This window comes from Paenibacillus sp. AGC31, from assembly GCF_057334655.1.
Genome location: NZ_JBHFJH010000028.1, coordinates 115,343 through 173,013, shown reverse-complemented (window position 1 = coordinate 173,013; position 57,671 = coordinate 115,343). Strand labels below are relative to the sequence as shown.

The window sequence follows — 57,671 nt, the reverse complement described above, 5'->3', positions numbered from 1 at the left end:
CGGTAGGCATTCAAGGCCTCTTCACGGGTCAATGTAATGATACGTATGGCCATACCGTCCGATGTTGTGATCCTCAGATGATGGTCTTTGCCGGCAATCGGATGTATCACAACTTCATTCCCCTGCTCTGATACTGTACCTTCGGGCATATCCACATTTGTAACAGATGCTGTATCAATAACATACTCAGGCGCCATACCTTCATGGGCATAAAAGACAGCTGTGAGTTCCTGATTTACCATAAATCGGGTCAGTGGCTGAACGGTAGCACTAATGATCTTCATTCCATTCAGATTCATATGGAAAGGCAGAATGGCCGCCATGCCGGATTTCAGCCGCATCGTTCCTTCTCTGGGATAAGAAGCAGTCCCTTTGCTGGTATGCAGCTCCAATTGGATATCACGATCAGGCATCGCCACATGATCCTGATAATTATTCATGAACAGGAATCCCGAGCCATCTTGTTGCCGAACAGACCAACGCAGATCCAACGTGTTCTCCGGGGTTATAGATTGTTGACCATCCGGTATAACACAGCCCATTGGTGCAAGCAACTCACCATATGCTTCCAGGAACATGGACAAGCTACGAATGCGGTCATACGATTCACCAATACGTCCGAATTCCCCGAGTGGGGCCTGATAGTCATACGTCATTTTCGGCAATGCCTGTTCGTTCATATATGAATTTTTGCCTATCGGATTGGTCCCCCCGTGATACATATAATACCCAACCAGATTGCTGCCGTTCGCAAGCTTCACAATGGTCATCGCCTCGACACTGTCCGCATCAACAACCGGACGAGCGTGATAACTGACTTGCATGCCCCCAGCAAGCTCGCAATACGCAGCAGGGTACTCCAGACTGTCATAATCCACTTCTTCCACAGGATTCATATGCAGATCCCGGAACAAATACTCCCGGCTTGGAGGCTGATTGGGAATCCATGGTGTGTACGCATACCCCGCGAGCATCGGCAACGTTCCTTCTTCAGGCACGGCAGCATTGCCCCAGGCCGTGGCAGTATAGAACATCGGCTTCATACCGACTTCTTCGGCAATATGGCGAAGCATCTTCAGATGTTCTCGTCCATCCCGACCGGAGGTAATGTATTTTTCGCGGGTATACCCCCATGCATCCATGGGTGCGCCAGCGTGCATGTACTCATTTTCCAACTGTACCCCGATAACAGGGCCACCCTCCTGATAAAAACAGCCGTTGAGCTGACGGGCAATCTCCCGATATAATCGCTTGGCGTAATACAGATACCCTTCATCGTTCGACCTGACTTCGAATGGATAACTGAATAGCCAATCCGGCATCCCCCCATTACGCACTTCCCCATGACAGAATGGACCAATTCGCACGATCAGCGGCAGCTCATGTTTGCTACACAGATCCACAAAGTGCCGTAAATTCAGATTTCCTGACCAATTAAATTCGCCTTCCTGCTCCTCGTGAAAATTCCAGAAAACATAGGAAGCGACAATGTTCACCCCGCCTGCCTTCATCTTCAGTAATTCTTCTTCCCACTGCAAGTAAGCGAATCTGGAGAAATGAAACTCACCTACCACGGGAATACGGGGTTTAGCATTACGAGTCATATAATAGTTGGTAAAATCATACGATTCCCCTTGTGGACTTTTGCCACCACTGCCAGTCATGCGACCCGCACGAATCTCTTTATCTTCCGCATCCAATATAAAGCGAATCTGGCTACCTGCTATATTATCATTCATGGATTATATAACTCCTTCGCTATAAATGGGATGTGTTGAACGATTATCAATTATCGATGGATGATTGCCCCTTGATGATTGGGATTCTTCTCCAATACCCGCTCCAACTCAAGTTTGGCTTCACTCGTCCGACCCAGCCCCAGAAGACCCAATGCCCGCATATATCGGCAATGTTCTTCATTTCGCTGATTGAGATCGTCGTCAAACACTAGGAAATCGGGCAGAGATACCGCAAAATAATCCATTCGGATGTGATCATGCATATGTCTTTCCGCATAGTCAATGAGTTTGTTAAAGCGTTGATTTGCTTCCTTCACATTGCCAAGTTTCTGCCAGGCCAGACCCTGATAATAGATGGATTCCGGCGGTTGATCATTATAAAACATCGCGCTTGCCGGTTCATTCAAACCGATGGATGCTCTGTGGAAATTCTCCTCTGCCGCCTGATCATTCTTCAGTTGCTGGTAGGCACAGCCAAGATAAAAGTAAACGGGGTTGTCTCCGGCTCCCTCCAATTTACCTTCACCTAAGTTCACCGGGTAAACCAAAGCCTTCTTCAACAATTCCATTGCTAGTTCAGGTTGTTGTTTCTCCAGTTTTCGCTTTGCCAGTTCTGTCAGTGCCGTAACATATTGTCCTGTTACCTTGCCTTCTCCACCCTCCCATGGATGAAACCGCCGGGTCTGAAGGGCATTCCATGCTTCTTGATGACTACCTTGCATATTCAGTAAAGTCACCCACTCGATGTACAGATCGTCACGATGATGAACCAGCTCCATGTGATCTTCCAGCTGTTTGATTCGATGCTCGCAGGAATACCCCATCTTCTTGCGCAGCTGATCCAACTCGTAGAAGACCCGTGCATCTTGCGAATCCAACCGGAAAGCTTCCTCTAATGATGCCAGTGCAAGATCGGGCCGATTCGACTTGTTATAATAAGCCAGTCCCAGATTCCGATGTACAGTCGAATATGAAGCATCCACCTCGCGTGAGGTTTCCCAATGGGTGATTGCTTCCTCGTAGCGTTTATGATCATATAACCAATTTCCCAGGTAATAGTGAGCACGCGCATCATTCGAATCCACTGCCAATGCATCCTGAAGCACCATGAATTCAAATAACGTATTAGGAAAACAATAATCCGTTGGAGCAGCTTTCCCCTGCTTTTGACACTCCCGGGCCTGCTCCACATCCCTCAGCTGACGATATAAGTAAGCCTGAGCATAACCAACCATAGGATACGGCTGTGCAATTTCGGATTCAACATAAGAGAGTACCGTCAGTGCTTCTTCCCACAATCCACAATCCGCGTAGTCTGCGGCTAGATTCAGATAATTATAAACGTCTCCTCGCATCAGACGATGGAAATGCTCATGTGTTTGCCCCGCTTGTTCTCTCTCTAAAGGTGTAGTCGCTCCGCTATAGATCAGGACTAATTCATATGCAGCTCCAAATTCAACCGGGTCCAGTTCCAATGTCTCACGCGCATATTGGATCGCCTGTTTATCTTGACCTATTCTACGTAACAGAGCCACCTTCAGATGCCGAGCCTTATAATTTCTGGTATTACGAATCAGCGAACGTTCGATGTGATCCAACGCTTCGATGTACCGATGTTGCCCCGTATCGATCTGAGCAAGCATGTAATAACCCATATCCTGATACTGTGCAGACCACACGGCTTTATACAGTGTTGCGTAGGCTTCTTCCTGTTTCCCCTGTAGTTTCAAACTCAGACCGAGTTGGTAAAATGCTTCACTATCATACGGATTTGTATTTTTCCATGTCAGTGATTGCACGGCCTGTCTGAAATGCTTCTCTGCATCTTGAAACAACCCTCTACGCAGCAGCAATGTGCCATACGCTATGTTTAGACGAATATCCGTTGCATCACGCTTCAAACCTTCCAGATAATAAGGTTCCGGTTCATACGTGGCATGCCGATATTGTTCCAAATGAAGACCCGCCAGATATAGTTGTTCATTCGTACGAATCTCGGATGGTAGCGAGAGTGGTGTGGCCGGATCTGGAACTTCCTGGATCTCAGTACGTTCAGGCTGATAGGCCACAAGTTCTTTTCCTTCCACAGTTCGAACACTTAACTTCAACTGATGCCATTCATCTTGTCCGCTCCACGGGAATGAAGTCTTATATACTTCAGTGGGTGAAATTTTACATTTGTCCTGGAGATACAACGCGGTCAGCCCTTTTACTTCAACGATCACTTGTTCAAAAACCGACGTCGCATATACCATCACGGTTACCATTCCGGTCGTTTCGTCCATTTCCAGATTAACCGCTGCATCAATCGTTGCGTTTTTGACCATACCAATTCCTTTATACGGCATAAAATACTGCGAGAATGATTTCGCTTCATAGGGCTGTAACCACGTAAAATCAGGCTGATTATCGGTATAGATCCCTGTCATTAATTCAATATAAGGTCCATCCTCGTCCGTTAACTGACGATCCCAGGCTTGCCCGAATTCCCCGTTCCCCCAGGTCCATTGTTTCTTGCCCGGAGAAATATGATGATTGGCTACATGCAACAAACCTGCCTGAACCCCGTGGTCATAACCCCCTACAAAATTATAATCCGACTTATACGCCATATAGGATGTTGGAACCGGTATGTTTTTGTATCGCGAGATATCCACACCTTCGGAATAGTCCATCTTGTAATAGGTGCCGGTTGCGATTGGAAAGCGGGATACGTCCCGTTTTCCGTGGTCCAGCACAGCCGTTACATCAGGTGGAAAAACGGATTGTGTATGATCGTTAACAGCTACAGCCGGGTTGGCCCACCATAGAAAAGTTTGAGGTGCGCTGGTACGATTGTATACCTCGGCATGGATTTCAAGATAGGCTTTGCCGGGATGTAATGTGAAGCCAGCGGTCATTTTGGTACCATACATGCGATCAATCTCACCCACCCACACGGTAGCGCTTCCATCTTCATTACTGCCAAATGTATAGTCGACTGGACCAAACGTGTTGGGCCGATGATGCTGTGGCCAGTTGAATTCAATTCCTCCGGAAATCCATGGCCCTGCCAGACCCACAAGTGCAGGTTTAATCACCCGGTTATAATATACAAAATCGTAGTTGTTGGTCCGATCCAGCGCACGATAGATCCGTCCCCCAAATTCGGGCATCAGCTCGATACGTACATATTCATTTTCAAGAATAATTAATCGATACGACTTCATTTGGGCTTCATCTTCAATGCTGTCGATCACGGGATGCGGGTACACCTTACCCGAACTTCCCTGATAGATTCTCTTTTCAAGAAACATCGGATTTTTGTCCGGTTTACCTGTACCATAGGTTGGAATATCTCTGGTTTCTTCCCATATGCGAACATTGGATGTCGCTGTCACGTGATTCAATTCCCTCACTCCTCGGCCTCGTATATATTGTGATCATACGCTCCGACATGCAGGAAGAACATTGACATTAAGCGGTTCTTGATGGACGATCTTCGGATTCCCCCATAACCAAAGAGAGCACCAATCCACTGAATAATTCAGTGAAAGGTACTCTCTGATCGATCTCGATTAACTTATCTGCGGCGTGCAAAATCCACAAATCTGAACTTGTCCGGCCGGTGCCTCGACTCCGTATACTGAAATTGACTGGCATCCTCCAGGTACACCTGGCTCCTCACCACAACTACATTGTGGAAACCTTCAAGGTCAAGTAATTCCCTGTCCTCAGCGGTGGGTTCTTCCACCAGAATCTCTTTCTTGGCAAACGAAATGGAAAGCCCCAGCTCTTGCTCAATGTACTGATAGATGGAATCATTACAGATCTCTTTGCTGAGCCCAGGAACAAGCCGCTGACTAATGTAATCTTTGTCCAGTATGACATGCTCTCCATCCACTTTGCGCACACGTCTGATCTCCCAGACCCGTTCATTCAGACCAAAGTTAATTTTCTTGTGCAACGCCTGATTGACCTGCTGCTCCTCAAAAACCTTCACATACGTTTGAGCACGATGTCCCATTTTTTTGGCCAATTCCTTGAAGCTAACCAGACCTGAGATGGGAAAATCGATCTTGCGTATGTCCAGTACAATCGAGCCCTTGCCTTGAATCTTCTGAATATAACCTTCTTCGTACAACATTTTCAATGCTTTGCGGATAGTCTCTCGAGACGTTTGATAACTTTCCGATAGATCCAGTTCCGATTGAAGCAGCGTCCCTGCCTCAATCTCTCCGGTCCGAATACGATCTGCAATATCTTCATATATCCGGATAAATTTATTATTCATTATTCATCACCATTGTTCATTACCCTTTTTTATCATATTGGCAACCTATTATAACATTAAAAACCAATCAAGCGGTAATGTCATTACTTCCGATGAATGTAGTATCACATGTAAGAATCAATTTAATCTAGATATGACGATTCAACGCTGACGCTTTCTCCACTTGATCTGTACCGTTCTCATCCATGACTTGAATCAGCTTATTTAAGCGGAAGATCAGCGCTGCAGCTTCGGATCTGCTTAAGTGCTGCATGGGACGGAAGCTGCCGTCTTCATATCCGGTAATCATGTACAAACCTGCAAGTTCCTGCACTTCTTCTTTGGCCCAATCAGATACATCAGTCTGGTCGGTAAATGCTCTTGGGGAAGTCAGCGGTTCCGGTCTGATTTTACGGACTACATTTGCTATAATCTTGGATGCCTGTTCACGGGTTACCAGTGCATGTGGAGCAAATTTCCTATTCCCCATCCCTTGAACCATCTCATGGTGAACGGCTGCCTTAATCTCTGGAGCGAACCAATCATCGTCGTTTACATCCTGAAATTCATGCTGTTCATTAACCGTTGTATCCACACCCATCAGACGCACGATTAATGCGGTAAATTCTGCACGCGTGATCGGACGGCGTGGTTCGAAGCGAGTTTCACTTACACCTTGAATGATATTCTGTTCTGCCAGCCAGGTAATCTGATCTTTATTGAATGTTTGGCTGATATCGATAAATTTAATATTTTTTTTCACAGGTACATCATGCTGCTCAGACGGTTCTGGTTGTGGACTCACCTCATCGGCTTGTTCCGATGTACCGTTTGGAATGGGGGTTGCACCGCCACCGCTCCAGGCGGATGGTGGATACGGAAAAGTCATGGCTGCTGCCCGTTTGCTTTTACTTTTTTCACCTGCTGAATTCTCCGTCCATACTTCCACCTCATAATGCTGCTCGGCATTAAGTCCTGTCCATACATGACTGCGCTGGGTGCCACGATAGATCTCACGATCTTTATGGGTGATCACAATCACCTCATTCATTGAATCCAGTTCCCAAGTGAGCTTAATCGCACTTGTGCCTTGCGCTACGGCTGCAACTGTCAGATCCTCGGAAGGCAACGTCTCGAATTCCGGAACCTGGAGCGCTTCACCCTCCCCTGCCTCATTAAATGGAATGATTGCAAAGTCAGTATAACGCTCTGCACTATTTAATTGAGATACATGTATGGATGTCTCCGTTGTCGTTCCCACAAGCTCCTCATTTCGATAAACTCGATAACCCGCAGCACCAGGAATCAGTTCCCATACAATGTCTGCACCATACATTGAACGCCCCTCTACTACAGGAGGAGGAGAAGCACTACCGGGCAAAGTCATTGCTTGAAGGTAATAACCACCATCACTACTGCCGGAGGCATTCATGGTCTTCACTGTAAAGATATAGTTCACGCCCGGTTCGAGTTCCTCATCATCATAGAACAGTTCGTCTGCAGGAACACGAGCAATCTCCACACCATCCCGCTCAATGATAAACTGCTCGGCACCTTCCACCCGGCTCTGTTCCAATAGAAGACGAATGTGGTCCTTCGCCGAATGATACTCGACTTTGACAGGAGCTGCTGGTTTGGTCAGGACAGAATACGCCAGCTTCTCCGATGCATCTCCCTGATCATTCTCTGTGTAGATTTCAATCGAGTACTGCTTGCCTGCATCCAGTTGATCAATGATAAACTCTTTTTGTTTGCCTCGATATACTTCCATGCCATCCAGCAATACAACGAATGTTTCGTTTACATAAGGGAAATCCCATTCCAAATTAGCGTGATCAGTCTCGGGGTATATCTTCATTTCCAGTGAATCCACATGAGGTAAGGTGTAAAAAGGAGTCACGGCCATTGGGCTTCCTGAACCAGCCGTATTATAAGGAATAATCTGCACCTGATCATATCGGGTTGCACTTTCCAGATAAGTTAACTTCACATCTGTGATATCTCCTTCATCAATCGTGGTGAACATCTGATCTCCGATACGTATAGTATATCCCTCCGCACCTTGTACCTTTGGCCAAGAGATCCATCCCTCCTTTTCCCCAATCTTGCTTGCATGTAAAGGTTCATGAATGGTCGCAGGCAACGTTCTCAAGTGAACTTCGAAACCGGAATCACTCTCTCCCGTTGCATTGGATGTTTTGATGGTATACGTGTAATGCTCTCCTGGTGTCAGTCCATCATCTTCAAATGAAGTTTGATCTGCTGGAACCTTAGCAACTTCAACACCATCCCGCATAATAATGAATTGCTCTGCTCCCCGTGTTGAGCTTCCAGTCAGGTCCAGTACCGCGGTCTGATCTGCAATATGTGTTATGCCTGCCGTCTGAGGTGATATGGGTTTCGTTAAAACTTGAATCTGAATAGACTCTGACCGATGCCCATCTTCATTAATCGCAACAAGTTCGAATTCATACGCCGTGCCATCCAGCATACTATTGAGATGTACAGACGGTTCAGACACGCTCTGCACATCTCCCGTTACCCGATTACGAATCTCATATGCTGCTGCTCCCTGAACAACATCCCAAGCCAGATCCACCACATGTGTTCCGGCTTTCACTGTTATACTTTCTGCAACCAATGGCAACGTTTGAGTCATTACACTGAAAGTAAGCGGCGCACTCGTTCCACTCGTATTGACTGCCCGAATCACATAAGTGTATTTCGTTCCTGGCAACAGATCCTTGTCTACGAAATGGGTTTCACTTGAATCCATCTGAGTGATCTCTCTTCCATCCCTTTCAATGACATAATAATCTGCCCCTTGGACACCAGTGTTACTGAAATCCAGACCCAGGCTGTTTTTTGCCACATCATATACCGCAATCTTAACGGGTTTCTCAGGCAAAGTCAGCAGAGATACATCCGTCGCTTCAGAACGAGTCCCTTGTCTATTGACTGCCCATAGTTGATAGCGATGCCACGTTCCACCCTGGAGACCTGTAATCGTCGCTCCATTCTCCATTCCTCTATAGATCTCCTTGCCATTCTGCTCAATCACGTATTCAGCGGCACCTTCCACGACAGACCAGGAAACTTTTGCATGATGTACTCCTGAATCAACAAGTACTTCGGCAGGCGACACAGGTTTGGACAATCGGATGAGCTGCGCTGTCTCACCTGATCCAGAAGCATTCACAGCCTGTACTTCCAAAGCGTACTCTGTACCTGGCAACAATCCCTCAAGCATGTAGGCCAGTTCTGATGTTCTACCCATTTCTGTTCCATTGATTTTCACAATATAGAGATTCGCCGTATCTACAGCTTGCCAAGCAAGTCCCATACTTGTCTCACCAGTCGATGTGACATTAAGTCCTTCCGGCCTGCTAGGTAGCGTAAGAATTGTACTACTGGTGGATGCACCGTACCCGGCAGCATTGCCTGCCTGTACTTCATAGGTATACTCATGACTGCTTGACAGGTGGTGAACTGCGAGTTGTGTATCTGATATCTCATGGCTCTGTCCATCGATGACCACCCGATATTTCGTTGCCCCAGCTACAGGTTCCCAGCTCAAGATTGCTCCCTGTTCAGTTACTTGAACAACGTGAAGTCCCGACGGGCTCTCCGGTAGTGTTGTTCCTGATACCGAACTGCGTATCCCCTGTCCACTTCCGTTCACTGCTTGTACATCCAGTTGATAAGATGTTCCTGAACTCAGTCCCGCATAGACCCATTCTTGGGTTCCGGCAGAAACCGTTCCCGACATCTCTCCATTCAACCATAACTCATAACGATCGGCTCCTCGTACTGCTTCCCAATTCAGACGAAGGCTCGCTGTGGAAGCATCGGATACCTGTAAGCCGGACACTTGCCCAGGTAAAGTCTTGAGCAAAGGTAATCCTGCCAACGGTCCTGTTCCTGTCTCATTTCCGGCAATTAACGTATAGCTGTACTCCGTTCCGCTATCCAGACCCGAGTCCAGATACTCCGTCTGCTCTCCTTCATATATGGCTGCTCCATCACGTGAAAGACCATAATACGTTGCAGAAGTCACTGTCTGCCATTCTAATGAAATATCATGCTCCTGAATTTGAACGGCCATAAATTGTCCGGGCATTGCCGGCAGTGTGAGGAATCCGGTTCTACTGCTACCACCTGCGCCACTTTCATTCATTGCCGTTACCGAAATGTTATGAATGGTTCCTGGAACGAGGTTGCTAACATAGGGAAGGCTGCCAGGATCAGATACCGTCTGATCAAATACGGTGGCACCGTCCGAAGTAGTCACGATGATGCGGTAAGCATCTGCTCCTCGTACTGAATCAAAATGAATTTCGGCCAGATTGGGCTGTGAATCTACTTTTCGAACGTGCAATGTTCCGGGAGCTGCCGGGGTAGTTAATACTTGAGCGCTTACTGCATCACTTACTCCGGTATGGTTTCTCACTCTAACTTCATATTCATAGACCTGACCACCGCTTAGGGAGTGATCGATTATACTGTGGTTAGGATAATCCAGTGTCCATGACTGTCCTGTTGTTTTATTCGTTATCTCATACTGATATCCATCGGTATACCTTTCCCCAGTCGGCAAATCCACTGTAAGTTCAGCTGATGTCTCAGCGATCTGTGTCATTCTCACATGACTCGGTTGCTGGGGCTTGCGTTGAATATGGTAAGGTGATGAAGTTGTCTCATATGTATTCCCTGCTCTGTCCATGGTTTTGGCATGGATGTACCAGATGCCTTCCGATTCGATGGATATTTGATGCTCATCAGAGCGAGCTTCAAGCCAATGCTCCGGTGATTCTGCACTGTTCGTAACTTGATAGAATCGTTCCAGTTCCTGAATGCCTGAGTGGGCATCGGCATACTGAATGGTAGTGGATATGTCCGTGTCCGTCCAGCCATGTCCGTTCGGTGCAAATGTAATCGTTGGAGCCATCTGATCCACATAGGCGATTCGACTCACTTCCTTGCTCACATTACCAACGGTATCTCTTGCTCGGGCCCGAATGGTGGTAGCGCCGTTTGTACTAACTGTACCGCTACTTCCTGTCATATACGGGGCATCATTCATGCTGTATTCATAGGATATCGCTTGTTCATCCACACTTCCAGCGATAGTGAATTGCACATGTTCTTTACTCCATCCAGAAGGACTTAAACTAATCACCGGCTCGGTTGGAGCTGTCTTGTCAATTCGAACTGTAGCCTGAGCGGACGTGCTTATGTTGCCTACACGGTCAATTGAGCGTGCATATACGATCGTTTCTCCCTCATCGGTAACCGTCACTTCACCCGTATAATCGATCCAAGGACCTTCTTTGTTAAGTCGATATTGACTCTTGGCAAGCCCACTGCCCGCATCTTCACCACTGTTTATCGCAAAAGTTACATCCTCATTCGTCCAATCCTCTTCACTTAACGCAATCGTTGGTTGCTCAGGCCCAGTCTTGTCGATTCTGGCTGTTGCCGAAGTGGAAGCACTGACATTGGCGGCCCGATCAACACTTCGTGCGTAAATCTCGGTTATCCCTTCTTCACTTAGTGTAAGAGGAGCCTTATAGTCGATCCATTCTCCCTCACTTCCCAGCTTATATTGTGTCAGACCAATGCCACTTGCTTCGTCCGTACCCACCGTTAATGTCACGATTACCGCCGCTTTTGTCCAATCGGGCGGATTCAGCGAGATAACGGGAGGCGTTGGTGCCGTCCGATCTACCCTAGCTGTCACAGCCGTTTCCTGTCCTGTATTACCAAACGCATCAATACTGCGTGCCATAACAGTTGTGTTGCCTTCACTGTTTACGGTAAACGGATCGCTATATTCACGCCATTCTCCTGCCGGACCAACTTTAACTTCAGTCTTCTGAGTTCCGCTCAAAGCATCCTTTCCTTCTTCAACCGTGACGAGAACATCTTCCTTGGTCCATGAGGATGGAGTAACTGTAACGGAAGGAGCAGTTGGACCCGTTGTATCTTTAATCATCTCTCCAGCGGATATAAACGGGGTCTGTATCCCTTCACCATTCAGTGCCGCCACAAGAACTTCATATTTTCCATCCGCGAGTCCGGTCAGGGCAAATTCTGTACGTGTGGAAGTTGTTGTTCCCGTTGCGAGGACTTGCCCACCTGGACTGCGTATTTCCGTTTTGTAATGAGTGCCCGCAGGGTTACTATTATTATTCCAACTCGCTGTAACAGAGTTGCCTGATTGTGTCACAGCCGCAGCAGCGGGTGGATTCGCCAATGTATATTTGGTGGATGGACTGGAGTACCCCGTGAAGGAACCACTTGAATTTTTGGCACGTACAGCAAAAGAATAACTGGTATTCGGAGTGAGCCCTGTCACCTGCCGACTGTTTGACGCACCTGTATCCACGATCTGATTCGTGGTCATATTCTTCAGCTCATATGTAACAGAGGCGTCATTGGCCTTCTTATCCCAGTTGACCGTCAAGTTATTAGGGTTAACCAGTGTATAAGTCGGCGTTCCAGGCACAACAAAACTTCTAACCGTAAAGTTAACGGTTCCTGCTGAGGACACCCCACCTTTGTCATCCATGACCCATACTTGCAATGTGTGCGTACCATCTGGCAGGGTGTCAGGCAATGTGTAGTTAGTGTTGAAAGACTGATTTGAACCCGTCGCGGTCATCTGGGTCAAAATGTTCTCAGACCCACCATCAATGGACCATTTCACGGTCAATAGGTCTCCTACATCCGTATCTCGCGTTGTACCAGAGATCTGAAGTTGCTCGCCTTTGTAATACGTTTGCCCCGAAGAAGGAGCCGTTAGTGTAAATGAAGGCGGAACGTTCTGAGGGCCGATTCCCACGATCGTTGAAAATTTGCGTGAAGCCTGATTCGCTGTTGCTTTGGCATTCCACCAGAATTGCGCAGCTGTATCACTCGCCGTAACGGTCTGCCCTGTAGTGAATGACGAAGGTGAAGAACCCCCTGTTAGCTGCGCATTGTCCGGACCGCTGTACTGTCCCATGTATATGCGATCTGCATTCACAACATTGTACGTATTCGCATAAAAAGCCGTGACCTGAACGCCGCCGCTGTAATTGCGCCATCCATTCTCGATGACTTCAAACGGAGATGCATCATTGCCATTCACCATCGTATCCCAATAAAATGTTCCACCCAAATTCAGTGCCGATCCACTGCGGTTGATGGCTTCCAGTTCAACCTTCATGTATCCACCTTGTGAGGTAGCATTAACGATAGATACACGCAAAATATATTCGACATTGTCCTTTTGCCGGGACATTTCAATCACATTATTGTTAATTCGGTAATAATTAAGCGGCAATGTTTTGAAGTTCACGGGTGATCCATTATGGTCGATAATGGTGGATACATTCCCTGTATCACCACCGTAAAATACATTTGTGTTTGGTAGTAATACAATTCTGTATTTACCATCACTGTTCATCTCCACTTTCACCTTGGAGGACTGTACAGCCTTCATGCTGGACGTATCGGATACAATCCCGATGGTTTCAACCGTTTCAGCCATTACCGTCGTTGCGCCCCATTCAAGCAACAGGGCTTGAGGTGATAATAACGCAAATGCCAGTACCACTTTGGTTAATTGTTCCGCTTGTTTCTTCACACGTTTTCCTGATTTCTTCAACGTCTACTCTCCTTTTTGGCACACAAAAAAAAGGAGGCACCCCAACAAAGGAACGATGTCCTAAGTTGGGGTGCCTCCCCTAACAAGTGTCATTTTTTCTTGATTATAACGATTAAGCGCATGAATGTAAACACTTGATCATGAACGCCTTACTTCTCATTTCTCATCTCTGATCTTTAATAACGCTTCGTCTAGTGCGCCAACGACCTTGTCACACCATACATCAAATTCCGGATCTTCGGTCTGTAATTCAGGATGCGCCAGAATGTGCTCAATCGTACGTCGAATGCCCTGATCAGCTCTTGTCGTTGCTACAAATTCCGGAACAAGCCGCTTCAGCTTGCTGTTATCAAAGACAACGGTATTGGCTTTGTCACCCAGCAATCCGCCGCGAAGATCCTGATCACTGCATGCGGCCAAGAACTCAGAGGGTACATGCACCGCATGAAGCTTAACGCCCAACACACCAGCTATAATCTCATGAATCTGATTCCAGGTGACGGATTCATCCGAGGTGATATGTACCGATTCACCAATGGCATGGATATTTCCCATAAGCCCGATAAACCCTTTGGCAAAATCAGTATTGTGCGTAATGGTCCACAGTGAGGTGCCATCTCCGTGGATGATAACGGGTTTTCCTTCACGGATACGCTTGAGAACCTGCCAGCTGCCTTGAGCACCATGAACACCGAGAGGTACCGATTTGTCGCCATACGTATGGCTCGGACGCACGATGGTAACAGGAAACCCATGCTCGCGGTATTGTTTCATCAGATAGTCTTCACAGGCAATCTTGTTGCGAGAATACTCCCAGTATGGATTCGATAAGGGCGTACCTTCCGTGATCCGGTAATCAGCCAGAGGAGTCTGATACGCTGATGCTGAACTTATAAATATAAACTGCTTGGTTTTATCCTTGAACAAACGGTAATCTCGCTCCAATTGAGACGGTACAAAAGCGATAAAGTCTGCCACAACATCAAATTCCAGATCAGCTATCAGTTCCGCTACACGTGTCTCGTCATTAATGTCCGCTTGAAGTACGTTGACCTCACTAGGTAAGTCATCGTTATGATTGCCGCGATTAATTAAATACAGTTCACAGCCTTGCTGTGCAAGCATCTCCGTAATGGCCGTACTGATGGTGCCTGTCCCTCCAATAAATAGCGCTTTCATTTCGCCACCTCCTGATCGATTTTACCCACTTTTCCATGATATCACGCACCAAAAAAAGGAGCAAAGCTCGGTGACCCGAAACTTTGCTCCTTCTGTTTATACGACCTTAATCGTTGCATATATCATGTACATGCCGCAATGGATCTCATATTCTCCCTTGGGCAGATCTTTGTCGACCGTATAATAATTGGGTCCCTTTTGCATGTATAGATCCATGCCAAGCTTTTGTGATCCTACTGATTTCACATGTGTAACCGACCGGGTCAGAATAAAGTTGATTTTGGTCGGTACGCCAGCTTTCACCTCGATAACGTCTGGTCCAAAACCATCGTTGCTCACGTCCACATCAATGACTTCATATCCCTTCAAATCCTCCGCAGTCTCGGCTTGTGCTGTTACTGCACTTCCCGATCCCGGGGATACGTCTTTGCCCATAAAATAAACCAAAAATGATCCAAGCAGTACAACAACGGTCAGACCCAGCGTTAACCAAGGCCATGTTTTTCCAAACCAGCTTTTCATATAAACACTCCTCATTCGATGTCCCATCAATATTCAATCCACAGACGGATGTATTCTTTAAGCATACCTGATTCGCATGACAATGAAAATGACCCCTCTGGGCTATTGCGGTTGAGCTATATAAGTGGAACTAAAGAATATTTACACTGGACACTCCGATGACAGAACAACCTTTCGATCGCTGTTATCCCCAGATTTTTTGATTTCCTTTTTCAAAGGGTAAAATCCGGGAATAGCGTATGCTTCCGATGTAGCTTTCTTGCAGAAAGCTTGTAGGCGCACGCTTCGCTTCTTCAGATTATTTCTGTCCTCTCCGTTTCGTGTAAATGTTTAGTTCAATTTATATAGAATATTTCAATAGAAAAAGCCTGATTTCTCAGGCTTATCTACGGGTATTCCCGTTCATGCTTTGCAATATCCCTTTTTGTATAACTCAGGAATATATCGGTGTATTCCGACTTCGTCTCATGCGTAATTTATACAACTCTGGCAGGGCTACACCAATGAGCACTATAATAACTCCGAACCATTGCAATCCGCTGACATGCTCATGGAGCACGATTGAGGATAACAAAACTGCAATTGGAAGCTCCACTGCACCCAGGATTCCGGCCATGTCACCACCAATATGCGGAACGCCGATAGCGAACAGTACTGGTGGAATGAATGCCCCGAAGAATCCGAGTAGCAATCCAAATACAAGCAATTGGCTCCAGATCAATCCGTTAAAGAGGAATGTCGGCGGGAACAAAATGCACAGCAGGATCAATCCGCCTGTAACCATCCACGCACTGCGGAAGGCTGGATGCGCTGAAGGAACCGCTTTGCCGCTGAACAAGACAAACAGGGAATAACTTACGGCTGCCATTAGCCCAAGAGCAATACCCAGACCGTTGAACTCACCCAATCCTTGTTCCAGGAAACCCGCTGCCAGCAAGGTTCCACCGAACAGAATGATCAACGTCAGGAACGTGACTTTGTCTGGACGTTGTCGTTTGCTTATCGCCTGAATCAATACACTAATCCAAGTGAACTGGAACAACAGGATAATGGCAAGTGAAGCCGGAATGTAACGCAAAGACTGATAATACACGAGACCTGTAATTACGGTTGGTGTTCCAGCAGCCATCAATATCAGACGTTGTTTCCACGTCAACCGCTTGAATACCTGTGCCACGGCTCCTGATGCTTTGCCATTTGCCTGTGACTTACGTTTTGTTCTAAATCTTGTGTATAGCGCCAGCATCCAGGATAGAAGAAAACCCGTGATCAGCTGTGCTCCCACAACCTCTCCAAGTTTATATCCTTCGCCGTACGCCAGAACCACAATCGTGGATAATATGCCATAGCTCATCGCTCCCGCGAGAACGGACAGATAATATTTCATTGTGAATAAACCTCCTGATGATAAGAAAAATACGCCCGCATGTTGGTTCATGCCAATGTCACAGACACCATCTAAATGCAAAAAATCCTAACTACGAGCAAGGAATACATTGATTCCTTGGCATCGTAGTTAGGAAGTATAGGCTTCCCGTAGAGACCCTCGCCCTGTGTACACTTTCGGCCTGCGAGGTTATACGAAATGATATATGCAATTTGATGTAATTCGTGTGTGACGACTTTTCATATATTACATGGGAGGTGAGATGGTGTCAACCCTATTCCGTCTAAAAAGTTGAACTACATTATTACACCGAGTCGCTTCGATCACTGTACTATACTTCGAGTACTCTGATTACGTAAAAACGTCATGTCCGATTGGAGCCTGAGGAGTCCCACTCCAATGTTTGTTGTAAACCTGCCTTCAATCCATCCAGATCCAGCCCATCTACGGCAAAAGCCTCACGGATCAAAGGCGGCGCGACAAATTCATCATACTTGCCCAGATAAGGCGCTTCATCTTCAGCCAGTAACGTAGATGCGTCTTCAGCCGTTCGACACTCACTCATAATCTCAGCTAACAATGTTCGTTCATCGACCTTGCCGGACACTACAAAATAATATGGCTCCATGGGCACAACCGAACGCAAGGCAAGTTTCTTGGACAGATTATGCTTCATCAAGCGCTCCAATGTACGGAAAGATTTACTTCCCACCCAAGGAAGAACATACAACGAATCTCCCCCTGCCGGAATCACGACCTGCTTCAACAGTCCGCTTTCACGAGCTAGGCGGCGCGCCCGTTCAAGTCGATTGACGGCTTGTGGTGACAGGTAGGGATAGATGGTCGATTCGGATAACACTTCACGCATTTTCTGTACCACCGACGTATGAATATCTCCTCCCGCTCCAAGCCATAACGTATCTACTTTACCTTTTGCTGACTTCACATACACAGCCTTGTGCTTGTGATCGACCTCTTCCACTTTCCACAGTTTTCCTGCAAGCGAGAAGCAATAGCCAGGTGGGGGTACGGTTGTAATCGAACCAATCTCTTCCGAGCCGTTTAATACTTTATGTTCCTCATCATCCTTAAACACCGCGTAGAAGCGATAATTATTCACGATTTTTTCACCTGTCAGACCGATAATCAATGTTCGATCCTCTGTCCATTGCAGGTGATCCGTCTCGATGAGGTAATTCAGGAAAACCTGATATTGATCAGTTCTAATCAACGCAAATGGAGCCAGCGAAAGGATGGCTTCTGCAAGATCTCTCGGCTCCGCCTCCCCCATACTTTTCAACATGCTCATCGTCTGATGGTAGAGCACACCTATGGGCATTTTGCGAGCTTCAAGCGGCTCGACCCACTTCGTTTTTACATAGAGTTCGATAACAGCAATCGCACGCATCAACGTCCACGGCATACGCGCTGGCAATTGCGCTTCCTCGTCCTCTTCCTCCGGACATACAAAAAGCATCTCTGATGCCATATCCTCTCGTCTTCCTGAACGTCCCAGACGCTGTACAAAGCTCGAAGCACTATACGGTGCACCAAGCTGAACCACACGTTCCAGCTCGCCCAGATCGATGCCCAGTTCAAGCGTGACCGTTGCCGCAGCAACCGCGGGACCCGATCCAGTGCGTAGGGCAGCTTCCGTCTCTTCCCTCAGCATGGCGGAGATACTTCCATGATGCACATGGAACACATCACGCTCTTGCCTGCGAGCCGCGACTCGCCGCATCTCAAGAATGGTGACTTCAGCATCCGTTCGGCTGTTGGTGAAGATCAGCGCTTTTTTACGATGTGTGCTCTCATAGATGAAGTCATAGTATGCTTTACGTGCGTTATGAAGCTGCTCCGCCTGCTCCTCGTCCTGTGCATCTGGAAAAGAGAAATGTTCCACCCGCAGTCGCAACTTGCGACCGCCCGGGGAAGAGACCACATCCACCCCCTGCTGCGTTCCCGCAGCAAGCCAAGATGTGGCCGCATCATAGTCACTAAGTGTAGCCGACAAGCCCACTCTTCGCGGTGCACAGCCAGCCATACGCTCGATTCTGGCAAGCTCGCTGAGTACTTGAATCCCCCGATCCGCTCCCATGAAAGCATGCACCTCATCGATAATGACATACCGCAGGTCATGAAACAGTGCCGGGATTGCATTTGGTCGATTCATGAGCAGACCTTCCAGCGATTCAGGCGTTATCTGGAGCACACCGGACGGATTTTTCATCAGTTTTGTTTTCTCCGCCTGAGGTACGTCCCCGTGCCAATGCCAAACCGGAATATTTCCTTCGGATAACAGATCCTTAAGACGTTCGAATTGATCATTAATCAGGGCTTTCAGAGGTCCAATGTACAAAATGCCAACCGACTTGGAAGGCCGTTCATACAGCTCGGTCAATGCAGGAAAAAAAGCCGCCTCCGTCTTGCCGGAGGCTGTTCCCGCCGCAATCAGCATATGATGCGGGGTATGAAAACAGATATTGCAGGCCTCAATCTGGGCTGGACGAAGCGATTCCCATCTTTTTTTATAAATAAATTCCTGAACAAACGGAGCCAGCCGATAGAACGGATTATCACTCATAATTCAAACTCCGCCAGAAAGTCGTCCAGATCATCCGTATTTGCGGAAGCATCTGCCCCTTTACCCCTTTCCTGAGGTTTGGCAACCCGCTCGCCAAGTAATTGAGTATAAGTCACTTCAGGATTCTGGTGTAACGTATGCAGTACATCCATAAAATCTCGCACCACTTCACGCGTGGTCAGCAATTCATCCGCACCCAGTCGGTTCACCGCCGTTTGCATAAAATCAACCAATTGTTCATCCGTCAGACTTGCGCTGTATCCAAAATGCAGAGCATGAATCTGCCGCAGCTTCTGGAGCAGAATCAGAATCTCTTCATGTGATAACATCGCCAGCTTCAGGATCGGACCTGTGTAATTCGCATACGCTTTGGCTGCATAACGACCATCAATAAGCCTGGAGCGAAGCGCTTCATAACTGTATAATCCGCGCCGTTCATCCTCTACAAATTGCGGCGTACCACCTACAAATATGCCTAGGTGCTCCGCCTTGCCCTGCATCGTATCATTGAACATGGTCAGCAATTTCTCATAGTTGCTTTGACGGGAGACACTGTTTGTAATTTTGTACAGATTCACCGCTTCATCAATGAACAACAGCAATCCTTTGTAACCAATGCGCGCTGTGAATTCAGACCACAATTTGAAGTAGTCGTACCAGTTATCATCGTCAATGATAACCCCAACAGCCAGTTCTTTTTTCGCTTCAGTTTTGGTTGCAAATTCTCCTCGAAGCCAGCGAAGGGCCGCCTGTTTGCGATCATCATCAGCTAGCTTGTACCCATTCCAGTAAGAAGCCAGTACCTTGGCAAAATCAAAGCCGTGAACCAGATTCTGCATCTCACCCGTCACCGCATAGATCTGTTTCTCTACTTCCAGCGGCAAAGTGGGATCATCCGGGCGCAGTTTCTGACGCTGCATCGTGGATTGTTGCAACCCTGCGATCCATTTTTGCAAAATAGGCTCCAGCGCTCCCCCATCCGGGCGTGTGCGTGTAGACAGACGAGTCATCAGTTCGCGGTATGTGGCAAGTCCCTGCCCTTTGGTTCCCACCAATCGGCGCTCTGGTGACAGATCCGCATCTGCCACAACGAAATCCCGATCCATCGCATAGTTACGAATCATTTGCAAAAGAAAGCTTTTACCGCTGCCGTAACGACCCGTAATGAGTTTAAACGCTGCGCCACCCTCCGCAATATTGTCCATATCCCGCAAGATGGCTTCCACTTCCGGTTTCCGACCAACAGCAATCTGCTCCAGTCCAATTCGCGGGACAACACCCGCTGTCAATGAATTTACAAGTGCGGTGGTCAGCCGCTTCGGTATTTTAAGTTCTGTCACTGCGTATCACCTCTTCACATGTTCGAACACATCTATATAATCAGGAACAATCCGATCACCATCAATCAGAAGATCACCGATCGTTTCCATAGCCACATCATTAATTTCATCCAGCAGAAGCGCAGGCATCGTTCCATATTGCTCAGCCAGACGCATCAGCTCCGTATCCGGGTTTGCGCCAAGTAGAACATGAATCGTTTGCACCTGCTGAGGGGAGAGTTCCTTGGCAAAAAGCAGCCATTCTTCATCCAGATCAGCCTCAACGGACTCGTCCCACTGCAACTCAATCGATTTTGCTGACGCTCCTGTTACAATCTCTTCTGCGGATGGGTCCGGCACCGTGGAATCTTCAGTTGGAGTGATCTCCTCCCTTGCTTCCAGCGCATCTATTGGATTACTTGCAACATTTGCACTGTTAACCTCTTCATCCTTCACTTCAGAAGCGTGATCAACCTCAATCGTAAGTGCCATTCGCACGTACTCACTTTCCTGCTGTAACGATGCCAATTTCTCCGTATCAATACGAATCACCGGTTGTTCCACAGACTCCGCCTGCTCGGTCGCATATGTTTTGTCCAGGTAACGTTCAATCAGATTTGCAAGTTCGGGTTCAAGAGTCTGTCCTCGCAATCGGCCTCTGAATCCGCGCAATTCACGAAGTTTATTTTCAGTACATCGATAGATCCGCGTAACTATCTGCACAAATTCAGCCTGTTCACCTATGGGCATATATCTGAACGATACCGATCTTCCATAGATCGAATCATCATAGACTGCTTTGCGAAACAGAATGCGCTCCATCGTGCGTTCATCGTTGGGATCACACTCAAGCAACAGTCCAACTTGTCGCGTACGTTCCAGATACGAATCAACCAAGGCCATGACCCGTGGGATGTACTGCTCCATCACTTCTTTGCCGCCATCTCTGTAAAATTTACTGAGTGTAATATCGTAATCATAGTATCTTTGCAGCATATTTAACGAGATATCCGATACCTTATCCTGTAAAATACGTTGCAGTTCCCTATCCAGCATCTCTGCTGGCAGATATCCGCCCGAAAGGACCATGACCTCGGATAAGGACATCTCCATCTGATGGACCAGCACATAATCGACTATCCACTCTTGCATATATATATTTACTTGGGGCAGCCGTTCACGGTAGTTCACCCATAGCTGCTTCAATTGATCATAACCATCCTGAGGATTCTGCCAGCCAATGCCGTTAATTAACTCGTAGATATGAACAAATAGATAGGACAGATCGGTATCCGGGTATCTCCCCTGACGTACTTCCCTCCTCCAAAACATATACCACTTGCGCTGGGCATCATTCATCACGCCATACGTTGGCCAGTAACTCATAAAGGGAACCCACGGGGATACATCCCCCTCCATCTCTGCCCACCGCTTTGCTTCCTCTACAAAACGTTTCTCTGAGGACAATATACCTCCACGATGCTGCATCGTATCATGTGCTGACTGCACAATGGTTGAACGATCAGGAACCGGCACTGCTGCTGTTTCAGGTTCTTCACTCAGATCTATCTCCATAAATTCCAATTGTCTTGAGTTGTCTTTCATAGAACGTTATTTCACCCTCCTCCAAGACAGAATACGAACAAGTGTATCCATAGGGATCATTATATCACTTGTCCTGTGTCTGCGGTGACGAAATTTAGACATTCCTGGACACAAAAAAGAAGGCATTTCTGCCCTCTTTTTATCAAGTATTTTTAACTTTTTCACAAATTGATGATATCTTGGTCAAATCGAACGTTGCACAGACGTAATCACACGACAATTGCACGATTTTTCCCTTCACTTTTTGTTATTTCTTGGACTTCGGTTCGGCCATGGCCAGGAAAATCCCTTCTCATGATGAGTGTTACTTGTCGGTATTAATCCATTGATCTAACAGTCGGAATGTCTCTGATGCACTGTGTACCATGTTGTCATGATCTTCTGGAGTACGGATGGACTGCTGCAGCAAACCTGTAAACTCGCTCCATCTTGTTCTTGTCTCTGAGCCGTAGGCGTTGAAATATTCCAATCCACGATCCGCCTCAATCGGCAGGAACTGCGACAAACGTTTGGTCATAATCTGTCCACCGTTCGTGGACCCCTCAATTACATACAGATATCCGAACAAACGGGCAGGTGTTGAAATATCCGGCAGTTCTTCACAGAGCGGAAGTTGGCTGATTTCCTCTTCACTGGCACCCAGATTTCGTAAATCTTTTTCCAAGAGTCCAGCCTTGCCTCTAATCTCAATGTCCAGTCCCGTACTTCCCCAGAAAGGCTGCTGTACAGCCTGATCCTCCAGCGGTTTCAGGAATCCATAAAATTTCTCTAAATATGTTCTATATTCTTCTATATTCACGGTTTGATTCATAATGGCTTTTGCATAAGGGTTCTGTTCTACTTGTCTGTGATAATGAGCTGTCTCGCTCTTCAGACGTTCCATAATAGTTGTTGCTGTCATCGTAGTTATCCCCTTTCACAATCTGTTCTATTGTTGCAAATGAATGCGGACCTCAACTGATTCTCAGTATATTGAAATGGAAACTGCTTTCCTTGAAGTCAGCTCCATTTAATACCAGCAAAGGCTCTATGTAAGTATACTTATTCTTGTTTGAGAAAACTATATGAATCCAACATCCGTGTACAGCCCAATTCATTGCTCCGTTGTTATCTTAACCGACTGTAATCTGTATGTTTAAGTATTAACCGAAAACAATAAAAACGACCCTATAATCTGGAAGGCAGTAGATTTCAAATGCCAACATGGTACACTAACTTTATATCCTGTCATTGGAGGAATACGCCATATGGAATTTACTGTTCAAGATATTGTACTTCATCTTACAGATAACATTGAACTGCCGGAAAACACGGTGGATCAGCTCATTACAGGCTCCCTTGCTCAAAGGGTCACAGGTATTATCATTGCTTTTATGCCGACGCAACATGTCATTGAACAAGCCATTAAGCATGGTGCCAACCTGATCATTGCACATGAGTCTCCCTTTTATAACCATCATAGTCATACGGATTGGCTCGCAAGTGATCCTGTTTATGAACACAAAAGGAAAATGATCGACGATGCGAGTATTTCCATCTATCGATGTCATGATATCATCCACCGCTTCCAACCGGATGGCATTACCGAAGGACTGATTCGGGCATTGGGGTGGTCCTCTTATGTAGAGCAACGACTACCGGAAGCAGACGTCCTTTCTTTTCCGGAAGGAAGCACCGCCCAAGCTATTGCTCACCATGTGAAAAGTTCCCTGGGCATCGATTATGTACGCGTTGCAGGCAATGCGGAAATAGTCTGTAGACGCGCAGCGGTACTGGTAGGATTTCGTGGTAATGGACATGTGACGATTCCCTTGATTCAGAATGAGCAATTGGATCTCATCATCGCTGGAGAAGGATTCGAATGGGAGACACCGGAATATATCCGTGATGCCGTGCAACAAGGCAAGTCCCAGGCACTGATCATGATGGGACATGCCGAGAGCGAAGCTCCGGGAATGAAGCTATTGGCAGACAGGTTGGCAGAACGTTTTCCTGAACTGTCCGTTCGTTTTGTAGGCGAGAAGCCTGTATACACTGTGATCTGATAATATTATTGGATTTGTACGGAGAGAATCTCTAGCTGATTGCTTCTAATATCATTGCCTATCCTCCCCCGGAGCTTTGGATACTTTCTATGCTCCGGGGTACACTGGGTAGACTCTCGTTACATTTCTTGGATAGCTAACGAACCTGACACACTCTATTGAGCGAATATTTGCCGATTTTCAAAAGTAACGAATCGTAGACACCTTTTTCCTCCATTCCCCCCTGTTTACCGTCCATTTCTACCCAACATAGCCCAATTAGCATCGCTGACATTCGTTAGATTTCTCAGTTCAATCAAATCAGTACAATAAGGTGTCACTGGTTCGTTAGATTATGATGAAAACTGAGTACTGAGCACATATGCCACGCATCTCTGCATGCCCCATCTGGATTTACCGAGTTCTTTATAGTACTCTAGATGCTGTGACTTCAAAGCTCAGGACATTTGTCCTTGGCGTTCAGAGTCAATTTATCATTTAATAATAGAAGTCGAAGTGATTGAATAAGGAGCGTACACATGAGAGGAATTATTTTTGCATTACTTGGCGGCGCGTGTATCACGCTCCAAGGGGTTGCCAATACTCGGATTAGCACCGACATGGGCACATGGCAGGCCGCTACGATTACACAACTGACAGGATTCATCTTAGCGGCGCTGATCCTAATGTTTGTTAGAGACGCCAACCTTCAAGGACTCAAACAAGTAAAACCCATGTACTTGGCTGGAGGTGCTTTTGGCGCCGTCATTATTTTCAGCGAAGTGACGGCCATTCAGCAAATCGGGGTTACATTCACGATCTCGGCTCTGCTCATTGCCCAGCTGTTCCTGACTTTTCTGGTGGATAGTAACGGATGGTTCGGTGTCGTGAAACAAAAGATGAAACTGCCGCAATTTCTGGGCATTGCCTTAATGGTGACTGGTGTCATTATTATGAAACTATAGTTTTTGGAGAAGGATTGAAACATATCGTCGGGGGTGAATCACAGCGTGCAAGAGTTCCATAACGAGCAACAATTAATGCAATATTTGAAGCAATATCAACTCGAAACTGTATTTCACGAGCCCCTGCGTGCACATATGACGTTATGCCACTTTGAGAAGTGTGAACTGATCTGTCGTGAAGGGGAAGCTTCCGAATATTTGTACGTACTGGTTGAGGGTAAAATCAAGATTTTCACCACCTCCGCTCAGGACAAAACGCTGGTGCTTTGTTTCAAAACACCGCTTGAAGTGGTCGGTGACATAGAGTATGTCCGTGAAAGCGATATTGTTAATACGGTTCAGGCCGTGTCACCTGTGGTGATGCTTCGTATTCATTATCAATGGCTCGCTGAGCTTGCCAGCGATTATGCACCTTTGCTTAAATTTTTGCTCAAAATCATCTCACACAAGTTCTATATCGACTCGAACTTTTCCAATTTCAACCTGATGTATCCCGTTGAGGTTCGTCTAGCCAGCTACCTGCTCTCCATCTCGACAGAAGAAGCTGGCAACGTGGTTCATGAAGAACTGGACGCGTTCAATCTGACCGACATCGCGAATCTGATCGGCACCAGTTACCGACACCTGAACCGGGTCATCCAGAAGCTCTGTGCAGACGGGTTAATTGAACGACATCAAGGATTGATTATGATCAAGGATAGAGCCGGTCTAAGGGAAATAACAGGTCACAATATTTATGAATAAGGAGTTCGACAACCATGTTAATCACAGGTATTTCGCTTGCACTACTGGCAGGTGCACTTGTCAGTCTGCAAACGATTTTTAATAGCAAAGTCAATGAACGCACCGGTTCATGGTCCACAACAACGATGGTACTTTTCACCGGATTCCTTGCTTCTTTCCTCATCTCTCTGCTGATAGAGGGCAAAAATACATTCAGCTTCCAGCATATGCAACCCTGGTACTGGCTCAGTGGAGCCATCGGCGTTGGCGTGGTCTTCTGTCTCGTGCAAGGGATGAAGCTGCTTGGTCCCACGTATGCCATCTCGATCGTGCTAACATCTCAATTGAGTTTTGCGCTACTATTTGATTCCATGGGATGGCTCGGTCTGGAGCAAATTCCTTTTTCGTGGAATCAGCTGCTCGGTGTACTTGTCATTGTGGGCGGAATTGTATTGTTCAAGTTCGGTGGAGGTAAATCGGGAAAATCAGATCAGTCCCCTGGAACACTACAGTCCAACTCATAAACAAACAAAAAAAGAGTGTCCGTCCAATCCAGGAGATTGGTCAGACACTCTTTTTATGCAATCAAACCACCACGATCTTATACGAACTCTACGTTGTGGTAGACTTGTTGAACATCTTCAAGGTCTTCAAGCGCATCGATCAGTTTCTCGAACTGAGCTTGTGCATCCTCTGGAAGTTCAATATGGTTTTGCGCAAGCATGGTCAGCTCGGCTACTGTGAACTCAGTAATACCCGCAGCTTTGAATGCTTCTTGTACAGCGTGGAATTGATCGGGTTCTGCATATACAATGACAGCATCGTCTTCATCCACGATATCACGTACATCCACATCTGCTTCAAGCAAAAGTTCCAGTACTTCCTCGGAGTTTTTGCCTTCTATACCGATAACCGCTGTTGGATCAAACATGTAAGCAACAGAACCACTGACACCCATGTTGCCCGCGTTTTTGTTAAACGCAGAGCGCACTTCCGGCGCTGTACGATTTACATTGTTAGTGAGTGCATCAACGATGACCATCGCACCATTCGGTCCGAAGCCTTCATAACGCAGCTCTTCATAGTTCTCATCCCCGCTGCCTTTTGCTTTTTCCATCGCACGATCAATGATGGCTTTGGGTACATTATACGTTTTGGCACGTTCCAGCACGACTTTCAGTGCACGGTTCGCTTCCGGGTCCGGTTCGCCCTTCTTGGCAGCTACATAGATCTCAACGCCGAATTTAGCGTAGACCCGGCTCGTGTTTGCATCTTTTGAAGCTTTCTTTTCCTTGATATTATTCCACTTACGACCCATATCGTTTCCGCTCACTTTCAACATTTAATCTGCTTTCTACTATGCCATTATATCTTGTTAAGCGTACTTCAACAAGTTAATACACACGAAATAATGGGAATAACTGCGGTGATTATCCATCTCCATTTGAAGATTAGCCTCAGTTTATCCTCTCATAAATCTCTCAGCAGCAACTAACGTTACCTCTCTTCACTCCATATATAGCAGACAAGAAGCACCCCATAAAGGAATGCTTCCGCCCTAAAACAGTCCTAATTTCAGTTATCTTACCCGGTCAATTAAGCGTGAAATTGTCGACCATCCAACACCTCAGGAACATAACCGGCACGAATGACAAAGTCTCCGAAATGTTCCCCTTCATTGCGCTCTTTGGCATACTGGTTCACCATTGGAGTTAACGTGTCCAAAATCTCGGTTTCACCAATGTTTTCTTTGTACAGCTTATTCAAGCGATGTCCGGTGAAGCTGCCACCGAGATACATATTGTATTTCCCAGGTGCTTTACCGATAAATGAAATCTCTGCCAGCATCGGTCTTGCGCATCCGTTCGGGCAGCCGGTCATCCGAATGACAATCTCTTCGTCTCTCAGCCCAGCTTCGTCGAGTACAGGCTCCAGTTTATCGATCAGGGACGGCAAGTAACGTTCGGACTCAGCCATCGCGAGACCGCAAGTCGGAAGCGCAACACAAGCCATGGAACTTCTGCGTAGCGCAGAGTAATGTGCACCATCGGTCAGATTGTACTGCTGAATCAGCGCTTCAATCTTTTTCTTTTTCTGGCTGCTAATATTACCGATGATCAAATTTTGGTTCGCAGTCAGTCGGAAATCACCCGTATGCACTTTGGCAATTTCACGCAGACCCGTCATGAGCGGATAGCCGTCTACATCTTTTACACGACCATTCTGAATGAACAGCGTGTAGTGCCATTTGCCATTATTGCCTTTTACCCAACCATATCGATCTCCGTTAGTCTCAAAATGATACGGACGTGCTGCATCCAGTTTCCAACCCAAACGGGTAGTCAACTCTTCTATGAACCACTCCACACCACGGTCATCCAGCGTATATTTGAAACGAGCATGTTTACGAACGGCACGATCTCCATGATCACGCTGAATCATGACTGTTTTCTCCGCAACATCAATCATTTGCTCTGGCGTACAGAACCCAATGACTTTGGACACCTGAGGATAGGTCTTCGAGTCACCATGAGACATGCCCATGCCACCACCAACGGAAACGTTGAAGCCTTGCAGCTTGCCGTTCTCCACAATAGCAATAAAGCCAAGATCCTGTGAATAGACATCCACATCATTGGATGGTGGTACAGCAATGCCGATCTTGAACTTCCGTGGCAAATACACTTTGCCATAGATTGGTTCAACTTCTTCGTCGGAGTCCTGGGAATCAATCACTTTCTCTCCGTCCAGCCACAGCTCATGATAAGCCCGGGTGCGAGGGTCCAGATGATTGCTCACCTGACATGCCCACTCATACACTTCAGCATGCACATCGGATTGATTCGGATTCGGGTTACACATCACGTTACGGTTTACGTCACCACATGCAGCCAGTGTGCTTAACAACGAATCATTCACTTCGCGAATGGTGTTCTTAAGATCCCACTTCAGTACACCATGCAGTTGGAAAGACTGACGTGTGGTCAGACGAATCGTCTCATTCGCATATTTATGTGCTACCCGATCCATCATCAACCACTGCTCCGGGGTTACAACCCCACCGGAAGCACGTACACGCAACATGAATTGGTATGCCGGTTCCAGCTTGGATTTGTGACGCTCGTTACGCAGGTCACGGTCATCCTGCATATAACTGCCGTGGTGTTTCATCAGACGGTTGTCGTCCTCTGGAATTGCACCCGTGATGCGATCGGCCAACGTCTCGGTCAGACTTCCGCGCAAGTAATCACTTTTGATCTTTATATCTTCCACATCGCTATTCGTGCGCTGTGGGTTAAGTAAGTTATTATAAACCATGCTGCTTTCTCCTCTCGTCTCTGCGGGATGGTGCAGTCCGGCTGGGCCGGTAATTAATAGACGTCCCGCTGATAACGTTTCTCCTGCTGTAACCGTGTCAGATATTCCGATGCCTGCTCAGACGATAAACCGCCTTCTTGTTCAAGAATCGTGGTGAGCGCAGCATGCACATCATGTGCCATTTTTTTCTCGTCACCACAGATATACACGCTTGCCCCTTCCTGAAGCCACTGGTACAGTTCTTTGCTGTGTTCCAGCATGCGATGTTGTACATACACTTTCTGTTCCGTATCACGTGAGAAGGCTACATCCATCTTCGTGAGCACACCATCTTTGAGCCAACGCTGCCACTCCGTTTGGTACAAGAAGTCAGTGGCGAAATGCTGATCTCCGTAGAACAACCATGTCTTGCCCTCTGCTCCTATTTCTTCACGCTCACCAAGGAAAGATCTGAACGGTGCTACACCTGTACCTGGGCCAATCATGATGATCGGTGTATCCGGGTTCTCAGGCAGCTTGAAATTCGGATTATGCTGTATATATACAGGCAAGGTATCGCCAGCTTCGATTCGTTCAGCAAGATGTACCGAGCATACACCGTAACGTTCTCTGCCACGCGCTTCATAACGTACGGAGCGAACGGTAAGATGAACTTCATCCGGGAAAGACTTCGAACTACTCGCTATAGAGTACAGACGTGCCGGAATTTTACGAAGAGCAGCTACGAATTCTGTAGCAGGAATCCCTTTCAGATTATAATCCTGAACCAGATCCAGCAGATCACAGCTATTCATGACCGTGCGGAATTCGGAATCATCTGCGAGTAATGCCGTTAGGCCACTCCCAGGATTCAGTTTCGCAAGTTGTTCCACGACCGGTTTCGTCACAGCTGTAATTTCAAAATAACGCAGCAACGCTTCGTGTACAGATGCCTGATCGCCGTTTTTATTCACGGTCACGCGTTCATCGGCATTCCATCCCATGGCTGCAATCAATTCATCGACAAGGCGCGGATGATTCTCAGGGAATACCCCAAGGCTGTCACCTGGCTCGTAGTCCAGGCTGGAGCCTTCCAATGACAACTCAATGTGGCGTGTTTCACGGTCCGATCCTCTGCCATTCAGATTGAGATTCTCCAACACTTCAGCCTTGAATGGATTCGTGCGATCATATTCGGATTCCCCGCCGCTCACCGCAGCTGTAACACCCTCAGTGGTTACCATACTCGCAGCAGCAGATGTACTGCTTAAAGATGCCAGTACTTCATTCATCCACTCCGCAGCTGCTTCATCAAAATCAACATCACAGTCCACGCGCGGTACAAGAGCTGTACCCCCCAATTCCTGCAATCGTTTATCGAAATCCTTACCTGTCTGACAAAAGAACTCATAGGAGGTATCTCCCAGAGCCAACACCGAGTAACGAAGTCCTTCAAGCTTTGGAGCCCGTTTGCTGTTCAGGAATTCATGCAGCGGAATCGCATTATCCGGTGGTTCGCCTTCGCCATGCGTACTGACGATGATGAGAAGATTTTCAATTTTCTTAAGTCCGTTCGGTTTGAAATCTCCCATCGATGACAACGTTACTTGAAGACCTTGCTCTTCAAGTTTCTTGGCCAGCTTCTTCGATAGGCCACTGGAATTCCCGGTTTGTGAACCAAAAAGCACGGTAACTTCCCGGGATACTGGCGGAGCACTGTCAGGTGCAATTCCTGTAGTTGGTGCAGCCTGTACCAGGTTAGCTGGAGCTGCTATTGTCGCACTTGCCTGAATTGCTGCAATATATCCGCTCAACCAAGTACGTTGTCCATCGGTCAATGTAGGAATAAGACGATTAAGCAGTTCAACTTGTTCTTGATTAAAAGGGCTGTTTGTCACTTGAAGTTCCACTGTTTGCCACCTCGCGCATTGCTTCGATTTTAATTCCGACTAAAATCATCACATTAATTTAATTTCTTCTCTCTAAAACCTAACACACCGGGTGTTGAGGGTCAATTTCAATGATTTTATAGCATTTATCAGTTTCGCTGATAAAGGACAAAAAACAACAAAAACCCTCCTTTCAAATCAAGGACGGTTTTGTTTTATTTTTTAATTTGGCGGCCAGCTCAAGTTGAAGTGGAAAGTGGAATATATGAACAAGGCTAACTCCAAAAGGCTTACTCCAACCTGAGTTCCAGGTCAAAGTAAGCCTTCTTTTTCACACGTTACGATTCTGGTGTATTATCATTTATTCCATACCAGTTTGCTCATCATCGCATATAACAATGTAGCCGATTCGGCTCGGGTTGCTTCGGCAAGTGGTTTCACCTCACCGTTGTACCCGTGGGCGATGCCCAGATCCACAAGTAATGCGACACTATCCCGGGCATAGGAGCGAATCTCGGAAGCATCGTGGAAACGAGCAAGGTTATCTGTTGCAGCCGTCTCGGAGTCAACCAGTCCAGCCGCCGCAAGTGCGCGAACTGTTAATGTCATCATCTCCTGACGAGTGATCGTCGACTCTGGCAGGAAGCGCCCGTCACCGGTACCACTGGTGATACCTAGCGAACGTGCAGCTGTAACTGCTTCGTAGTACGGAGCCTTTTCGTTTACATCAGAGAACGCATTCCCGGAAGAAGCATTCAAACCCAGGGCAGTCATCAACCATTGCATGTATTGGCCGCGGGTCATATCCTCTTTTGGATGTAACTGCGTGGAAGCACCGCTTGCCTCAGCATCAATTACACCTCTGACAGCCAAAGCCTCCATTGCTTTCTTGGCCCACTGCACTTCTGCAAGATCTGCGAATGTCTGCTCCACAGGCGCAACAGCATAATTTCCTGTGAGTGATGTTACGGTAAATACAAGCTGCCCGCTTTTTGGATCGTAGTAACTTTGCGGCAACGGGGTTGCCACACCGTTCGGGCCAATGGCAAATGCTACAATCCGATCCTGCTGAGCATTTTGTGAGGATTGGAAAGGCAGACGAAGGTTCAACTCGCTTTCCGATGGCCATGGTTGACCATCCAGTTGAAGTTCAAGCTGGACTCCATATGGCGTGCCAAGCTGATCTGCGACTGTTTTTGGCAGCTCCGTTCTGATCAATCGGATTGATGCAATCCCATCCCCAACGATATCCTTCGTTAACAATGTCGCAGGAAGCTCCAACATCCCCAGTTCTGTAACAATGTTGAACACATGTGACTCTCCCTGATCTATTAACGCAGAGGCAGGCAGAGAAACTTCATATGCCGTTGCTCCCGAAACCGGCTTCAGTCGAAGTTCGACCAATCGCTGACCCGCATCTGTTGAGGGGGCAACTTGAAAAGCCTCTTTAATCGTTGAAACATCCACGTTGGACTGCACTACACCCTTCTGATCAGACTGTCCCTGCAACTCCAGAACTGAACGGTCTTTCTCCGGTTTAGGTTGTGGTACAGCATTCTCTGCACTTGGGTTACCACTTCCTGACTGTCCGCCATTGTTGGCTGAACCAGAACTATTTCCTGGATTTCCACCGAAATTGCCGCCTGGATTACCGCCCGAACCAGGGTCCGTACCTCCAGGGGAAGGAACAGATGCCGGCACCTTCACCGTCAACGGTGCAGTCAGGGCTCTACTGTCGTCAGAAGTTCGAGTAATTTCCAACTCCAGGGTTACTGTTGTTTCCTTAGATGGTGGGACAATCGTTCCATCAGTTTGAATGACCGACGGTACCGAACTGGAAGAGATCTTCACCGTGAAACCTTGCGGCACGGATGGGAACTTCAGTTTTTTTGCACCTGCGGAAGGTTGTTCCAATGCTGTAATGCTTGTAGCTACATCGGCAGCGTTCTGCTGAGCCGTTTGCACCTGATAAGCGGAAGATACACCTCTCACGGATTGCCCCGTCGCATCCAAAGCTTCCACTTTGTAATAATAATCCGTGCCGGGGTTCAGTTCACTGTCCGTGTACTCCCGTCCATTGCCGCTATAGACCACCTTATACTCTCCATGCTCACGATCTGAGCGGTAGAGCTTGTAGCTTGCTGCACCAAGATGAGCATCCCAGTGAAGCGTTGCGCTCGTAGAATCTAACGCATCAGCGTTAAGGCCTGCACTATCATTTGCAGGTGGTGCAGCGTCAGGTTTAACGATCATAATCCAGCTAATCATCGGGTCCTGTGATGCCGTATTGCGCACAGTCAACTCCAGCTTGTTGTCCGACACGTTGATGCCTTTGTGGGCTCTAACGCTGGCAGGCGTAAAAGTAACTGCACCCGTGTTGGCGCCATTGATGATTAAATTCGCTTTGCGCGAAGTATTGGTCCACGGATCGTTGAATCCGGCGTATACATCATATGTCCCGTTTGGCACATCAAATGTATAGGTCAAATCCGTGCCTTTAGGAGAATTGCTGACATTGCCACCGTTGAGATAACGTACGGTCGAGAATATATCCCCGCCATTCGAACCGGATGGCAGTGCATCTGCGCTGACATACCCCCAACTATATCCCTCAGACGGAGCGTACATCTGATCCGCCGTTTCCGGGTTCGCAAGCGTTCCCTTCATATAAGCACCCATGAGACTGTAATCAGCCGTTTCGTAACCACCACTATTCACGAAAAAAACTGTATTCTCCGGAATGACATTTACACGAACCGCCTGCTTTTTGTTGTTATATTCCGGTGTGGTTACCTGTAATGTGAGCGGTCCTGGCTTGGCAAAATCTTCTGCCGTCATGGCCCGGTTATCAACCGTCCAGACTGCTGGCGTTGATACCAGTGCTCCACCCTCGCGCACATTCAACGTTGTTGGCAGGGATGGTACTTTGCCTAGCGCCACGGCTTCTGGCAAGGGATCAGCAATATCTACCTTGCCCATCGAATTCAGCAGATCAGGTGTCCAGCTGTTATACCACTTGATCGCGATGTCGGAGCCTATTCCAAACTCAATTGGCAAGAACACGTATTTTGCAGCATCATTCGAGAAATTGCCACCATTCCACGTATCCCCTACGTAAATGAATTTGCCTTTTTCCGGATCGACCGGAATGACGGATGTGGTCTGTGTGCCAAATGCCTTGCCTGGATCGGGATCAGTTGGCAACGTACGCACGAACGGATTGGTCTGCGTTGACCACGGGCCAAAAATGTTATCCGCCACCGTCACTTTGTTTTCGTTAGGGGCCCAACCGGAAGCTCCGGAAGTCAAAATATAATATTTCCCCTGATACTTGAACATCGCCGGTGCTTCACGTTGCCCTCCCGGGAACACTCGCACGTAATCGACGCCGTATTCCGCCTGATAGGTGGAATCTCGTACCGGATTGCCTTTGTCATCCGTTCGTCCTTCCTTATGCCACCCTGTTACGTCACTATAGTCTTCATTCAGTTTGGAGATATATAACGTCAGGTTTTCTTCGCTCGAGTAGATCAGGTAACCGGTACCGTCATCATCCTTGAACAACGTCATGTCACGTGCCATACCCCGGTCGCTTGGGAAGAAATCTTTCTCCCCTTCGGGAGCTCTGTCCATCCGGTAACTCTTCTGATACACAAAAGGCCCTGTTGGAGAGTCGCTGATCGCATAACCGGCTCGCGCCTTACCGTAATTCGCATTATCGTTATAGGGGTCCTTGTCGCCGTCCATGTGAGCCCACATCACGTATTTCTTCGTTTTGTCGTTGTAGATGACCTTTGGTCGTTCAATAATCCGTCCTTTGCGGATATCTGCCCAGATATCCACGCGGTCTTCACGCCCCGCATACAATTCGGAGATCAACGGGTCATTGTCAAAATCATCCATGGATTGAAGTGTCGTTAGAGCCATGCCTCGGTCCGTCCAGTTCATCAGATCCTTGGATGAATACACACGCACACCAACCGCTGGCCATCCGCCCGTGTGGTATTCACCATACCAGTAATACATCTCCGTCTGTTCATCATAGAAAAAGCCTGCCCCATGCGCATCAATCGGCTTACCGTCCAGATCCGGCCACAGTTGCCCCGGTGTAATGCTTGTACGAATCGTCGTAACACCCAACGGTGCGGATGCTGGAGAAGTTACGCCGTCCACGGTCGCCTGGATGATGTAAAAATATCCTGTGCCCATCGTCAGACCGCCATCGTTAAACGTGTTTTCATTGCCGCTATAGACCTGCTGATACGTACCCGTAGCACTGGTTGCACGGGACACGATATACGTTACATCAGATCCAGGCAAGACATTCCACCCCAGAGAGATTGATGTGTCCGTCACAGCTGTGGCAGCGAACTCTGCTGGAGAGTCAATGGAGTATGTCGTGGCTTCTGCAACTGTGAATGCTGACTCCCCAGCTGCGTTATAGGCTGTTACGCGATAGTTGTAGCTGTTGCCCGGCTCAAGTGCATTATCCGTGAATGTGAGCCCTTTACCTTCATAGATTTGCTCGTATTGCTCACTGCCAGCTTTGGCCCGAATCACGCGATAACCAGTTGACTTGTCCACGGCGGACCAAGATAGCTTCACGCTTGTTGCGTTGAGTGCTTCGGCCTTTAATTCGCCAGGAGCCTGTGGTGCCGATGCTGTCGTCCGAACTTCCAGCGGAGCAGTCCATAATGATTCGGTTAGACCTCCGTATTCATAAGCCAGCTTGTAATAATACACCGTATCCCCGCTCAATCCTTCATCCGTGTGTTCCAAAGTTCCGGTACTGGTTACCAGGGAATAGCCGCCTTCAGGCGTAGAGGAACGGTACAAGCGATAGGCTGATGCTCCCGCGATTTCAGACCATTGCAGTGAAACCGAAGACGCCGTCTGCTCAGCAATGGAGAGCTGAATATCGTTCCCAGGCGGCTGCTCGGCAATGATTACGTCATCTGCATGTAACGACTGCCACTTATTCCGAATGCCCACGGTACCTGACCCGTATGTAGTATCGACCAGATCAAATACCAACTGATCGGAGCCGTTTTCCGCGATATACCCGCGAATGGTGGTACCTGATAACACCACTTTGAGTGTGTACCATGTATCTTTGGCAAACGCATAGTCCACCGTGTTCAAAGTTGTGTCTGATCCGTTTACCCGTTTGGAGAAAACGAGTTTATTATTGGGAACATGCATTTGAAAATAGTAAAAGTTGCTCTTATCCTGAAACCGCGGCAAAATGCCCGGAAATCCTTTACCTTCTCCTGTATAAAAGCGCATGGACACGGTCATGTCCGACATGGAGTCTCCAGTAGAGATGATGCCTTCATTGGTATCGCTCTGGAAAAGCGTAAAGTTGGACGCATCTGTCGGGTCAGCGAACACTTCCCAGTTGCCTGAGCTTACGTTCCACGCGGGTGATTCCGTGTAATTCCCATCCGAAAAATCGTCCTGCAACAACGTGGCGGGTATACTGCTCAGATCGGCATACGCCTTACTCGGTAGCATCAACGGTCCCGAAGACAGCGCAAGTGTTGCTGATAACATAAATATCATGGGTTTCCTGAGTTTAGCCAATGTTCATTCTCTCCTTTGGCGTGAAAGATGAAAGCATGGTTCTTGAACGCGTGGTGTTGTTGTTCAGCCTATCCTCAGCAACCAGTGGTCAGTAACGAGTTTTGTCCACCTCCTTATTTTAATGAAACCGGTCTCATTTGAATGCAAAAAAAGACCCGTCTTCCCTTCTAAGTGCAATGATACCCATACGGAATACCGTGTTTTCTTTGCCCCTATGCAGTGAAACAGGTTTCTAATATATAAATGTAATTGCTTTCCTGAATTATATTATTGCCTTATTCAAGCTGTCAACTGTGCATTGGGCTCAAACATTTTTCGTTAAAACCACACAAAAAAGGCGCGAGTTCTGCTTGTTTTGCAAGCAAAATTCGCGCCTTTTCTCACGCTTCGAGCTTGTTCGCAAGCTCGCACATGATTCGTAATCAAAAGCGGACTTCTTGAACAACCTCTATTTAGAATACTTTTGTTGTCCAAGACTCACAGTTCCACGTCTCCGTAACGACATCACGGTAGAATTCCGGTTCGTGGGAGATTAGAAGAATACTGCCTTTGTAAGCCTTGAGCGCACGTTTCAACTCTTCCTTGGCATCAACGTCCAGATGGTTCGTCGGCTCATCGAGCACAAGTAGGTTGGTTTCATTATTGATCAGCTTACAGAGACGCACTTTAGCTTTCTCGCCACCACTTAGTACAGCTACCTTGCTCTCAATGTGTTTTGTAGTCAAACCACACTTTGCAAGTGCAGCACGCACCTCGAATTGGGTATATGAAGGGAACTCCTGCCAGATCTCTTCAATACATGTATTGTAGTTGGCATCCTTCATCTCTTGCTGGAAGTAACCAATCTCCAGATGTTCACCACGTTGAACGGTTCCTTCCAGAGCTTGAATTTCACCCAGAATACTGCGCATCAGGGTTGTTTTACCGATTCCGTTCGCACCAACAAGGGCAATCTTCTGTCCGCGCTCCATACGCAGATCCAGTGGTCTGGACAACGGTTCGTTGTATCCAATTACAAGACCTTTAGTTTCGAAAATGAGCTTGCCAGATGTTCTTGCATCACGGAAGTTGAACTGCGGTTTCGGTTTCTCCTTGGCGATCTCGATAACATCCATCTTGTCGAGTTTCTTCTGTCTGGACATCGCCATATTGCGTGTTGCTACACTTGCTTTGTTACGCGCCACAAAATCCTTAAGGTCAGCAATCTCTTGTTGTTGGCGTTTGTACGCCGACTCCAGCTGCTGTTTTCTCATCTCATGCACTTCCTGGAAATGATCATAATCGCCTACATAACGAGTTAGATTCTGGTTCTCCATGTGATAGATCAAGTTGATAACACTGTTCAGGAACGGAATATCGTGGGAGATCAGAATAAAAGCATTCTCATATTCCTGCAAATAACGTTTCAACCATTCGATATGCAATTCATCCAAATAGTTCGTAGGCTCATCGAGGAGCAAAATATCGGGTTTTTCCAGCAGCAGCTTGGCAAGCAGTACTTTGGTACGCTGTCCACCACTCAGGTCATTGACGTCTTTATCCAGACCGATATCCGTCAGACCCAGACCACGTGCGGTTTCATCCACTTTGGCATCGATCATGTAGAAATCCTGGTTTGTCAGCGTATCCTGAATCGTACCCACGTCTTCAAGTAGTTGTTCAAGTTCCTCCGGGGTAACATCGCCCATTTTGCCATACATATCATTCATTTCCTGTTCCATGTCGAACAAATACTGGAACGCGCCACGAAGTACGTCACGGATCGATTGGCCTTTGTTTAATACAGCATGCTGGTCCAGATAACCAACACGCATCCGTTTGGACCACTCTACCTTGCCTTCATCCGGCTGAAGTTTTCCTGTAATAATGTTCATGAAGGTGGATTTACCTTCACCATTGGCCCCGATCAGACCAATATGTTCGCCCTTCAACAGGCGGAATGAAACGTCGTTAAAGATAGCACGGTCACCAAAACCGTGACTTAATTTTTCTACATTTAATATGCTCATTCATGACACCTTTTCTATATAGACTTAATTCTTTGTATATTATAAGCGTTATATCCTGCACAACTCAACGCCATATTAAAAATATTGCACCTTTTTGTCTGAAATTTGCCTTATATGAAAGTATGGGTTAAAATTTTGCCTTAACGAATTACTATTATATAGAACGGAGCTCTTCGAAGAGCATCAGGTGAACAATATGATTGAAGTGAAACAATCCAAGTTGGGTGATGGTGGTGAGTTTAACCGCGGGGTATTTGCTACCGTTGATATTGCCAAAGGAACGCTTATTCATCAGGCACCCGTTGTGCCTTACCCAAATGAAGATCATGAGCATGTGGAAAAAACGATTCTGGAAGATTACGTGTTCGAATATGGGGCGAATCATACCGCTATTTTGCTCGGTTACGGCAGTCTGATCAACCACTCCTATGAACCCAACGCTACTTATGATATCAATTTTGATAACCACACCTTTGACTTCTACGCGTATACAGACATCAAGGCTGGTGAAGAAATCGTAATCAATTACAACGGTGAGGAAGATAGTATGGACCCGTTATGGTTCCTTGATGATTACGAGGAGCGTATGCTTGAGTTCAATAAGTCCAATGATGATGAGGGTGAAAAAGAGACCGAACCCCAGTCCCTGGATACGGACACGAGTAAATAAACGTTAAACTCAAGTAAAGTTCGCAAGTACTCTATTGTATGTGGGAAAAGAACTCACTGACCCCGGTGAATGATGAAACGAGTAACTGGAGACTTTTAACAGTCCAAAGTTTAAACACACAAATAAGCAAGTCCTCCGTTAATGGAAGACTTGCTTATTTGTGTTGTCTTGCTTTCTAAGCCAGATACACCTGTTCATGTTTCATTGTTTATCGTGCATCTGAACTTGTTTTAATCCGTAATCGGCGGATCTGTATGCAAGTCTTGATCGGGTGTCGTGGATCTCCACTTGGTAAAGGCTACCTCGAACCCTGCACGCTTTGGTGAACACAGAAATGGACCTGCATGTTTGTTCGTTGGATAGGCAAACCGTGCAACCCGAATCGTACGCCAAGGATGCTCATCTGTGCGAGCACGAATGACAACAGCCTCATTACTGTAGGAGGCTCTGATTGTTACGATTCGTCCACCCCACTCTGGCACAGGAGAGAGTGACCAATCTGAATACGTATCCGTCACGACAGCTCCAACATGTGCCACGCCATCATTAACCTCAACTCCGGCCTTGATCCATTGGTCTTCTCCGTACCATAACATTAGTCCAGCCTGATCATACAATTGGGTGAATGAGCTTAGATCAAACGATACCTCAATCGCTTCCGTTCCGTCCCATGGAGCAAGCATGGCATGTCCATCCCGATGACAGAACCCGTAGAATGTGTTCTCCCAGAAGTCACTGCCTTCCCGAGCTTCCACAACGAAACGATCCCCATCCATCCGTGCAGCAACGGGTTCCTTCGTCCACTTGCCTTCATGAAGCCCAATAAAATCCGATGACATCGTTATTTTCATCCTTTCTTCCGTCCCAAAGGGGGGTTCATCCTCACTTCATCACTTCTAAATTAAAGAACCCAGATCCGATGCAGCAGTAGGATATGCAAAATTCATGGTGTTTAACTGATCGATAGTCAGATTGAACTGAATCGCCATTGCAAAAAGGTTGATCAATTCTTCTGTTTTGCTCCCGAGCACATGTGCACCCAGAATACGTCCGGTTGATTTGTCGATCACCACTTTGGCCATGGCAAATTTTTCATGAGTTCGCTTGTAAGTATACCATTTCGACATATCATTTACCTGCACCTCGTAGCCCTCTTTTTTGGCTTGTTCCGTGCTCATACCTACAGCTCCAAGGGCAGGGACAGTAAACACAATGGAAGGCATCACTTTATAATTTGGTTTGTGTTGATTTCCCTCCAACAAATTGAACGATACAGCCCGGGATTCCTGACCTGCTAACGGGGTTAAAGGCAACCCTTTTGTATCCGTTACATCGCCAGCAGCATACACTCTCGGATTACTTTCACTTTGCAAGTACTCGTTCACCGTAATCCCCTTTTTGCTGTAGCTGACGTTGGCTTTCTCCAATTCCAGCCCATCCACATTAGGAACACGCCCGGCTCCATGAACGACAAGTCCGCACTGCCACTGGTGATCTGCACCATTACGTGTGCCATGAACAACATAGGCGTTCCCCTCTTGCCGTATGGACTTCACCTCCGCGTTCAAGTGAACATGAATGCCGATCTCTTTTGATTTTTGCAACAAAGATTCTACAAGCTCCGCATCAAACGATTTCAGAGGCTGCTCACTCCGATGCAGGATATGAACTTCCGTCCCGGCTCTGGCCGCAATATGCGCAAACTCAAATGCAATGTATCCACCGCCTACCAGAACTAATCGATCCGGCAGCTGTTCCAGATCCAGAAAGTCATCACTATATATAAGATGCTCTGAGCCCTCAATCTCAAGTGGCGCAGGTGTTGCACCGGTAGCAATCAGGATGTGTTTGCCATGGAGCACTTCTTCTCCAATTTGAATATGGTCTTCATCGACAAATGAAGCTTTACCATGGAACGTATCCATTCCGGCCTGTTTGAATTGATCTTCACTTGCTCTAGGTATGCTCTCGGTAAAGATGCGTTTAAAGGCCATAAGTTCAGACCAGTTGATGGTCGCCTGTCCCTGAATTCCTTTCCCTTGCATCCGTTCATTCCAGTCAATCAGCTCAGCCGCTCCAGCCAGCACTTTCTTGGGATCACAGCCACGCAGTGCACACGTTCCGCCGAACTCACGTTCATCAATTACAGCAACTCTCCAGCCAGCTTCAGCGCAACGGGTGATTACAGAGCTTGCCGCGCTTCCTGTGCCAATCGCAATCAAGTCATACGTTTCTTGTGTCATCATGGTTCCTCCTCATCCTTTTGGTACATCTATTGCAGGGATGCCTGAAGTTACAACAATCCGGCCTGTTTAAGGTATTCTGCTGCAACCTGTTCAGGATTCTCGCCCTCTACGTTCACGTCATAGTTCATCTGACGCATCTCATCATCCGTAATTTTGCCAGCAAGCTGATTCAGCACCTCAACCAGTTGTGGATATTGATCTGCCGTTTCTTGACGAAGCATCGGCGCGCCTTGATACGGTGGGAATAATTCCTGGTCATCTTCCAGCACAACGAGTTCATATTGTCTCAACTCACTATCTGTGGAATAGGCATCTACCAGATTGATATCGCCACGTTGAACAGCACCATAGCGAAGCTTGGGTTCCATTGTTGCCACGTTCGGGAATTCAATCCCATACTTCTTCTGAATGCCAAGGTAACCGTCTTCCCGATCCGAGAATTCAAGGGTAAATCCTGCCTTCATCTGCTGTTCCACCGGTTTGAGATCCGAAATGGTCTTGAGATTGTATTGATCTGCGATGCTCTTTGGAACAGCCAACGTATACGTATTGTTATAATCCATAGGGTTCAGAAGCACCATGTTGAACTGGCTCAGCATTCCATCTCTTGCTTGTTCGTAGACCTCTGTTCGATCCGTACTCACAGCCGTTTCCTTCATAAATTCGGAGATCGCTGTCCCCGTGAATTCGGGATAGATGTCAATATCACCCGACTTGAGTGCATTAAAAAGGAATGGTGTTTTGCCTAATCCCGGTTTTAGTTCAACGGTCAGGTCTGTATCTTTTTCGATTAACAACTTGTACATATTAATGAGAATTTCGGGTTCCGCCCCCAATTTCCCGGAAATGACAAGATCCTTCTGTCCACCACGTGCCACGAAGGGAATGGTAATCACAAGTATCGCGATTATTGCCAGCGAACCAAGGATAACCAGTGTTTTCTTAAAGGATAATCGTTGGAACTGACGTAATAGTACATCAAACAAAATCGCCAGCAAGGCGGCCGGAATGGCTCCAAGGATGATCAATGCCGTATCGTTCCGATCAATGCCCAGCAAGATTAATGCCCCCAAACCTCCTGCGCCGATCAAGGCAGCAAGTGTGGTCGTTCCTACAATAAGCACCATAGCGGTCCGAATTCCGGCCATAATAACAGGCATCGCCAGTGGCAGTTCCACTTTGATTAGACGTTGCCAACTATTCATGCCCATCGCATTCGCTGCTTCCACCATGGAAGGATCAACTTCGGATATGCCTGTGTACGTGTTGCGAAGTACGGGAAGCAGCGCATACACCACCAATGCAATAATTGCAGGAAGTGTTCCTATGCCGAATAACGGGATGAGCAATCCGAGAAGCGCCAAGGAAGGTATCGTCTGCAACACAGCCGTAACCCCAATAATCGGTTCAGCGACTTTTGGCTTGCGTGTCAAGTAAATACCAAGCGGAATAGCGATGAGGACAGCAAAGAACAATGCGATAAATGAGATCTGAATATGTTCCAGCAGAGCAGACAACAACTGACCTTTGCGCTCACTGAACACCTCCGTGAATCTACTCATGTCCTTCACCTCGTTCCTGTAACTGACCAGACCAGTATTTCATCAGATCAACTCGACTGATCTCGCCAATAATCTGGCGGTTACGTTCAACCAGCAGATGGTCATGGGAAGCCATGATATCAACTAACTCCGTCAACGTAATGGATACAGGAACGGCAGTTTTGGCTGATTTTGGCACATGACCCGGTGAGAGTGGTGACATGATGGATTCGAGATCAAAATCAGATTGTGAACTCGTATCCGCGTTAGGACTTCCAACAAATTCACGTACGAAGTCATTAGCTGGCTGTCGGATCAGTTCTTCCGGAGTGCCTACCTGCAAAACCTGTCCATCCTTCATAATGCAGATGCGATCCCCCAGCTTCATCGCTTCCTGAATATCATGGGTGACAAACACAATTGTTTTTTTCATCTGACGCTGGATATCCAGAATATCGTCCTGCAATTTCTCCCGACTCATTGGGTCGAGTGCACTGAACGGTTCATCCATCAAAACAATCTCGGGATCGGCAGCGAGTGCACGCAATACACCAATTCTCTGCTGTTGTCCTCCGGATAACTCGGACGGTTTACGCTCACTGTACGTATCTCCGTGCAAACCCACCATGTCCAGTAACGTATGTACACGCTCCTTGATTTGATCTGACTTCCATTTTCGCAATTCAGGAACAACTGCAATATTTTCGGCAATGGTCATATGCGGGAATAGTGCAATCTGTTGCAGCACATATCCGATATTCCAGCGCAATTCGTGAATGTTGTATTCATCGATTGGGCGTTCATTAATGCGCACGGTTCCATCTGTTCGTTCAATCAGGCGATTGATCATTTTGAGCATGGTGGTTTTGCCACATCCACTCGGACCAATCATGACAAACAGTTCTCCCTTGTTAATGTTGAGGTTAACCTGACGCAAAGCCGTTGTTCCATCAGGATATTGTTTCGATACATTTTCGAACTGAATCATTCGCTCTCTTCGCCCCTTTATCTAGGGCGTGTTTCAGACACGCCCTAACATTCATTCTCATCTATTTCCCCAAAAGTGTGTTCGTATAATCACTGCTTTCCGTAGTGACCCTGGTTAGAGAGAGATCCATATTCGAATCAACGATGTCAACATGCTGGTAGACATGCAAAAAGACGGGCACTAGGCACCGTCTTCTCATTGAATATGAAAATATTTCTTCTATTATTCCCATACTTCCATATGATTTTGAATAAATTGCTCGAATGAAATCGGGCTAGTCCCCGTTATTTTTCTCACCGTATCCGTCGTTTGATCTTCTCTCCCCTCCTCCCGGATAGGCACATCCAGTCCTGCGAGGGCAGCAGCGTATTCTTCTGACATTCCTGCGCGAATCATGCTGTTCCTCAATTCATCATCGGACAAAGATTCATGCTGAATGGACTGACCCAGTACACGGCTCAAGACGTCTGCAACCTGTCCATAGGACAACGTCTCCGGCCCTGTAATGATATGCTCCGTATTATGAGGAACAACATCTGTCAGAGCATGGAAGGCCACCGCCGCAATATCATCTGCACTAACAAATCCAATTTTCCCGTCACCCGTAGCACTGTATATTTTCCCAAGTTGTTTCGCCGTCTCCCGATGCGGCCCCTCCGTAAAGTTCTCCATAAAATAGGAAGGCTGCAATACAGCCCACTCAGGAGCATGGGCTTTTAAATATTGATGTACTTTGCCAAAAATAGGACCATTCTCATCAATTGAAGCACTGCCAAGCAAGACAAATCGCTTAACGCCGTTCCACAATGCTTCCTTGATGAACGGAATCATGACGTCTTCTGGGGTCATGTCCATGACTGGCACAACAAGATACACCTGGTTCACATTTTTCAGCGCCGGCGCATATGTCTCGGAATCATACCAATCAAAATAGACATAATTATCAGTAGAACCAGAAAGAGATGGTTTCGTTCTTCCTGCCAAACGCACCGGATATTGATGCTTTTGAAGTATGGCCGAAACACGGCTTCCTGTCTTTCCATTAGCCCCTGTAATAAGTGTCAACGGTTTATCATTGATCATGCTTGTTTCCTCCTAAGTCCGATTCGAGTACGACCATCGGATTCCAATAGTCTTTATAATGTGTAATTTTTCCATTAGAGTGGCTCACTACAGAGATGTACGTTTGGTTGTATGGCTTGCCTGTAACTAATGAACGCCCTTTACAAGTAAATTCAGCCACAAACTGTTGTTTCGTGGAATCAGCCAAGATCACCGGTTCAGAAAACTGCTGAATTTCAATCATCCCCAGCAGATTATGAAGATGATTCGTAATTGCGGCTTTGCCTTCCAGTTTCTGAGGATATCCTGCTGGTGCATATGGAAATTCGAAGATAGCTTCAGATGTATATAGCTCCAACCACTGTTCCAGTTTTCCTTCCAGTAGCAAATTAGTGAATCCATGCATGATCCGATGCGGTATACTATTGCCCGCTTCCAACTGCTGAGATTGTGTCATCCTTATTTCCTCCTTCAGTTTGTTTGGTGTTCTTTTTCCAGACCAATCGGTCTACAATAATCAAAAAATAAACGCCCTAAGCGTTCATTTTCAAAAAAACGTAAAGAATTCTTAATCAAATCATGTAAAACGCTAATCCATTGCCCTTAGGGTCATCTGTACAAAATCCCGCAGCGCTTCTGCACTTGCACCACTCTTCGCCGTAAAGGTCAATGAGAGTCGGGAATAATTTAGAAAACGGGCAAGCCCGGGCAATTCTTCCTCTGTGTGCTTCAATTCGCCACTCCTCTGGCCTCGTAACAGTGCACTATGAAAAACATCTTCCATTTGTTGGTTAGTGGTTTGAATAAAGGCTGCGATTTCGTGATTTTGTGGTGCCTGTTCAACCGCGCTATTAATGATGAAACATTCATTACGACGTTCGTCGTCTGTCAACACGTTAACCGCTTCGTTGAACAACTCGGCCACGCCTTGCCTCACACTTGTACATTCGTTTAATAGTCTGATCCCCGCCTCTGTCTTCTGCTGAATATAGAATTTAAGAGCAGAGACAAATAAATCATGTTTAGTTCCGTAGGTGTCATACAGGCTTTGCCGCGCAATGCCAAGTTCACTCAATAGTAAGCTCAAAGATGTACCTTCATAACCGTACGCTCCAAATACAGACGTTGCTTTTCTTAGCACAGTCTCCGTGTCAAACTCCTTGGCTCTTCCCAATTTCAGACCTCACCTCCCTATTCATTAACTAAAGAATACCTTTTCCAGACTGATCAGTCAAGAAAATAAATGCTTTGATTTTTGCCAAAGTGGTATAATGGGAATAGAAGCTGAATGAATTCTTTTACCACTTACAACCATGACCACATATAAAGGAGTGTACCTATATGTATATTCAAATTACAGATTTGGCTGCAAAACGATTGACGGAAAGCCTGAATGACCAACTTGGATATTTCAAAGTGATCTATGACCTGGAAGGTTGCGGATGTAACGGAGTTATCGCTATTATCATTGTTGATGAACTTGCGGCTCTCGACGCGCAGATTGAAACCAATCTGGTTCCGTTCTATGTTGACCCGAAGCAGCAGCTAAACCTAGAACAACACATGAAGCTGGATACAGAAGAGAATTATCCTTCTTTCAAATTAAGCAGTGATTCTGGTGTGCTCAGCGCCAACGTTCGCGTTCGTGATACCCGTGCAGTAACTGCGGGAAACTCCGGTGGATCCGATGCTTGCATGTTGTAACACAGTTTCCAGCATACTTGAAGTAATCTAGTATTATCTCTCTTCACATCAAAAGCCGTTGCATCTAATGCAACGGCTTTTTTAACGTTCTTTTCCTTATATGCCTCTATCAGAGTTGCAAAAAAGACTCTATAAAAGATAAACTAAACATTTACACGAAACGGAGAGGACAGAAAGAACCTGAAGAAGCGAAGCGTTCGCCTAAAAGCTTTCTGTAAGAAAGCTGCATCGGAAGCATACGCTATCACAAGATTTTCACCATTATAAAATTGAATCAAAAAAATCAGGGGATAACAGCGATCGGAAGGTTGTTCTGTCATCGAAGTGGCAAGGTAAATATCCTCTAGTTAGATTTTATAGCAAACTTTGTTTACAACTCGGAAACAATTGGAGAACCTATGGATATAATCCTCTAGTATACTCGGTATATAGATTCATATATTCCGAGGAGGAACACACATCATGAAATCTTTCACTCGTAAATCCATCATATCTACAATTCTCGTAGGCTCTGTTGTAGCAGGTTCTGCTTTTACTACGTTTCCCATCACTTCAAGCCTGAATCCCATCGCGTCTGCGGCAAGCTCTAGCTTCACTCAATTTCTGCATGACAATGCACCTGGTCGTACGATCAAAACGATTAAAAATGTGGCAACTGTGACCAATGTGTCCAGTACAGTTGTACTTGTCAATAAAAAGAGAAATCTGCCTTCAACTTATACACCTCAAGATTTGGTTGTGCCTAATATTCCTTTTAGCTTCTCAGGCTCCAGTCCGAAGAAACAAATGCGTAAAGTGGCTGCAACAGCGCTAGAGAAACTATTTGCCGCTGCCAAAAAAGAAGGCATTGATATCAAAGCGGTGTCTGGCTATCGTTCTTATGCGACCCAGAAATCGATCTTTGACCGTAATGCCAGTATCAAAGGTGAAGCTGTTGCCAATAAAACAAGTGCTCGGCCAGGACAAAGCGAACATCAGACTGGTCTAGCTATGGATATCTCCAGCGCTTCGGCTGGTTATGATCTTCAGCAAAGCTTTGGCAACACCAAAGAAGGCAAATGGCTGAAAGCCAATGCCCACAAGTACGGTTTCATCATCCGTTATGGCAAAGATCAGGAGAAATTGACTGGTTACTCCTATGAGCCATGGCATGTACGTTATGTAGGGGTGTATATTGCTGGTGAGATTACCAACCAGAAACTTACGCTGGAGCAGTATTTGGAACGTGCCAAATAAGGCAGGTTTGAGCCCAAAGCCTAAACAGTTATTGGATTAGATAAAAGAAGCGTGACTATAGATAACATGACTGAAGGAGAAGATGGGGCCGCAACTGGCCCTCTTCTGCTTCAATTTTTCATTTACACACTTCATCATGTCCCAACGATTTTTCTGAAGACCAGTGGCAGTCTCTTCAGACCTTCTGTTCCAGCCCAAGAGCCTACTCCAGCCAGTATTGCATTTTGGCACAAATAAAGTGCGACATTGTACACGATGGGGCCTAGAATAATCTCCACTACTACAAAACGTTTTAACGTCGAAGATTGGATTACATATACCCGAAATTCATGAGGGTCATGTCCTCCCATATACCTTGCGATCAATGCTTTCATGAATCACCTCTAGTGTTTTATTTTAGCGTATGGCAGACAATCCTTGTCTTATTCTAAAATAATACTTACATAAAGTAACTAAGTGTGTTATAGTCAGTTTATAAATCATACATAAGCGAGGGAAACTACCATGAGTGAGTTGGAGAATCTGGTCAAAAACCGTAGATCGGCCGTTATTTTTGAAGAAGGAATTGAAATTTCGGATTCGGAACTGCAAGAAATGTTTGCCCTGAACAAATTTGCACCATCTGCCTTTAATCTGCAACACACGCACTATCTTGTGATTAAAGACGAGGAACAGAAAGAGAAAGTCTATGAAGCTTCCCAGCAATATAAGGTAAAAACAGCTTCTGCGGTCATCGTGGTACTGGGCGACGTCAACGCTCATCACCATATCCGCACGATTAACGAAGGCCTGCTGAACCTAGGCGCTCTTACTCCGTTCCAATACGAGCAGGAATCCCAAAGTGTCACCGAATTTTACGAATCTCGCGGCAGATTCTTCCAACGTGAGGATGCGATTCGCAATGCCAGCCTGTCTGCCATGCAATTGATGCTGATCGCTCAGGATCGCGGATGGGACACTTGTCCAATGATTGGCTTTGACTCGGAAGAACTGCAACGGAGTCTGGAAATCCCTAACCATTACGTACCGGTTATGCTGATCACCATCGGCAAAAAGTCGGAAGCCAAACAGCGCCCACGCGGTTACCGTAAACCGATTAACGAATATGTTAGCTTCAACAAAATGCACGCTGAATAACATATAATATAACAAATTATATAAGTTGAACTAACATTTACACTATAACGGAGAGGACAGAAAAAACCTGAAAAAGCGAAGCGTGCGCCTTTATCCCCGGATTTTCCCCTTTAGAAAAGGAATGGAATTAAAATCTGGGGATAACAGCGATTGGAAGGTTGTTCTGTCATCGTAGTGTCAGTGTAAATAATCTTTAGTTCAACACAGCAAAAAAGCCACGATCTCGTGGCTTTAATACGTTTCATAGATCAACGTATCCAACATGTGAAATTCATCGTCAAACTCCGCATATATGTACAGTCGACCAGCAGGTGTATCCCCCGCATCATAACCCAATCGGAAATATTGATCTCCCTGAAATTCTGCATCAGCCAAAATCAATGCATTGATATCTTCGTCCGGATGAGCCTCGGCAATGGTTTTAAGTGCCTGCTCACCTAGCATGTCCCACCGTTTCCACGTCTCTTCCATATATAGGGACAATATTTCCATCTCTGTCTTGGTTGAAACCTGTGCAGTGACTACCAGTTCTTTATCCTGAGTAAGTAAGCGCATCTGATAGTTGGACATCGAGACGTCATACTGAAACAACCCCATACCCGGAACTTCATGATTGGATTCAAACATTAGATTATCTGCATACTGCAGTCTTTCCAGCTTGGGATTAGCGCTATAATCCAACTCAGTTAATTTGTTCTCGGAACAGTACAACTCTTTTAGTTGCATGTTATGGCGAATATTCAGCTTGCTAATATGGTTGTTAAAACAACGGACACTCTCTAAAACCATATTTGAACGAAAATCCAACTGTTTGATATGGTTGTGGTTACAACGAAGTTCAATCAAGTTTGGACAACTTGTTACATCAAGTTCCAACATGTAATTGTTGGCGCAATCAAGTCGCCGCAGTTGCTTATTGTGTTCAAGTTCAAGTGAGAAAAGAGCGTTATAACTGCAACTAAGTTCCTCCAACTGCTCAAGGGGCTCCGAAGCCAGCTTCGACAACATATTCCAATGACACTCCACCGTTATAAGTTTGGAATTATGAGAAAGGTCTAATTTTCGAAGTCGATTAAAGCTGCAGTCCAGCACCTGCAATTCCGAATGGAGACTGAGGTCCAGTGTAAGAAGTTGATTCTCTCTGCAACGTAATATTCTCAGCTTGTGATTCTGAGCTAAATCCACACTTGTCAATTGATTATAGGCACAATCCAACTCTTGAAGATCCCTGAAATATTCAATTCCATCAAGATTGCTAATATTGTGATTGGAAAGTTGCAATATCTCAACCTCACAAACGTCACTCTCCTGAATGAAATCCCGCTGATCACAAAAACGTTCCAACACAACTTGCCTGAAACGTTCATCCGTGAAGGCATAAGTAATATCCATGTCTAACGCCTCCCCTCTCGTTTTGCTCTATTGGAACAGTCTTCCAACATATTATCACTATTCTATGAGTTTCGTCGCCGGGATTCAACAATTTCCTAAGCAAATTCTTTTATACCATGTTAGCATCCAACATGTAAGAGAAAACCATACAGAGAGGAAGATTTTCATGGAAATGGTTATCGAAAACCTCCCGTCATATCGTATCGCCTATGTTCGACAAGTTGGTCCTTACGGTCCAACCAATGCTCAAGCGATGAATACGCTGAAACAATGGGCGGACAAAAATCAATTGCTTCATGAATCAGCAACATTACTGGGTATACCCCAAGATGACCCAACTACCACACCGCCCGAGAAATGTAGATATGATGCCTGTATTGTCATCACTGAATCTGAACGTCTGGAAGATGAGTTTGTTGAGATTGGCGAGTTATCAGGCGGAGATTATCTCATCTGTAAGGTGAAGCACACCGCAGAAGATATTCAGCATGCATGGAATGTGATCATCCCTCATTTACAAACAAGTGGTTATCGGATGGACAACAAGCCGGTTATAGAACGATATCGTTGGGAACTGCTCAATCAGCATTATTGCGAGATATGTGTGCCTGTGAAACCTGTGTAACCCATGTTACGAGGAAACGAAAAAAGTGACTTCAAGTTGAAGTCACTTTTTTCGTTCAGTAATATTACTGCTACTATTTAAGTTGAACTAATCATTTACACGATAACGGAGAGGACAGAAAAAACCTGAAAAAGCGAAGCGTTCGCCTAAAAGCTTTCTGAAAGAAAGCTGCATCGGAAGCATACGCTATCCCCGGATTTTCCCCTTCGGAAAAGGGAATCAAAAAAATTCTGGGGATAACAGCGATTGGAAGGTTATTCTGTCATCGTAGTGTCAGTGTAAATAATCTTTAGTTCAACTTATATAACTAGATTAGAAATTAAAATGCCCAGTTGCCTTTACGGAATACCGGCTCGATTGTACCATCCTGTAACTCACCATCGATATCCAGTTCAGCGGAACCGATCATGAAATCAACGTGAGTCAAGCTCACATTGCACTCATGCTTCAGCAACTCTTCGTTCGACATGGTTGTGCCATCTTTCATGTTGAATGGATACGCACTTCCCACAGCCAAGTGGCAAGATGCATTCTCATCAATACCCGTATTGTAGAAAATGCGATTCAGATTGGAGATCGGAGAGTCATGTGGTACGAGTGCGACCTCACCCAGATAACGTGCACCTTCATCAGTAGCAAACAGGTTCTTCAGATGCTCTTCACCAGATGCTGCCGTAAACGCTACAACCTGTCCATCCTTGAATGTGATTCTCATCTGGTCTACCAGTTGCCCGTTCAGGTTCAAAGGCATGGTGCTGCTAACATACCCATTCACTCCGCTGCGCTTAGGCATGGTGAATACTTCTTCAGTCGGCATATTGGCGACCGTGTATACACCTTGTTTATTTTCGCTACCACCGCCACCCCAGATGTGGTTGTGGACCAATTCAATGTTCAAGTCTGTACCTGGCGCACGGTAGTGCAGGCTCTTATAGTTCTTTTTGTTCAACAAGTCTCCCATTGCAGTCAAGGTATTCAGGTGCTCTCTCCAATTTTGTACAGCGTCTCCGCCATCTACACGGTTCATTTTAAAGATGGTTTCCCACATCACGTTGATTCGGTCTTCTTCCGGGATGTCGGCAAATACTTTGTTCGCCCAAGCCTTGGTCGGGGCCTTGATCAGACACCAGCTAATTTCATGGTTGCGTGTGTATTTGGCATATCCGCGACGTGCGTGTGCAGCTGCCTTGGTAGCACGGGAAACGCTATCGGAGTCAATTCCGTTATACAGTTCAGGATCTGGAACTTTGATCGTCAGGGTAGCGCCGCCTGCTGCTGCAAAATTCTCCATCATATCCGCTTTCCAGGCTGGATAATAGTCGAAGCTGTCATTGGAACCATGTTCAAAACGACTGCGGGTAATGTTGTCGTCATCAAAGTCCACCTGTACATAGTTTGCACCAGCCGCATAGGCTTTTTGCACAATCAGACGTGTAAATTCAAGCGTTTCGATCGGTGCAGTAACGAGCAGATCCTGTCCTTTTTGAATATTCACGCCAACTTTAACAACAAGTTCTGCGTATTGTTCCAATGACTTTTCAAAGGTTTGTTCAAATTGACTCATAGTTGTATTCACTCCATTTTAATATATTAATGGCATCGGTTTGGAAATTGACTTCGGATCTGTTGAGTGGCCGTTACAGCGAAGGATCGTTCTTTAGATCGTCGTTGTCTCCAAATTTTCTTCATCGTATTTTCAAAGGTTAAAATTTGGAGACAAATACGACCGCTATCGCTTCTGCAGAATCGATTCCTTCTCTTTCATTACGCAGGCTTAATATCTAAAATTTCATTTATACAAAACGATTTAACCATTACGTTTTTCTTGTTCACGTAACTCGATCCGGCGGATTTTACCAGAGTTGGTCTTTGGCAGATCCGTAACGAATTCGATCTTACGTGGATATTTATAAGGTGCTGTAATTTCTTTGACGTGGTGTTGCAATTCACGCATCAGTTCTGGTGAAGCCAGTGAATCATCTCGCAGTACAACAAATGCTTTAACAATATTGCCACGGATCTCATCCGGACTTGCAACCACCGCGCATTCCTTCACGCTGGCGTGTTTCATGAGTGCTTCTTCCACTTCGAATGGTCCAATCGTGTAACCCGAACTGATGATGATATCGTCACTGCGCCCTTCAAACCAGAAGTAACCTTCTTCGTCTTTACGTGCACGGTCCCCTGTTACAAAATAATCGCCACGCTGATTCGCTTCCTTCCGTCCCTCATCCTGATAATAGGCACGGAACAAGGCCGGCATCTCTTTGTGTACCGCTATATCTCCTACTTCACCCGGAGGAACAAGTTGTCCCTCTTCGTCAATAATTTCAATCAAGCCAGGTGTAATCGACTGACCCATGGAACCAATACGTACAGGCGCATCTTTGAGACTGCCGATTAACAACGTGCTCTCAGTCTGTCCATATCCATCCCGAATGGTCAGGTCGAAGTGACGCTGGAAGATTTCAATAACTTCCTGGTTGAGCGGTTCACCTGCTGAAACTGCACTGCGCAGATGAGACAGGTCATAATGTCCAAGATCATCGGCTTTGGCCATCAACCGATATTCCGTTGGGGTACAGCAAAGGACATTAATCTGATGTTCCTGCATCAGTTCCAGGTAACGCTTGGGCTGGAATGATCCATTGTAGACCAAGCCAGTCGCGCCTCTTCCGAGTACCGACAGGAACGGGCTCCAGATCCATTTTTGCCAGCCAGGTGCAGCCGTTGCCCATACGGTATCTGAAGGTTGAATATCCAGCCATAATGAAGAAGCAATCCGCAGGTGGGCATATCCCCAACCGTGGCTATGTACAACTCCTTTGGGATTACCTGTTGTACCCGAAGTATAAGCAAGGATAGCCGTATCATCACGGTGTGTTTCCACCGCAGCCATCTCATCGGGTTGATTCTGCATTAACTGATGCACATTGACCCAACCTTCAGCAGGTACGCTAACTTCTCCATTCGGTGATGCCACGATGCGATGTGCCAGTGACGGCAGATCCGCGTCCATTTTTTCTACTTCTGAGGTCGTCTCGGACCATACAATAACAGCCCGCGCCTCAGAGTGACGCAGACGATATTCCAGATCTTTTGCCCGTAACATCTCGGAGGAAGGAATAACGGCAATCCCCAGTTTCAGACAAGCGATATAAATGACATAGGCAATAATACGGCGTGGTACCATGACCAACACCCGATCACCCTTCTCTAGTCCAAGTTCACGCAATCCTCCAGCAAGACGATTCGCCTGCTTGAATAAATCACCATACGTGATCTCTTCCAATTCTCGTTGATCGCTGAGCCATCTAAGTGCAATCCGGTCTGATGGATGATTCTCCATCTCGGATGTCAGGTTATAGCTTTCAGGCGAAATCCACTGTTCAAAGTTCAAATGGAGCCTCTCCTTCGTAGTTCAATTGTATAGCTTCTATATATTATACCCTAAATCCTAGGACCAGGTGCTATGAACTAGGTTCATTCTGAAAAAATAAACACAGGTCAATTAATGAACTATTATAATAGATCTTATCCTATAAAGAAAATGACATATACAAAATGGCGCCTTCCTGATTGATCAGGTAGGCGCCATTTCATTTCTTCATTTATATTACATTAATTTTACCTAACTACAATTTTCACAACAGCTATACTGTGTATGTTACCACGGATAATTACCCATTCCGTCCAAAATGCTTTCGATCTCATTCAACTCTTCCGTTGTCAGGTCAGGTGCGCTGAGCGCAGCTACATTTTCTTCAATCTGGGACACACGGCTTGCACCAATCAATGCAGAAGTTACACGGTTACCACGCAAAATCCAGTTCAGAGCCAGTTGGGAGATCGTCTGCCCTCTTCGCTCGGCAACTGCCTGAAGCGCATCGAACTTGGCAATCCGTTCGTCTGTGTATGCTTCTTTTTTCAAATTGCCTGTTGGATTGGCTCGTTCTGCCTTGATCTTGTCAACATATTTATTCGTCAGCTGACCGCGGCCGAGCGGACAGAATGCAATTGAACCTACGCCCTGCTCATCCAGTACGTCCTGCAAACTGTCTTCAATCCAACGATTGAGCATCGAGTAGTTTGGCTGATGAACCAGACATGGCGTACCCAGACGACGGAGAATGGTTACCGCTTCTTGCGTCTGTTCTGCATTATAATTGGACAAGCCCACATACAGTGCTTTACCCTGCCGCACGATGTGATCCAGCGCCGTCATCGTTTCTTCCAATGGCGTGTCCGGATCTGGACGGTGATGATAGAAAATGTCCACATAATCCAGTCCCATCCGACCAAGACTTTGATCCAGACTGGCAATCAGGTTTTTGCGGGAGCCCCACTCGCCGTAAGGTCCACTCCACATGTGATAGCCTGCCTTCGACGAGATAAGCAGTTCATCCCGATAAGGACGCAGATGTTTTTTGTAAATCACACCAAAGTTCTCTTCGGCTGATCCTGGAGGTGGACCATAGTTATTCGCCAGATCGAAATGGTTAATTCCGAGATCGAAGGCACGCAAAATCATCTCTTCCTGAATATCCAATGTACGGTTGCCACCAAAGTTCTGCCATAAACCCAGCGCAATTTGCGGCAGTCTGATTCCGGATTTGCCTGAACGCACATATTTCATCTCATCATATCGTTGTTCGCTCGCAGTATAGGGCATCGTTATTCTCACTTTCCTGTAAGGTTTGTTGAATTCCTTTTCATCTTAGACATTTTCCTGGATAAACGATATGGCATTTCGCTATAATCATATGGAAAAATGATTGTTATCTATATATACTATTGTTATATTCTTAATATTTTCAGATATGTAGTATGTTAAAATGCAAGATGAGACGAAATCGTACAGGAGTGAATACCCTTGATTACGTATATGTTCAAAAACAATCATTTTCAGGAGCTTCAGCTCCTTCATTATGGCACGGAAGCCTGTACACCAGGTCACCACTTTGGCCCTGCCATGCGAGACTATTATAAAATTCATTATATTTTGAATGGCAAAGGCACCTTCGAAGTTGGTGGCAAAACGTATACCCTGCACAAAGGACAAGGATTTCTGATCGTTCCGCATTCCGTCGTGCATTACGAAGCAGATCAGGATGATCCATGGGAATACAGCTGGGTTGCTTTTCAAGGCAGCAATAGTTCTTCCTTTTTACAGCAAGCATGTCTGTCCGAGCATCACCCGATTTTTGAGTTGGGTAATGAGGATGACGAGATGCGATCCTGCCTGCACCGAATGATCAATTCCCGCAATACCCACAAAGGCTGGGAGATTAGCATGACTGGTTTGCTGTATCAATTCTTCTCTATTTTGATTGATCAGGCTAATTCAGAGCATCTTCAACCCATGCAGGATTATTCGAAGGAAACGTATGTAACGCAGGTAATGGACTTCATTGAAATGAACTATGCCAATGCCATTACCGTTCAGTCCATCGCGGCCCATGTCGGTTTGCAGCGCAGTTATCTGTGCTCTCTGTTCAAGGACCAGATGGGAAGCAGTATTCAGTCTTATCTGGTCCATTATCGGATGCGCAGGGCAGCCGAACTAACGCTTGATCCCGGTCTGACCATTGGTGATATTGCCCGTTCTGTGGGCTATACGGATCAATTGCTTTTCTCCAAAATGTTCAAAAAAGTGATGGGCGAAGCGCCCACCTATTATCGCAAACATAAAACAACACCCTCCCAGTTAAGTTGTTAATTGGGAAGGTGCTGTTTGTGCCAATCGTTTATCCTTACAGTCGTGATTCCTTACATTCTTTTCATTTGTTTATACCATCTCCGGCATGGATATGCCAACAACTTGCACTTTGATTTCATTGACCATGACGCCGGCTAATTGTTCTACAGCCTGTTGAACATTATGTTGAAGTTCACGGCAAACCTCGTGCATCTTGTTGCCATATTGAATATTAATTCGCAGCTGGATGGTTGCCTGATCGTCTTTGACGTGTACGTCAATCCCTTTTTGCAGACTCTTGCCGCTGATACTCTTGGCAATCCCTTCAGTCAGTCCAACGGACATGGAGGATACGCCAGCCGTTGATTGAGCGGCCATCCCCACGATCTTGGATAACACATCGTTCGAGATGTGAATGGTACCCATTTGAACAGATTGAGGTGCGATATATTCAGGTTCGTTGTATTGTTTTTCGATAATTTCAGACATGTGCTCCACTCCTTCGAATAATTAAATTCTATGCATTCTGCCATTTGTCCTTGAAGAACATGTTATAGATTCGAACCAAAAGAATTTTAACGATCATATAAACCGGGATAATAATCAGGATGGCAATAATTCCACCCAAGTCCCCTGCACCTAAT

At 46.3% G+C, this 57,671-nt stretch carries 40 protein-coding genes and 1 riboswitch (2 of these 41 running past the window's edge); of the genes, 10 read left to right on the top strand and 30 right to left on the bottom strand.

All coding sequences use genetic code 11. The annotated features are described in order from the left end of the window. The 11 genes from ACE04G_RS15135 to ACE04G_RS15085 form a co-directional block, all read right to left on the bottom strand. Nucleotides 1–1,739: the 5' portion of a beta-galactosidase gene (locus ACE04G_RS15135; RefSeq protein WP_221819550.1), read on the bottom strand. 601 nt of this gene lie to the left of the window's left edge; the window shows 1,739 of its 2,340 coding nt (coding positions 1–1,739); its start codon is at nt 1,737–1,739; its stop codon lies off the left edge, out of view. A gap of 50 nt (nt 1,740–1,789) precedes the next feature. After that, complete coding sequence (locus ACE04G_RS15130; protein WP_221819551.1) at nt 1,790–5,128, bottom strand: DUF5107 domain-containing protein; 3,339 nt, start codon at nt 5,126–5,128, stop codon at nt 1,790–1,792. A 173-nt stretch (nt 5,129–5,301) separates the two neighbouring features. After that, nucleotides 5,302–6,012 carry a trehalose operon repressor gene (gene treR / locus ACE04G_RS15125; protein WP_221819552.1) on the bottom strand — a complete coding sequence of 237 codons (711 nt, stop codon included), beginning with the start codon at nt 6,010–6,012 and terminating at the stop codon, nt 5,302–5,304. A 127-nt stretch (nt 6,013–6,139) separates the two neighbouring features. Next, complete coding sequence (locus tag ACE04G_RS15120) at nt 6,140–13,642, bottom strand: fibronectin type III domain-containing protein (RefSeq protein WP_449004473.1); 7,503 nt, start codon at nt 13,640–13,642, stop codon at nt 6,140–6,142. Nucleotides 13,643–13,798: 156 nt separating this feature from the next. Next, the gene (locus ACE04G_RS15115; protein ID WP_221819554.1) at nt 13,799–14,821 is read right to left on the bottom strand and encodes an SDR family oxidoreductase; all 1,023 of its coding nucleotides are present in this window, start codon (nt 14,819–14,821) and stop codon (nt 13,799–13,801) included. A 96-nt stretch (nt 14,822–14,917) separates the two neighbouring features. Beyond that, nucleotides 14,918–15,343 (bottom strand): cupredoxin domain-containing protein, encoded by a 426-nt coding sequence (locus ACE04G_RS15110; RefSeq protein ID WP_074094860.1) that lies wholly within the window; start codon nt 15,341–15,343, stop codon nt 14,918–14,920. A gap of 433 nt (nt 15,344–15,776) precedes the next feature. Further along, entirely contained in the window at nt 15,777–16,730 is a 954-nt protein-coding gene (locus tag ACE04G_RS15105; RefSeq protein ID WP_221819555.1) for an EamA family transporter, read from the bottom strand. Between the two features lie 106 nt (nt 16,731–16,836). Further along, nucleotides 16,837–16,947: riboswitch (purine riboswitch) on the bottom strand. A 147-nt stretch (nt 16,948–17,094) separates the two neighbouring features. Then, nucleotides 17,095–19,314, bottom strand: coding sequence for a DEAD/DEAH box helicase (locus tag ACE04G_RS15100; RefSeq protein ID WP_405132180.1), 2,220 nt, complete (start codon nt 19,312–19,314; stop codon nt 17,095–17,097). After that, on the bottom strand, nt 19,311–20,654 hold the full coding sequence (locus ACE04G_RS15095; RefSeq protein WP_221819557.1) for an ATP-binding protein: 1,344 nt from the start codon (nt 20,652–20,654) through the stop codon (nt 19,311–19,313). Before ACE04G_RS15095 ends, ACE04G_RS15100 begins: the two co-directional genes overlap by 4 nt. Nucleotides 20,655–20,660: 6 nt before the next feature. Then, the gene (locus ACE04G_RS15090; RefSeq protein WP_449004472.1) at nt 20,661–22,238 is read right to left on the bottom strand and encodes a TerB N-terminal domain-containing protein; all 1,578 of its coding nucleotides are present in this window, start codon (nt 22,236–22,238) and stop codon (nt 20,661–20,663) included. Nucleotides 22,239–22,542: 304 nt separating this feature from the next. Further along, on the bottom strand, nt 22,543–23,139 hold the full coding sequence (locus tag ACE04G_RS15085) for a biliverdin-producing heme oxygenase (protein ID WP_221819559.1): 597 nt from the start codon (nt 23,137–23,139) through the stop codon (nt 22,543–22,545). Nucleotides 23,140–23,485: 346 nt separating this feature from the next. Here ACE04G_RS15085 and ACE04G_RS15080 point away from each other — a divergent pair, with 346 nt between their 5' ends. The 4 genes from ACE04G_RS15080 (at nt 23,486) to ACE04G_RS15065 (ending at nt 26,474) form a co-directional block, all read left to right on the top strand. Further along, on the top strand, nt 23,486–24,283 hold the full coding sequence (locus ACE04G_RS15080; protein ID WP_449004471.1) for a Nif3-like dinuclear metal center hexameric protein: 798 nt from the start codon (nt 23,486–23,488) through the stop codon (nt 24,281–24,283). Between the two features lie 518 nt (nt 24,284–24,801). Then, the gene (locus tag ACE04G_RS15075; RefSeq protein ID WP_449004470.1) at nt 24,802–25,227 is read left to right on the top strand and encodes a DMT family transporter; all 426 of its coding nucleotides are present in this window, start codon (nt 24,802–24,804) and stop codon (nt 25,225–25,227) included. A gap of 45 nt (nt 25,228–25,272) precedes the next feature. Continuing rightward, nucleotides 25,273–25,971 (top strand): Crp/Fnr family transcriptional regulator, encoded by a 699-nt coding sequence (locus tag ACE04G_RS15070; RefSeq protein WP_221819645.1) that lies wholly within the window; start codon nt 25,273–25,275, stop codon nt 25,969–25,971. 14 nt (nt 25,972–25,985) lie between these two features. Further along, entirely contained in the window at nt 25,986–26,474 is a 489-nt protein-coding gene (locus ACE04G_RS15065; protein WP_449004469.1) for a DMT family transporter, read from the top strand. A gap of 77 nt (nt 26,475–26,551) precedes the next feature. Here ACE04G_RS15065 and ACE04G_RS15060 read toward each other — a convergent pair whose 3' ends face one another. The 5 genes from ACE04G_RS15060 to ACE04G_RS15040 form a co-directional block, all read right to left on the bottom strand. Then, on the bottom strand, nt 26,552–27,268 hold the full coding sequence (locus ACE04G_RS15060) for a YebC/PmpR family DNA-binding transcriptional regulator (RefSeq protein ID WP_036608916.1): 717 nt from the start codon (nt 27,266–27,268) through the stop codon (nt 26,552–26,554). A gap of 278 nt (nt 27,269–27,546) precedes the next feature. After that, nucleotides 27,547–29,268, bottom strand: a complete 1,722-nt coding sequence (gene cysI / locus ACE04G_RS15055; protein ID WP_221819562.1) for an assimilatory sulfite reductase (NADPH) hemoprotein subunit — start codon at nt 29,266–29,268, stop codon at nt 27,547–27,549. 53 nt (nt 29,269–29,321) lie between these two features. Continuing rightward, nucleotides 29,322–31,157: an assimilatory sulfite reductase (NADPH) flavoprotein subunit gene (locus ACE04G_RS15050; protein ID WP_449004468.1), complete on the bottom strand. Its 1,836-nt coding sequence runs from the start codon at nt 31,155–31,157 to the stop codon at nt 29,322–29,324. A 336-nt stretch (nt 31,158–31,493) separates the two neighbouring features. Then, the gene (locus tag ACE04G_RS15045) at nt 31,494–36,719 is read right to left on the bottom strand and encodes an S-layer homology domain-containing protein (protein WP_449004467.1); all 5,226 of its coding nucleotides are present in this window, start codon (nt 36,717–36,719) and stop codon (nt 31,494–31,496) included. 452 nt (nt 36,720–37,171) lie between these two features. Further along, nucleotides 37,172–38,728: an ABC-F family ATP-binding cassette domain-containing protein gene (locus tag ACE04G_RS15040; RefSeq protein ID WP_017688769.1), complete on the bottom strand. Its 1,557-nt coding sequence runs from the start codon at nt 38,726–38,728 to the stop codon at nt 37,172–37,174. Nucleotides 38,729–38,924: 196 nt separating this feature from the next. Between ACE04G_RS15040 and ACE04G_RS15035 the strand changes: the two genes are divergently transcribed. Next, the gene (locus ACE04G_RS15035; RefSeq protein WP_091031152.1) at nt 38,925–39,398 is read left to right on the top strand and encodes an SET domain-containing protein; all 474 of its coding nucleotides are present in this window, start codon (nt 38,925–38,927) and stop codon (nt 39,396–39,398) included. Nucleotides 39,399–39,628: 230 nt separating this feature from the next. On the opposite strand, the gene ACE04G_RS15030 is transcribed toward ACE04G_RS15035, so the two are convergent. The 7 genes from ACE04G_RS15030 to ACE04G_RS15000 all read right to left on the bottom strand — a co-directional run bounded on the left by ACE04G_RS15030 (nt 39,629) and on the right by ACE04G_RS15000 (nt 46,409). Continuing rightward, complete coding sequence (locus ACE04G_RS15030; RefSeq protein ID WP_101313980.1) at nt 39,629–40,237, bottom strand: DUF1349 domain-containing protein; 609 nt, start codon at nt 40,235–40,237, stop codon at nt 39,629–39,631. A 57-nt stretch (nt 40,238–40,294) separates the two neighbouring features. Then, nucleotides 40,295–41,641 carry a dihydrolipoyl dehydrogenase family protein gene (locus ACE04G_RS15025; protein ID WP_221819647.1) on the bottom strand — a complete coding sequence of 449 codons (1,347 nt, stop codon included), beginning with the start codon at nt 41,639–41,641 and terminating at the stop codon, nt 40,295–40,297. 50 nt (nt 41,642–41,691) lie between these two features. Beyond that, entirely contained in the window at nt 41,692–43,206 is a 1,515-nt protein-coding gene (opuFB, locus tag ACE04G_RS15020) for an osmoprotectant update ABC transporter permease/substrate-binding subunit OpuFB (protein WP_221819567.1), read from the bottom strand. Continuing rightward, on the bottom strand, nt 43,199–44,173 hold the full coding sequence (locus ACE04G_RS15015) for an ABC transporter ATP-binding protein (protein ID WP_221819568.1): 975 nt from the start codon (nt 44,171–44,173) through the stop codon (nt 43,199–43,201). Before ACE04G_RS15015 ends, opuFB begins: the two co-directional genes overlap by 8 nt. Nucleotides 44,174–44,395: 222 nt before the next feature. Further along, nucleotides 44,396–45,256: an ergot alkaloid biosynthesis protein gene (locus tag ACE04G_RS15010; RefSeq protein WP_221819569.1), complete on the bottom strand. Its 861-nt coding sequence runs from the start codon at nt 45,254–45,256 to the stop codon at nt 44,396–44,398. Continuing rightward, nucleotides 45,246–45,692, bottom strand: coding sequence for a nuclear transport factor 2 family protein (locus ACE04G_RS15005; protein WP_221819570.1), 447 nt, complete (start codon nt 45,690–45,692; stop codon nt 45,246–45,248). Before ACE04G_RS15005 ends, ACE04G_RS15010 begins: the two co-directional genes overlap by 11 nt. Nucleotides 45,693–45,824: 132 nt before the next feature. Then, complete coding sequence (locus ACE04G_RS15000; RefSeq protein WP_221819571.1) at nt 45,825–46,409, bottom strand: TetR/AcrR family transcriptional regulator; 585 nt, start codon at nt 46,407–46,409, stop codon at nt 45,825–45,827. A 167-nt stretch (nt 46,410–46,576) separates the two neighbouring features. Here ACE04G_RS15000 and ACE04G_RS14995 point away from each other — a divergent pair, with 167 nt between their 5' ends. Together ACE04G_RS14995 and ACE04G_RS14990 are read left to right on the top strand one after the other, a co-directional pair. Further along, nucleotides 46,577–46,939 (top strand): iron-sulfur cluster biosynthesis family protein, encoded by a 363-nt coding sequence (locus tag ACE04G_RS14995; protein ID WP_221819572.1) that lies wholly within the window; start codon nt 46,577–46,579, stop codon nt 46,937–46,939. A 462-nt stretch (nt 46,940–47,401) separates the two neighbouring features. Further along, on the top strand, nt 47,402–48,175 hold the full coding sequence (locus tag ACE04G_RS14990) for a M15 family metallopeptidase (RefSeq protein ID WP_339308123.1): 774 nt from the start codon (nt 47,402–47,404) through the stop codon (nt 48,173–48,175). 134 nt (nt 48,176–48,309) lie between these two features. On the opposite strand, the gene ACE04G_RS14985 is transcribed toward ACE04G_RS14990, so the two are convergent. Next, nucleotides 48,310–48,549: a hypothetical protein gene (locus tag ACE04G_RS14985; RefSeq protein ID WP_260632639.1), complete on the bottom strand. Its 240-nt coding sequence runs from the start codon at nt 48,547–48,549 to the stop codon at nt 48,310–48,312. Nucleotides 48,550–48,679: 130 nt separating this feature from the next. Here ACE04G_RS14985 and ACE04G_RS14980 point away from each other — a divergent pair, with 130 nt between their 5' ends. After that, the gene (locus ACE04G_RS14980) at nt 48,680–49,312 is read left to right on the top strand and encodes a nitroreductase family protein (RefSeq protein WP_076214767.1); all 633 of its coding nucleotides are present in this window, start codon (nt 48,680–48,682) and stop codon (nt 49,310–49,312) included. 231 nt (nt 49,313–49,543) lie between these two features. Here ACE04G_RS14980 and ACE04G_RS14975 read toward each other — a convergent pair whose 3' ends face one another. Further along, nucleotides 49,544–50,704, bottom strand: coding sequence for a leucine-rich repeat domain-containing protein (locus ACE04G_RS14975; RefSeq protein ID WP_221819574.1), 1,161 nt, complete (start codon nt 50,702–50,704; stop codon nt 49,544–49,546). A gap of 166 nt (nt 50,705–50,870) precedes the next feature. Here ACE04G_RS14975 and ACE04G_RS14970 point away from each other — a divergent pair, with 166 nt between their 5' ends. Continuing rightward, nucleotides 50,871–51,329 carry an AraC family transcriptional regulator gene (locus tag ACE04G_RS14970; RefSeq protein WP_221819575.1) on the top strand — a complete coding sequence of 153 codons (459 nt, stop codon included), beginning with the start codon at nt 50,871–50,873 and terminating at the stop codon, nt 51,327–51,329. A gap of 319 nt (nt 51,330–51,648) precedes the next feature. Here ACE04G_RS14970 and ACE04G_RS14965 read toward each other — a convergent pair whose 3' ends face one another. The 3 genes from ACE04G_RS14965 to ACE04G_RS14955 form a co-directional block, all read right to left on the bottom strand. Further along, complete coding sequence (locus ACE04G_RS14965; RefSeq protein WP_221819576.1) at nt 51,649–52,893, bottom strand: aminopeptidase; 1,245 nt, start codon at nt 52,891–52,893, stop codon at nt 51,649–51,651. 243 nt (nt 52,894–53,136) lie between these two features. Then, the gene (mbcS, locus tag ACE04G_RS14960; protein WP_221819577.1) at nt 53,137–54,729 is read right to left on the bottom strand and encodes an acyl-CoA synthetase MbcS; all 1,593 of its coding nucleotides are present in this window, start codon (nt 54,727–54,729) and stop codon (nt 53,137–53,139) included. Nucleotides 54,730–54,996: 267 nt separating this feature from the next. Beyond that, entirely contained in the window at nt 54,997–56,001 is a 1,005-nt protein-coding gene (locus ACE04G_RS14955; protein ID WP_221819578.1) for an aldo/keto reductase, read from the bottom strand. Between the two features lie 201 nt (nt 56,002–56,202). Between ACE04G_RS14955 and ACE04G_RS14950 the strand changes: the two genes are divergently transcribed. Further along, nucleotides 56,203–57,048, top strand: a complete 846-nt coding sequence (locus ACE04G_RS14950) for an AraC family ligand binding domain-containing protein (protein ID WP_221819579.1) — start codon at nt 56,203–56,205, stop codon at nt 57,046–57,048. Between the two features lie 69 nt (nt 57,049–57,117). Here the strand turns inward: ACE04G_RS14950 and ACE04G_RS14945 are convergent, their stop codons facing one another. Both ACE04G_RS14945 and ACE04G_RS14940 read right to left on the bottom strand, forming a co-directional pair. Beyond that, nucleotides 57,118–57,516 carry an Asp23/Gls24 family envelope stress response protein gene (locus ACE04G_RS14945; RefSeq protein WP_221819580.1) on the bottom strand — a complete coding sequence of 133 codons (399 nt, stop codon included), beginning with the start codon at nt 57,514–57,516 and terminating at the stop codon, nt 57,118–57,120. Between the two features lie 28 nt (nt 57,517–57,544). Next, a protein-coding gene (locus ACE04G_RS14940; protein WP_221819581.1) for an AI-2E family transporter crosses the window boundary here: on the bottom strand, nt 57,545–57,671 show its 3' end. 953 nt of this gene lie beyond the right edge of the window; the window shows 127 of its 1,080 coding nt (coding positions 954–1,080); the start codon falls outside the window, past its right edge; the stop codon is at nt 57,545–57,547.

Excerpts from the sequence above, each read along its gene's own strand:
- treR (WP_221819552.1), bottom strand. The coding sequence starts at position 6,012 with ATGAATAATAAATTTATCCGGATATATGAAGATATTGCAGATCGTATT.
- ACE04G_RS15115 (WP_221819554.1), bottom strand. The coding sequence starts at position 14,821 with ATGAAAGCGCTATTTATTGGAGGGACAGGCACCATCAGTACGGCCATT.
- ACE04G_RS15110 (WP_074094860.1), bottom strand. The coding sequence starts at position 15,343 with ATGAAAAGCTGGTTTGGAAAAACATGGCCTTGGTTAACGCTGGGTCTG.
- ACE04G_RS15105 (WP_221819555.1), bottom strand. The coding sequence starts at position 16,730 with ATGAAATATTATCTGTCCGTTCTCGCGGGAGCGATGAGCTATGGCATA.
- ACE04G_RS15100 (WP_405132180.1), bottom strand. The coding sequence starts at position 19,314 with ATGAGTGATAATCCGTTCTATCGGCTGGCTCCGTTTGTTCAGGAATTT.
- ACE04G_RS15090 (WP_449004472.1), bottom strand. The coding sequence starts at position 22,238 with ATGAAAGACAACTCAAGACAATTGGAATTTATGGAGATAGATCTGAGT.
- ACE04G_RS15085 (WP_221819559.1), bottom strand. The coding sequence starts at position 23,139 with ATGACAGCAACAACTATTATGGAACGTCTGAAGAGCGAGACAGCTCAT.
- ACE04G_RS15080 (WP_449004471.1), top strand. The coding sequence starts at position 23,486 with ATGGAATTTACTGTTCAAGATATTGTACTTCATCTTACAGATAACATT.
- ACE04G_RS15075 (WP_449004470.1), top strand. The coding sequence starts at position 24,802 with ATGAGAGGAATTATTTTTGCATTACTTGGCGGCGCGTGTATCACGCTC.
- ACE04G_RS15065 (WP_449004469.1), top strand. The coding sequence starts at position 25,986 with ATGTTAATCACAGGTATTTCGCTTGCACTACTGGCAGGTGCACTTGTC.
- ACE04G_RS15060 (WP_036608916.1), bottom strand. The coding sequence starts at position 27,268 with ATGGGTCGTAAGTGGAATAATATCAAGGAAAAGAAAGCTTCAAAAGAT.
- cysI (WP_221819562.1), bottom strand. The coding sequence starts at position 29,268 with ATGGTTTATAATAACTTACTTAACCCACAGCGCACGAATAGCGATGTG.
- ACE04G_RS15040 (WP_017688769.1), bottom strand. The coding sequence starts at position 38,728 with ATGAGCATATTAAATGTAGAAAAATTAAGTCACGGTTTTGGTGACCGT.
- ACE04G_RS15035 (WP_091031152.1), top strand. The coding sequence starts at position 38,925 with ATGATTGAAGTGAAACAATCCAAGTTGGGTGATGGTGGTGAGTTTAAC.
- ACE04G_RS15030 (WP_101313980.1), bottom strand. The coding sequence starts at position 40,237 with ATGTCATCGGATTTTATTGGGCTTCATGAAGGCAAGTGGACGAAGGAA.
- ACE04G_RS15025 (WP_221819647.1), bottom strand. The coding sequence starts at position 41,641 with ATGACACAAGAAACGTATGACTTGATTGCGATTGGCACAGGAAGCGCG.
- opuFB (WP_221819567.1), bottom strand. The coding sequence starts at position 43,206 with ATGAGTAGATTCACGGAGGTGTTCAGTGAGCGCAAAGGTCAGTTGTTG.
- ACE04G_RS15015 (WP_221819568.1), bottom strand. The coding sequence starts at position 44,173 with ATGATTCAGTTCGAAAATGTATCGAAACAATATCCTGATGGAACAACG.
- ACE04G_RS15010 (WP_221819569.1), bottom strand. The coding sequence starts at position 45,256 with ATGATCAATGATAAACCGTTGACACTTATTACAGGGGCTAATGGAAAG.
- ACE04G_RS15005 (WP_221819570.1), bottom strand. The coding sequence starts at position 45,692 with ATGACACAATCTCAGCAGTTGGAAGCGGGCAATAGTATACCGCATCGG.
- ACE04G_RS14995 (WP_221819572.1), top strand. The coding sequence starts at position 46,577 with ATGTATATTCAAATTACAGATTTGGCTGCAAAACGATTGACGGAAAGC.
- ACE04G_RS14990 (WP_339308123.1), top strand. The coding sequence starts at position 47,402 with ATGAAATCTTTCACTCGTAAATCCATCATATCTACAATTCTCGTAGGC.
- ACE04G_RS14985 (WP_260632639.1), bottom strand. The coding sequence starts at position 48,549 with ATGAAAGCATTGATCGCAAGGTATATGGGAGGACATGACCCTCATGAA.
- ACE04G_RS14980 (WP_076214767.1), top strand. The coding sequence starts at position 48,680 with ATGAGTGAGTTGGAGAATCTGGTCAAAAACCGTAGATCGGCCGTTATT.
- ACE04G_RS14975 (WP_221819574.1), bottom strand. The coding sequence starts at position 50,704 with ATGGATATTACTTATGCCTTCACGGATGAACGTTTCAGGCAAGTTGTG.
- ACE04G_RS14970 (WP_221819575.1), top strand. The coding sequence starts at position 50,871 with ATGGAAATGGTTATCGAAAACCTCCCGTCATATCGTATCGCCTATGTT.
- ACE04G_RS14965 (WP_221819576.1), bottom strand. The coding sequence starts at position 52,893 with ATGAGTCAATTTGAACAAACCTTTGAAAAGTCATTGGAACAATACGCA.
- ACE04G_RS14955 (WP_221819578.1), bottom strand. The coding sequence starts at position 56,001 with ATGCCCTATACTGCGAGCGAACAACGATATGATGAGATGAAATATGTG.
- ACE04G_RS14945 (WP_221819580.1), bottom strand. The coding sequence starts at position 57,516 with ATGTCTGAAATTATCGAAAAACAATACAACGAACCTGAATATATCGCA.